At 74.6% G+C, this 56,658-nt stretch carries 49 protein-coding genes, 1 other RNA gene and 2 pseudogenes (1 of these 52 only partly in view); 21 read left to right on the top strand and 31 right to left on the bottom strand.

Annotation, left to right across the window (positions count from 1 at the left end; translation table 11 throughout):
• Positions 1-443: 443 nt before the first annotated feature.
• A pseudogene (locus IF99_RS0101305) lies at positions 444-1,700 on the bottom strand (hypothetical protein); the annotation flags it as partial.
• Between the two features lie 196 nt (positions 1,701-1,896).
• Here IF99_RS0101305 and IF99_RS0101310 point away from each other — a divergent pair.
• From IF99_RS0101310 to IF99_RS0101320, 3 genes are read left to right on the top strand one after another with little or no spacing between them, the layout of a single operon-like run.
• Positions 1,897-2,736: a Nif3-like dinuclear metal center hexameric protein gene (locus IF99_RS0101310; protein ID WP_030994392.1), complete on the top strand. Its 840-nt coding sequence runs from the start codon at positions 1,897-1,899 to the stop codon at positions 2,734-2,736.
• On the top strand, positions 2,733-3,476 hold the full coding sequence (locus tag IF99_RS0101315) for a zinc ribbon domain-containing protein (RefSeq protein WP_199806440.1): 744 nt from the start codon (positions 2,733-2,735) through the stop codon (positions 3,474-3,476). Before IF99_RS0101310 ends, IF99_RS0101315 begins: the two co-directional genes overlap by 4 nt.
• Positions 3,473-4,150: a histidine phosphatase family protein gene (locus IF99_RS0101320; protein WP_051703322.1), complete on the top strand. Its 678-nt coding sequence runs from the start codon at positions 3,473-3,475 to the stop codon at positions 4,148-4,150. Before IF99_RS0101315 ends, IF99_RS0101320 begins: the two co-directional genes overlap by 4 nt.
• Before the next feature lie 78 nt (positions 4,151-4,228).
• Here IF99_RS0101320 and IF99_RS0101325 read toward each other — a convergent pair whose 3' ends face one another.
• The 4 genes from IF99_RS0101325 to yaaA form a co-directional block, all read right to left on the bottom strand.
• Positions 4,229-4,696, bottom strand: coding sequence for a cupin domain-containing protein (locus IF99_RS0101325; protein ID WP_030994395.1), 468 nt, complete (start codon positions 4,694-4,696; stop codon positions 4,229-4,231).
• Positions 4,697-4,855: 159 nt separating this feature from the next.
• The gene (locus tag IF99_RS0101330; protein WP_234340546.1) at positions 4,856-5,602 is read right to left on the bottom strand and encodes an HD domain-containing protein; all 747 of its coding nucleotides are present in this window, start codon (positions 5,600-5,602) and stop codon (positions 4,856-4,858) included.
• Positions 5,603-6,007: 405 nt separating this feature from the next.
• Positions 6,008-6,664 (bottom strand): bifunctional 4-hydroxy-2-oxoglutarate aldolase/2-dehydro-3-deoxy-phosphogluconate aldolase, encoded by a 657-nt coding sequence (eda, locus tag IF99_RS0101335; protein ID WP_030994397.1) that lies wholly within the window; start codon positions 6,662-6,664, stop codon positions 6,008-6,010.
• Between the two features lie 78 nt (positions 6,665-6,742).
• Positions 6,743-7,543: a peroxide stress protein YaaA gene (gene yaaA, locus IF99_RS0101340; protein ID WP_030994398.1), complete on the bottom strand. Its 801-nt coding sequence runs from the start codon at positions 7,541-7,543 to the stop codon at positions 6,743-6,745.
• Between the two features lie 184 nt (positions 7,544-7,727).
• On the opposite strand from yaaA, the gene rnpB reads away from it, so the two are divergent.
• An RNA gene (rnpB, locus tag IF99_RS31570) (RNase P RNA component class A) lies at positions 7,728-8,129 on the top strand.
• Positions 8,130-8,214: 85 nt separating this feature from the next.
• Here the strand turns inward: rnpB and IF99_RS0101345 are convergent.
• Positions 8,215-9,216, bottom strand: coding sequence for an Lrp/AsnC family transcriptional regulator (locus IF99_RS0101345; RefSeq protein WP_030994399.1), 1,002 nt, complete (start codon positions 9,214-9,216; stop codon positions 8,215-8,217).
• Between the two features lie 459 nt (positions 9,217-9,675).
• On the opposite strand from IF99_RS0101345, the gene IF99_RS0101350 reads away from it, so the two are divergent.
• Together IF99_RS0101350 and IF99_RS0101355 are read left to right on the top strand one after the other, a co-directional pair.
• Complete coding sequence (locus tag IF99_RS0101350; protein ID WP_030994400.1) at positions 9,676-11,241, top strand: MFS transporter; 1,566 nt, start codon at positions 9,676-9,678, stop codon at positions 11,239-11,241.
• Positions 11,242-11,353: 112 nt separating this feature from the next.
• Positions 11,354-11,608, top strand: coding sequence for a hypothetical protein (locus tag IF99_RS0101355; protein WP_030994401.1), 255 nt, complete (start codon positions 11,354-11,356; stop codon positions 11,606-11,608).
• A 105-nt stretch (positions 11,609-11,713) separates the two neighbouring features.
• On the opposite strand, the gene def is transcribed toward IF99_RS0101355, so the two are convergent.
• From def to IF99_RS0101395, 8 genes and pseudogenes are all read right to left on the bottom strand, one after another.
• Positions 11,714-12,439, bottom strand: coding sequence for a peptide deformylase (def, locus tag IF99_RS0101360; protein ID WP_234340547.1), 726 nt, complete (start codon positions 12,437-12,439; stop codon positions 11,714-11,716).
• An 86-nt stretch (positions 12,440-12,525) separates the two neighbouring features.
• A complete protein-coding gene (locus IF99_RS0101365; protein ID WP_030994403.1) occupies positions 12,526-12,753 on the bottom strand; it encodes a hypothetical protein in 228 nt (75 codons plus the stop codon).
• A gap of 217 nt (positions 12,754-12,970) precedes the next feature.
• A pseudogene (locus IF99_RS0101370) lies at positions 12,971-13,762 on the bottom strand (putative protein N(5)-glutamine methyltransferase); the annotation flags it as partial.
• Entirely contained in the window at positions 13,755-14,321 is a 567-nt protein-coding gene (locus IF99_RS0101375; RefSeq protein WP_030994405.1) for a hypothetical protein, read from the bottom strand. The gene IF99_RS0101375 and the pseudogene IF99_RS0101370, both read right to left, overlap by 8 nt.
• Before the next feature lie 95 nt (positions 14,322-14,416).
• Positions 14,417-15,214, bottom strand: coding sequence for an SAM-dependent methyltransferase (locus IF99_RS0101380; protein ID WP_030994406.1), 798 nt, complete (start codon positions 15,212-15,214; stop codon positions 14,417-14,419).
• A 108-nt stretch (positions 15,215-15,322) separates the two neighbouring features.
• Positions 15,323-15,877: a DoxX family protein gene (locus tag IF99_RS0101385; protein WP_030994407.1), complete on the bottom strand. Its 555-nt coding sequence runs from the start codon at positions 15,875-15,877 to the stop codon at positions 15,323-15,325.
• Between the two features lie 263 nt (positions 15,878-16,140).
• On the bottom strand, positions 16,141-17,043 hold the full coding sequence (locus IF99_RS0101390) for a PhzF family phenazine biosynthesis protein (RefSeq protein ID WP_030994408.1): 903 nt from the start codon (positions 17,041-17,043) through the stop codon (positions 16,141-16,143).
• A gap of 216 nt (positions 17,044-17,259) precedes the next feature.
• Entirely contained in the window at positions 17,260-17,715 is a 456-nt protein-coding gene (locus IF99_RS0101395) for a lamin tail domain-containing protein (protein ID WP_030994409.1), read from the bottom strand.
• Positions 17,716-18,414: 699 nt separating this feature from the next.
• On the opposite strand from IF99_RS0101395, the gene IF99_RS0101400 reads away from it, so the two are divergent.
• The gene (locus IF99_RS0101400) at positions 18,415-20,049 is read left to right on the top strand and encodes an alkaline phosphatase D family protein (RefSeq protein WP_030994410.1); all 1,635 of its coding nucleotides are present in this window, start codon (positions 18,415-18,417) and stop codon (positions 20,047-20,049) included.
• A 52-nt stretch (positions 20,050-20,101) separates the two neighbouring features.
• Here the strand turns inward: IF99_RS0101400 and IF99_RS0101405 are convergent, their stop codons facing one another.
• Positions 20,102-21,100 (bottom strand): Gfo/Idh/MocA family protein, encoded by a 999-nt coding sequence (locus tag IF99_RS0101405; RefSeq protein WP_030994411.1) that lies wholly within the window; start codon positions 21,098-21,100, stop codon positions 20,102-20,104.
• A 126-nt stretch (positions 21,101-21,226) separates the two neighbouring features.
• Here IF99_RS0101405 and IF99_RS0101410 point away from each other — a divergent pair, with 126 nt between their 5' ends.
• The 3 genes from IF99_RS0101410 (at position 21,227) to IF99_RS0101420 (ending at position 24,996) form a co-directional block, all read left to right on the top strand.
• A complete protein-coding gene (locus IF99_RS0101410; protein WP_030994412.1) occupies positions 21,227-22,705 on the top strand; it encodes a multidrug effflux MFS transporter in 1,479 nt (492 codons plus the stop codon).
• Between the two features lie 77 nt (positions 22,706-22,782).
• Positions 22,783-23,922: a serine hydrolase domain-containing protein gene (locus IF99_RS0101415; protein ID WP_234340548.1), complete on the top strand. Its 1,140-nt coding sequence runs from the start codon at positions 22,783-22,785 to the stop codon at positions 23,920-23,922.
• 24 nt (positions 23,923-23,946) lie between these two features.
• Positions 23,947-24,996, top strand: a complete 1,050-nt coding sequence (locus IF99_RS0101420; protein WP_030994414.1) for a small ribosomal subunit Rsm22 family protein — start codon at positions 23,947-23,949, stop codon at positions 24,994-24,996.
• On the opposite strand, the gene ddaH is transcribed toward IF99_RS0101420, so the two are convergent.
• The gene (ddaH, locus tag IF99_RS31930; RefSeq protein WP_078654945.1) at positions 24,900-25,832 is read right to left on the bottom strand and encodes a dimethylargininase; all 933 of its coding nucleotides are present in this window, start codon (positions 25,830-25,832) and stop codon (positions 24,900-24,902) included. The genes IF99_RS0101420 and ddaH overlap by 97 nt on opposite strands.
• 229 nt (positions 25,833-26,061) lie before the next feature.
• Between ddaH and IF99_RS0101435 the strand changes: the two genes are divergently transcribed.
• Positions 26,062-26,781, top strand: a complete 720-nt coding sequence (locus IF99_RS0101435; protein WP_030994416.1) for a bifunctional DNA primase/polymerase — start codon at positions 26,062-26,064, stop codon at positions 26,779-26,781.
• Positions 26,782-26,878: 97 nt separating this feature from the next.
• Here the strand turns inward: IF99_RS0101435 and IF99_RS0101440 are convergent, their stop codons facing one another.
• The 7 genes from IF99_RS0101440 to IF99_RS0101470 form a co-directional block, all read right to left on the bottom strand.
• Positions 26,879-27,874: a hypothetical protein gene (locus IF99_RS0101440; protein ID WP_037826299.1), complete on the bottom strand. Its 996-nt coding sequence runs from the start codon at positions 27,872-27,874 to the stop codon at positions 26,879-26,881.
• Positions 27,831-28,721, bottom strand: a complete 891-nt coding sequence (gene efeU / locus IF99_RS0101445; RefSeq protein ID WP_030994418.1) for an iron uptake transporter permease EfeU — start codon at positions 28,719-28,721, stop codon at positions 27,831-27,833. The genes IF99_RS0101440 and efeU overlap by 44 nt, the downstream gene beginning before the upstream one ends.
• 10 nt (positions 28,722-28,731) lie before the next feature.
• Entirely contained in the window at positions 28,732-29,979 is a 1,248-nt protein-coding gene (gene efeB, locus IF99_RS0101450) for an iron uptake transporter deferrochelatase/peroxidase subunit (RefSeq protein WP_030994419.1), read from the bottom strand.
• Complete coding sequence (gene efeO, locus IF99_RS0101455) at positions 29,976-31,121, bottom strand: iron uptake system protein EfeO (RefSeq protein WP_030994420.1); 1,146 nt, start codon at positions 31,119-31,121, stop codon at positions 29,976-29,978. The genes efeB and efeO overlap by 4 nt, the downstream gene beginning before the upstream one ends.
• Before the next feature lie 187 nt (positions 31,122-31,308).
• The gene (locus IF99_RS0101460) at positions 31,309-32,148 is read right to left on the bottom strand and encodes a heme ABC transporter ATP-binding protein (RefSeq protein WP_030994421.1); all 840 of its coding nucleotides are present in this window, start codon (positions 32,146-32,148) and stop codon (positions 31,309-31,311) included.
• A complete protein-coding gene (locus tag IF99_RS0101465; protein WP_030994422.1) occupies positions 32,145-33,263 on the bottom strand; it encodes a FecCD family ABC transporter permease in 1,119 nt (372 codons plus the stop codon). The genes IF99_RS0101460 and IF99_RS0101465 overlap by 4 nt, the downstream gene beginning before the upstream one ends.
• A complete protein-coding gene (locus IF99_RS0101470; protein WP_030994423.1) occupies positions 33,260-34,363 on the bottom strand; it encodes a heme/hemin ABC transporter substrate-binding protein in 1,104 nt (367 codons plus the stop codon). Before IF99_RS0101470 ends, IF99_RS0101465 begins: the two co-directional genes overlap by 4 nt.
• Before the next feature lie 195 nt (positions 34,364-34,558).
• Here IF99_RS0101470 and IF99_RS0101475 point away from each other — a divergent pair, with 195 nt between their 5' ends.
• The 4 genes from IF99_RS0101475 to IF99_RS0101490 all read left to right on the top strand — a co-directional run bounded on the left by IF99_RS0101475 (position 34,559) and on the right by IF99_RS0101490 (position 39,294).
• Positions 34,559-36,016, top strand: coding sequence for an HtaA domain-containing protein (locus IF99_RS0101475; RefSeq protein WP_030994424.1), 1,458 nt, complete (start codon positions 34,559-34,561; stop codon positions 36,014-36,016).
• A 111-nt stretch (positions 36,017-36,127) separates the two neighbouring features.
• On the top strand, positions 36,128-37,714 hold the full coding sequence (locus IF99_RS0101480) for an HtaA domain-containing protein (RefSeq protein WP_030994425.1): 1,587 nt from the start codon (positions 36,128-36,130) through the stop codon (positions 37,712-37,714).
• Between the two features lie 257 nt (positions 37,715-37,971).
• Positions 37,972-38,643 carry a PhzF family phenazine biosynthesis protein gene (locus IF99_RS0101485; protein ID WP_030994426.1) on the top strand — a complete coding sequence of 224 codons (672 nt, stop codon included), beginning with the start codon at positions 37,972-37,974 and terminating at the stop codon, positions 38,641-38,643.
• Positions 38,644-38,934: 291 nt separating this feature from the next.
• Positions 38,935-39,294, top strand: a complete 360-nt coding sequence (locus IF99_RS0101490) for an SH3 domain-containing protein (protein WP_030994427.1) — start codon at positions 38,935-38,937, stop codon at positions 39,292-39,294.
• A gap of 222 nt (positions 39,295-39,516) precedes the next feature.
• On the opposite strand, the gene IF99_RS0101495 is transcribed toward IF99_RS0101490, so the two are convergent.
• Both IF99_RS0101495 and map read right to left on the bottom strand, forming a co-directional pair.
• On the bottom strand, positions 39,517-40,221 hold the full coding sequence (locus IF99_RS0101495; RefSeq protein ID WP_267882229.1) for a heme oxygenase (biliverdin-producing): 705 nt from the start codon (positions 40,219-40,221) through the stop codon (positions 39,517-39,519).
• Between the two features lie 143 nt (positions 40,222-40,364).
• Positions 40,365-41,222, bottom strand: a complete 858-nt coding sequence (gene map, locus IF99_RS0101500) for a type I methionyl aminopeptidase (RefSeq protein ID WP_030994429.1) — start codon at positions 41,220-41,222, stop codon at positions 40,365-40,367.
• Between the two features lie 181 nt (positions 41,223-41,403).
• Between map and IF99_RS0101505 the strand changes: the two genes are divergently transcribed.
• A complete protein-coding gene (locus tag IF99_RS0101505) occupies positions 41,404-41,637 on the top strand; it encodes a hypothetical protein (RefSeq protein ID WP_030994430.1) in 234 nt (77 codons plus the stop codon).
• A gap of 88 nt (positions 41,638-41,725) precedes the next feature.
• Here the strand turns inward: IF99_RS0101505 and IF99_RS0101510 are convergent, their stop codons facing one another.
• Positions 41,726-43,054: an MFS transporter gene (locus IF99_RS0101510; protein ID WP_037826302.1), complete on the bottom strand. Its 1,329-nt coding sequence runs from the start codon at positions 43,052-43,054 to the stop codon at positions 41,726-41,728.
• An 85-nt stretch (positions 43,055-43,139) separates the two neighbouring features.
• Between IF99_RS0101510 and npdG the strand changes: the two genes are divergently transcribed.
• The gene (npdG, locus tag IF99_RS0101515; protein ID WP_030994432.1) at positions 43,140-43,847 is read left to right on the top strand and encodes an NADPH-dependent F420 reductase; all 708 of its coding nucleotides are present in this window, start codon (positions 43,140-43,142) and stop codon (positions 43,845-43,847) included.
• Between the two features lie 178 nt (positions 43,848-44,025).
• Complete coding sequence (locus IF99_RS0101520) at positions 44,026-44,217, top strand: hypothetical protein (protein ID WP_030994433.1); 192 nt, start codon at positions 44,026-44,028, stop codon at positions 44,215-44,217.
• Positions 44,218-44,252: 35 nt separating this feature from the next.
• On the opposite strand, the gene IF99_RS0101525 is transcribed toward IF99_RS0101520, so the two are convergent.
• Positions 44,253-45,059 carry a site-2 protease family protein gene (locus IF99_RS0101525; RefSeq protein WP_030994434.1) on the bottom strand — a complete coding sequence of 269 codons (807 nt, stop codon included), beginning with the start codon at positions 45,057-45,059 and terminating at the stop codon, positions 44,253-44,255.
• Between the two features lie 336 nt (positions 45,060-45,395).
• Here IF99_RS0101525 and IF99_RS0101530 point away from each other — a divergent pair, with 336 nt between their 5' ends.
• A complete protein-coding gene (locus IF99_RS0101530; protein ID WP_030994435.1) occupies positions 45,396-48,791 on the top strand; it encodes a BTAD domain-containing putative transcriptional regulator in 3,396 nt (1,131 codons plus the stop codon).
• A gap of 78 nt (positions 48,792-48,869) precedes the next feature.
• Here the strand turns inward: IF99_RS0101530 and IF99_RS0101535 are convergent, their stop codons facing one another.
• The 3 genes from IF99_RS0101535 to panB form a co-directional block, all read right to left on the bottom strand.
• Positions 48,870-49,697: an ABC transporter permease gene (locus IF99_RS0101535; RefSeq protein WP_030994436.1), complete on the bottom strand. Its 828-nt coding sequence runs from the start codon at positions 49,695-49,697 to the stop codon at positions 48,870-48,872.
• A complete protein-coding gene (locus tag IF99_RS0101540) occupies positions 49,694-50,749 on the bottom strand; it encodes a daunorubicin resistance protein DrrA family ABC transporter ATP-binding protein (RefSeq protein WP_030994437.1) in 1,056 nt (351 codons plus the stop codon). The genes IF99_RS0101535 and IF99_RS0101540 overlap by 4 nt, the downstream gene beginning before the upstream one ends.
• 269 nt (positions 50,750-51,018) lie before the next feature.
• Positions 51,019-51,918, bottom strand: coding sequence for a 3-methyl-2-oxobutanoate hydroxymethyltransferase (gene panB, locus IF99_RS0101545; RefSeq protein ID WP_030994438.1), 900 nt, complete (start codon positions 51,916-51,918; stop codon positions 51,019-51,021).
• 382 nt (positions 51,919-52,300) lie between these two features.
• Between panB and IF99_RS0101550 the strand changes: the two genes are divergently transcribed.
• A complete protein-coding gene (locus IF99_RS0101550) occupies positions 52,301-53,230 on the top strand; it encodes an endonuclease/exonuclease/phosphatase family protein (protein WP_420705637.1) in 930 nt (309 codons plus the stop codon).
• A gap of 216 nt (positions 53,231-53,446) precedes the next feature.
• Here the strand turns inward: IF99_RS0101550 and IF99_RS0101555 are convergent, their stop codons facing one another.
• On the bottom strand, positions 53,447-55,207 hold the full coding sequence (locus IF99_RS0101555; RefSeq protein WP_030994440.1) for an NAD+ synthase: 1,761 nt from the start codon (positions 55,205-55,207) through the stop codon (positions 53,447-53,449).
• Between the two features lie 596 nt (positions 55,208-55,803).
• On the opposite strand from IF99_RS0101555, the gene IF99_RS0101560 reads away from it, so the two are divergent.
• On the top strand, positions 55,804-56,658 hold the 5' portion of the coding sequence (locus tag IF99_RS0101560; RefSeq protein ID WP_009064627.1) for a glutamine synthetase family protein. It continues 507 nt past the right edge of the window; the window shows 855 of its 1,362 coding nt (coding positions 1-855); its start codon is at positions 55,804-55,806; its stop codon lies off the right edge, out of view.

Consider the following 56,658-nt stretch of genomic DNA (forward strand, 5'->3'; position numbering starts at 1 on the left):
GGTCGCGCTTGGGGGGCCGGGTACGCCGGTGGTGCCGGGTGCCCGTGCCGGTCGTGAGGGGCGGCGGGCTGCGGGGGCTGGGCGGGCCGAGGGGGCTGGGAAGGGGGTGTCGGCTGAGCGGGCGGTGTCGGCTGGGCCTGCTGGTCGGGTGGCGCGGGCCGCGCCTGCTGTGGGTGCTGCTCGCGCGGTGCGGGCCGCGCCGACTGCCCGTGCTGACCGGGCTGTTCGTGCTGCTCCGGTTGTGCGTGCGGCCCCGACTGCGCGTGCTGTTCCGGCCGTTGGTGCCCCTGCTGTTCCTCCGTGCCGTTCCGCTCGTCCGGTTCCGGGGCTTCGGGGCGCGGTCGCTCCGGGGTGAGGCCGGGGAGTGGCCGGGTGGCGGAGTCCTCCAGGTCCGGGCCGCGATCGTGCTCGACGGGCGGGGTGGGCGGCGCGACGGGCGCCGGGGGAACGGGGGATGCCGAGGCGGGGCGCGGGGCCGGTACGGAGCGGACGGGTGCCGCCGCCTCCGCTGCGGCCCCCTCCGCCGTACCCTGCCGCGCGTCCTGGTGCCCCGCGCCGGGGACACCCGTACCTCCGCCGCCGGGACGGCCCGCGTGTGCCTCGCCCGCGTTCCCCGGCCCGCCCGCCGACGCGGCGGCGAGGACCACCTCGCCCGTGTCCGAGCCCGAGGGCCACGTGACCCGCGCGAGCCCGCAGAGGCCCGTCTCCTCCGCGTACGGCAGCCGCAGCACGCCGTCCCGCGTCCACAGGCCGCCGCCCGCGAGCCAGCCGCGCGGCGCGGGGAGCTGGTGCAGGCGGCGGCCCACGGGGCGCCACACGCCGATCCAGCTACCGCCCACCGGGCCGTCCACGCGGAAGGCGACCGCGCTGTGCTCGGGCAGCAGGCCCTGGCCCGGCTGCACGGCGAAGGGTGTGAGCCCCGCTTCCGACAGGGCCAGGCACTCGGGGAAGCGCACGGGCAGCGCGCTGCCGAGCACTCCCCAGCCGAGCCGGTCCTGCCCCGGCGCGTTCGAGCGGATGAGGAGCAGTCCGCTGTCCACGTCGGCGCTCAGCAGCCGGTCGTCGCTGCCCTCGGCGATCTGGAGCAACGGGGAGACCTCGCCCGCGCGTTCGAGGTCGACGGCGACCGCCTTCGTCACCCCGTCCTCGCCCGTGCGGTCCACCGCGAGCATCCGCGCCTCGCGGTCCAGCCACACGCCGCCCGTGCAGCGCCCCGGGATCTCCGCGAGGTGCTCGGGCCCGAAGGCGCCGCCCGCGACGAGCCACACGGCCGTCGAGTGCAGGCCCGGAGCGAGCGCGTACACGTGCCCGGGCACAGGGCTCGGCGGGAGCAGCCGCAGGGGGCCGGGCGATCCGTCGGCGCGTACGTGCTCGACGGCGCCGAGCGGAAGCTCCCCCGTGTCGGGCCCGGTCGGGTAGAGCAGGGAGAAGTAGTGCATGGGCCCTTCGGGCCGGTGCACGAGGACCCGGCCGTCCGGCAGGGGCTGGGCCTCCGTGCCCGGGGGCTCGGGGCGGGCCACGGGCAGCGGCACGGCGAAGGGCTCCGGCCCGCCGAGCGTCCACCGCTCCACGTGCGGCCCCGCCGTTCCGCCCTCGCCGGGCCCGCCGGGCGCCACGATCCTGGCGGCGTACGAACCGTCCGCCGCCACCACGAATCCGGGACCCTCATCCTGCGGTCGCGCGGTCTCACTGACCGTCATCGCTGCGTCACCTCCGGCGACGAAGCTAGTTTTCAGGCGCCCCCACGGCAGCCCAGGACCACCGACTTCACCCCAACGGGTGGCGAACCGGCGAATCGCCTGACATCCGGGACACCTTGTGCTCGGCACAGGGACTCCGGGGCGCTCCCCGTACCGCCCCGAAGGCACCCCGCCCGCTCCCGGTAACCTTGCCCCCGTGCCCCGTCTCTCCGAAGTCACCGCCGCTCTCGACGCCCTCTGGCCTCCGCACCGCGCCGAGTCGTGGGACGCGGTCGGCACCGTCGTCGGTGATCCCGGGGCCCGGGTGAGCCGCGTGCTCTTCGCCGTGGACCCCGTCCACGAGATCGCCGAGGAGGCGATCCGCCTCGGCGCCGACCTCCTCGTCACGCACCACCCCCTCTACCTGCGCGGCACCACGACCGTCTCGGCGGCGACCTTCAAGGGCCGCGTCGTGCACGACCTCATCAAGCACGACATCGCCCTGCACGTCGCGCACACCAACGCCGACAGCGCCGACCCCGGCGTCAGCGACGCCCTCGCGGGCGCGCTCGGCCTGCGCGTCCTCGGCCCGCTCGCCCCCGACACGAGCGACCCCGAGGGCCGCCGCGGCCTCGGCCGCGTCTGCGAGCCCACCCGTGCGCTGACCCTCGGCGCCCTCGCCGAAGCCGCCGCCCGCGCCCTGCCGGCGACCGCGCAGGGCATCCGCCTGGCGGGCGACCCGGAGGCGCCGGTCCGCAAGGTCGTCGTGAGCGGCGGCGCGGGCGACAGCCTCTTCGACGCCGTACGGGCCACGGGCGCCGACGCCTTCCTCACCGCCGACCTGCGCCACCACCCGGCCTCCGAGGCCACCGAGCACAGCCCGCTCGGCCTCATCGACGCCGCACACTGGGCCACCGAGTGGCCCTGGTGCGAGCAGGCCGCCGCACAGCTCGACGAGATCTCCGACCGCCACGGCTGGGAGCTGCGGGTGCACGTCTCGAAGACGGTCACCGACCCCTGGTCCGCACACTTCGATTCCACAGGAGCCCCCAACTGAACGCCGCACCCGCAGACCAGGTCCGCCTGCTCGACCTCCAGGCCCTCGACACCCGCCTCGGCCAGCTCGCGCACCGCAAGGAGTCGCTGCCCGAGCACGCCGAACTGGCCGGGCTCGGCAAGGACGCCACCGGACTGCGCGACCTCCTCGTCGCGGCCCGTACCGAGGAGGGCGACACCGCCCGCGAGCAGACCAAGGCCGAGCAGGACGTCGACCAGGTCCGCACCCGTACGACCCGCGACCAGCAGCGCCTCGACTCCGGCATGGTCACCTCGCCGAAGGACCTGGAGAACCTCCAGCGCGAGATCGCCTCGCTCGCCAAGCGCCAGGGGGACCTGGAGGACGTGGTCCTGGAGATCATGGAGCGCCGCGAGTCCGCGCAGTCCCGCGTGACCGAGCTGACCGAGCGCCTCGGCTCCGTCGAGGCCCGTATCGCCGAGGTCACCGAGCGCCGCGACGCCGCCGCCGCGGAGATCGACGCCGAGACGGCGACCCTCGCCAAGGAGCGCGCGGTCGTCGCGGGTTCCGTTCCCGACAGCCTCCTCGCCCTCTACGAGAAGCTGCGCGCCCAGCGCGGCGGCGTCGGCGCGGCCCGCCTCTACCAGCGCCGCTGCGAGGGCTGTCAGCTGGAGCTGAACATCACCGAGGCGAACGAGGTCAAGGCCGCCGAGCCCGACGCCGTCGTCCGCTGCGAGAACTGCGGGCGCATCCTGGTCCGCACCTCCGAATCGGGTCTGTGAGCGCGGGGGGCGCGGCCTCGCGCGACCGTACGGCCGCCGCGTCCGCGCCCCCCGACCTCGGCCCGCCCACGACCTTCCTTCTGCTGCGCCACGGCGCGACGGCGCTCACCGCCCGGGGCCGCTTCTCCGGGAGCGGTGCGCGCGAGGACCCGCCGCTCGCGGACGCGGGGCGGGCACAGGCGGCGGCGGTCGCGCGGCATCTGCGCGGCACGACCGTGGACGCCGTCGTCTCCTCGCCCCTGCGCCGCTGCCGCGAGACGGCGGCGGCGCTCGGGCTGCCGTACGCGGTCGAGGAGGACCTGCGCGAGACGGGCTTCGGTACGTGGGAGGGCCTGACGTTCGCCGAGGCGCGGGCCAGGGACCCGGAGGTCTTCGCCGCCTGGCTGGCCGACCCGTCGGCGGCCCCGCCGGAGGGCGAGAGCTTCGCCGAGGTCGCGGTACGCGTCGCGGCGGCCCGCGACCGCCTCCGCACCGCTCACGCGGGCCGCACGGTACTGCTCGTCTCGCACGTGACCCCGCTCAAGACCCTGCTGCGCCTCGCGCTCGACGCCCCGCCCGCCGCGCTGTTCCGCATGGACCTCGACCCGGCCTCGCTCTCGGCGCTCGCGGTGTGGGGCGACGGCAACACGACGGTGCGGTACGTGAACACCACGGCGCACCTCCCGCCCGCCTGAGCGGAGGGCGGGGGAGTGCGGGGCTGGTGACCCGAGCCGGAGATGCGCCGCCCACTGCCGGCGAATCTCCGGCTCGGGTCACTCGGCGCGGGGCGGGTCGCCGTGCAGCGTCAGTCCGTACTGGGCCAGAAGGTCGGTGTGCTCGCCGTCGCGGCGTGCGTCGGCGGATCCGATCGAGCGGAAGTAGGCCTCGACGGCTCCGGGGTTGTTGATGACGAGGACCTCCGCGGTCGCCGTGAGCGGCTGGAACGTGTGGGGGACGAGCCGCGGGCTGTAGATGTAGGCACCGGGTCCGGCGTCGCGCACGTCGCACGCGTCCAGGGTGGTCGAGCCCACCCAGAACCGGACGCGCCCCGACAGGACCACCCAGCTCTCGTCCTCCCGGCTGTGAGTGTGCAGGGGCGGCGCGTCACCGCGGCGCATGGCGAGCCGCACCACGCTGACCGCCCCGTCCGTCTCGGTGGTCGACACCACCTGCTCGATCACGGCGCTGTAGTACTGGTAGTTCTCGCCTTCACCGGGGTTGCGCACCAGGGCGACGCTCATGTCTCGGTCCTCTCCAGGGCGGCCCCACCGCACCACGGCGGGGCCCCCTAAGTGGTTGACCGTTCAATCATTACTCCCGCCCAAGCCCCTCGTACGCACCGGATCCGGCCAAAGGGCGCGCGCGCCACCCCGTCCCGTGATCCGGCCCCCGTCCCCGCCTCACTCCGCGAACGGCGCGGCGAATACCAGGTCCTCCACCGTGGGCACCGGGAATTCCGGAATGTGGCGGCGGCCGACCTCGGCGAAGGGGTGCATGAGCAGCGACATGGGCTTGGTGCGGCACAGCGACAGCATGGTGTCGAGGGCGTCCTGCTTGAATCCGGCCCGGGGAAAGGCGGCGAGTATCTCCTCAAGGGCGTCGGACGGAATCCGGTCGAGGCCGTTTCCCGAGAAGTCCATTCCGGATCCGACGGCCGTCAGGGCGATCTCCGGCCTTTTCCTGGTCGCGATGCCGATGTCGGTGTGCAGGGCGATCGCGTCCCAGACGACCGCCACCCGTGCGGCGGGCACGCGCTGTTCCCGCAGGAACGCCTGCGCGGCGTCGGCGCCGTCCACCTCGAAGCGCGCCTCCGGGGTCCGGTACGCCGGGACAAGGCCGAGGTCGTGCAGGACCGCGGCGAGGAACGCGAGTTCGCGGTCGTAGCGGACGCCGCGCCGGTCGAACAGCAGGGAGCCGAACACGTACGAACGCATGACGTGATGGAAAAGCGTCTCGGAGGATACTTTTCGCGCGAACGCCGCGGCCGCGCGGGCCAGTTCGCTGTCGGGGATACGGACTCCGGCCACCGCCGCAGGCAGGTTCGCGGCGCCTGATCGCGGCGCGTTGCCCTGCGGTGCCGGGACCGCGTCAGCGGAAGCGGCGGCGGCAGGGGAAACCGTGGTGGCGAGCGCGGAGGCGGCGATCACCGTGGCGAATCCGGCGCCGCGCTCCAGCGCCGTGCGCCGGGTGACGCCTTTCGCCTCGTCATTCCTGTCGGAATTCTGGTCGGGCATGTCCGCCGGCTTTCTCTCGGGAGCTGTCGGCAGCAGCCTAGGGAGGGTGCCGCCGGGGCCGACAGTGGCGAAAGTGCCGCTGACCTCCTGATTTCCGCCAAGCCGGACCGGGGACGGAGCGGGCCGGACCTGGCCGGATCCCGACCCTCCCCGACCGGGCGCGGGACGGGTACGGGACGGGCGTGCGGCGGCGGCCGGTGCCCGAGAGCGCCGGCCGCCGTCTGTCCACCGCCTCCGCGACCCGGGCCGTGGTGCCGCACACCGGGGCTCGACAGCCCGCTGCGGGCCGGTCCCGCCGCCCCGCCGCTCGCTTCCGGCTCAGCGCAGCGTCGCCGCCTCGCGGGCCAGTGCCTCGACCCGGCCCCAGTCCTTCGCCCGCACCGCGTCGGCGGGGAGCATCCAGGAGCCGCCCACGCAGCCGACGTTGGGCAGCGCGAGGTAGCCGGGCGCGTTCTCCGGGCTCACGCCCCCGGTCGGGCAGAATCGCGCCTGCGGCAGCGGGCTCGCGAGCGACTTGAGGTACGGGGCGCCGCCCGCCGCCTGTGCGGGGAAGAACTTCATCTCGCGCACGCCCGCCTCCAGGAGCGCCACGACCTCCGACGTCGTCGAGACACCGGGCAGGAAGGGCACTCCGGAGGCCTTCATCGCCGCCAGCAGCGCGGGCGTCCACCCCGGGCTCACCAGGAACCGCGCTCCCGCCCGCACCGCCGCGTCCACGTGCGCCGCGGCGATGACCGTCCCCGCGCCCACGACCGCGTCGGGCACCTCGCCCGCTATCGCCGCCATCGCGTCGAGCGCGACGGGCGTCCGCAGCGTCACCTCGATCGCGGGCAGCCCCCCGGCCACGAGGGCGCGCGCGAGCGGTACGGCGTCGGCGAGGTCGTCGATCACGACGACGGGGAGCACGGGGGCGAGGTCGAGTACCGAGGCGGGGACCTCGGCGGCGGACTGGGCGGGAACGGACGCGTCTGTCATGCGCTCATCGTGCCTCGCCCGCGACACCCTGCGCAAAGCACGTTGCGCAGGGTGCAACGCCCGTGCGTCCCAGGCGGCTCAGTGCACGTCCCGGACCACGATGTCGAGCGCCCAGGGCCTCCCCTTGGCGCCGGGGCCCTTTGTCTCCACCGTGTGCCCCAGGTCCCGCAGCGCGGTGACGAGTTCGGCGGGCGAGGCGGGACGCACGTCGTGCGCGAGCAGGTCCCGTACGAGCCGGCCCTTCGTCGCCTTGTTGAAGTGGCTCACGACCGAGCGCTTCTCGACCCCGCCGATCGTCCGCGCGTGCAGCACCCGCACGGTCAGGGTGCGCTCGGCGAGCACGCCCTTCGGCTTCCACGCGGCGGCGTAGGCGGCCGAGCGCAGGTCGAGCACGGGCCCCTCGCCCGCCGCGCCGGGCAGTACCTCGGCCATGAAGGGCCGCCAGTACGCGCCGAGCGCCCCGAGCCCGGGGAGCTTCACACCCATCGCGCAGCGGTAGGAGGGGATGCGGTCCGCCGTGCCGAGCGCGCCCCAGAGTCCCGAGAAGACGAGCAGTGAGCGCGCCGCCCGTTCCCGCGCGGCGGCGTCGAGCGTGGCGAGGCCGAGCGCGTCGTAGAGGACGCCGGTGTAGATCTCCCCGGCGGGCCGCGTCCCGGCCTCGCGCAGCGCCGCGTTCTTCGCGATCTCGCCGCGCAGCCCCTCGCTGAGACCGAGCACCTCGCGCGCCTTCTCCTCGTCGCCGCCGCACAGCGTGACGAGTTCGTCGAGCACCCGCTCCCGCGCGGCCGTGAGTCCCGGCAGCGAAAGACCGCCGAGCGCGAGCGGGGCTCCCTCGCCCCCGGCGGCCTTGCCCTCGGACGGCGGCAGCAGTACCAGCACGGTGTCTCTCCTCGTTCCCGAACGCCCGGGGCCATCGGTGCGGGGCCCCGGGCCAGGGTAAGCGGGGCCGGGGCCCCGAAGGCGAACGGGCGAAGCCTGGCGGGCTCACGCCCTGAGCCTCATGAGGGCGGGGGAGCGCGGCGCGCCGGTCCGCGCCCGACCGGTACCATGACCGCACGGCAGACGAGCCGGGCGGACGGCCGCGTGGGCCCCTTCGGGGACCCCCGAGGAACGTCCGGACTCCACAGGGCAGGGTGGTGGCTAACGGCCACCCGGGGTGACCCGCGGGACAGTGCCACAGAAAACAAACCGCCCGGCACTCCGGTGCCGGGTAAGGGTGAAACGGTGGTGTAAGAGACCACCAGTGCCCAGGGTGACCTGGGCAGCTAGGTAAACCCCACCCGGAGCAAGGTCAAAAGGAGCACCGTGAAACGTGCTCTGCGCGGACGTTCGAGGGCTGCCCGCCCGAGTCCGCGGGTAGACCGCACGAGGCCGGCGGCAACGCCGGCCCTAGATGGATGGCCGTCTCCCCGGCCGCCGCGAGGCGACCGGGCGACAGAATCCGGCGTACAGCCCGACTCGTCTGCCGCCCCCTGCGCTTGTCCCCTTCTGGCTCCACGGGCCGGTCATTTGGAGGGGGCGACTTCGGGCGCACGTCCTGGTCCGCCCCGTCACCGCCTCGGTGCCGGGGCCGGGGCCACGAGCCGGCCCCGGTACACCAGCGACGCCGCCTGCTTCAGGGTGCGCAGCCGCACGCTCACGCTGTAGCCAGTGATGCCCGGGATGCTCGCGAGGCTCCGGCTCAGGAAGTCGTAGAAGTCGGCCGTGTCGGTGCACATCGCGATGGCCATGAGGTTCTGCTCGCCGCTCGTGGCGGCGGCGAAGACGATCCGGGGCAGCGCGGCCACCGCCGTCCCGGTCTCGTCGAGCAGGGCGGGCGTCGTCCGCAGCCACAGGGCCGCGCTGAACGGGTAGCCGAGGCGCTCGGGGACGATGTCCACGTCGTAGAAGAGGGTGCCGGTCCGCTCCAGGATCTCGATGCGGCGGGCGATGCGGCCCGGTGTCCAGCCGGTGCGCTCGGCGAGGGTGGCCTGGCTGGCCCGGCCGTCCTCGGCGAGCACCGCGAGCAGCGGCGCGTCCTCGGGGCGCGGCTCGACGGGCGGTCCCTGCGGCACCGGACGCGGGTGGCGCTCCTGGAGCAGGGCCACCGCCTCCTCCGGGAGTGAGGGCCCGAGGTGCCCCCAGTCCGCGCCGGGCGGTGAGTAGGGGCGCAGCACCAGGCGCGTGTCGACGGCCAGGACGCCGGGAAAAGTGGCGAGCCGGCGCAGGACGTCGGGCACCCGTCCGTCGTGCGGAGTCTCCAGGGAGCAGACGATCTCCGAGCCGCCGAAGGTGATGTTGGCGAAGGAGATCTCGTGCAGGCGGGTCACCGCCTCGGCGAGCGCGTCGAGCCGGTCGGGCCGCAGCGAGATCCGTACGACGCTCGCCGCGAGGCCGTGCACCGCCGGGTTCACGAGCCCCACCACCCGCACCGTGCCCGCCCTGCGCATCGCGCGGAAGCGGCGGGCCACCGTCTGCTCGGAGGCTCCCACCACCTCGCCGACCAGCCGGAACGGCGCGCGCGGCGCCACGTGCAGGGCGTGGAGGATATGACTGTCGAGGATGTCGGACATGGAGGAAGCATCGCATCACCCCCGCAGGCTGTGGATGATTCCGGCGCTGCGCAGGGTCCGTCTTGGTGGAATTCGCGGTTCCGAAGGAGAATTCCGGAGGATTCGCGGACGGTTCACGGCGCGCCTCCAGGACATGAAGCCACCGGCCGAAGCCAACCGGCTCAAGCCACCCGGCCAGGGCCCCGGCCCCGGCCAGTCCCTGGAGCGCCGTCCGGCCCGGCGTGCGTACGTACCCCGTACGCCCGGGCACCCCGCCCCGTCCCGCCGGCCGACGAAGGCGCCGTCCGGCAGCCCGTACGCCCGAGGGGGAAGGCCGCCATCGGCCGCCCCGCCCGGCCCGTACGGCCGGACCTGCCGTACCGTCCACGACCTCGCCCGTCCCACGCGCCGGAACCCCGGCGCTCCGAAGGAGTTCCCTTGTCCCAGTCACCGCCCGCAGCAGTCGAGCCCCATCGCGGGGTGACGCTGTTCATGGCCTGCCTCGGGGTCTTCGTCGCCTATCTGCCGGTGACGAGCGTCTCGGTGAGCCTGACCGCCATCCAGTCGGCGCTCTCCACGACGACCTCGCAACTCTCGTGGGTCTCGGACGCCTTCGTGCTGCCGATGGCCGCCTTCATCCTCACCGCCGGTGTCTTCGGCGACGTCCACGGCCGCAAGAAGGTCTACCTGGCCGGTCTCCTGCTCTCCGCCGCGGGCGCCGCGACCTCTCTGACCGCGCACTCCGTGGGCCAGCTCTGGACCGGCCAGGCCCTCTCCGGGCTCGGCGCCGCGGCGCTGCTCCCCACGACGCTCGCGCTCATCAGCCACGCCGTGCCCGACCACCGCGAGCGCGGCAAGTTCATCGGCTTCTGGGCGATGTGCCTCATGGGCGCGCTCGCGTTCGGCGGCATCGTCGCGGGCACGATCCTCGCGCACGCGTCCTGGCGCTGGATATTCTTCGTGACGATCCCCGCCGCGCTCATCGCCTTCGCGGTCTCCGCGAAGCTGCTGCCCGAGTCGCGCGCGCCGCGCACGAGCCGCCTCGACTGGCCGGGCCAGATCACCGCGACGCTCGCCATCACCGGTCTCGTCTACGGCGTCATCGAGGGCGGCGCGGGCTCCTTCACGGACGTCCAGGTCGTCCTCGCGCTCGCGGTCGCCGTCGTCAGCGGTGTCCTCTTCGTCGTGGTCGAGCGCCGCGCCGAGCACCCCATGCTCGACCTCAAGCTCTTCCGCAGCCCCGGCTTCACCGCCACGGCGCTCGTCGCGATGGTCATGTTCCTCGGCATGATCGGCTTCTTCTTCGTGCTGAGCCTCTACTTCGGCATGGTCCAGCACCTCGACACGCTCGACACCGCCTGGCGGATGATCCTCGTCACCGGGGCCGCGCTGGTCGTCAGCGGGGTCGTGGGGCGCCTCATGCACAAGGTCGCGCCGCGCCTCATGATCACGGCCGGTCTGCTCCTTGTGACGGCGGCGCTGCTCACGCTGCTGGGCGCCGAGGCGGACAGCTCCTTCGGCACCCTGTCGTGGCGGCTGATCCTGCTCGGGCTCGGCATGGGCCTGGTCACGACGCCGATGACCGCGACGGCCGTCGCCTCCGTGCCGCACCCGCTCGCCGGGATGGCCGCGGCGGGCAACAACGCCTTCCGGCAGGTCGGCGGCGCGCTCGGCCCGGCCGTGCTCGGCGCGCTCCTCACGAGCCGCGCGGCCTCCGCGCTGCCGGACAAGCTCGCCGACAAGGGCGTGCCCGGCGCCCTCGCCGACCGGCTCACGCACGCGGTCGACGGCAGCGGCCTCGGCGCGGTCGGCTCGGTGCCGCTCGGCGCCCGCGCCGGACAGGTCTACGGGGCGGTCGGCGACGCCTTCCTCGAAGGGCTGCGCCTGTGCCTGACGATCTCGGCGGCCCTCACCTTCGTCGCCGCCGTGCTCGCCTTCGTGCTGCTGCGTCCGCGCGCGGACCGCGCGGGGACGGTGGTGCGCGAGTCGGCCGCCCAGTCCCCGGCGGGCCACCGGCAGACGGCGGGCGAGGGCGCGCACGCCTGACGACGGCGGGCGACGGCGGGCGCAGGCCGCCCGGTCACGAGGGGAAACCTTCGCGACCGGGCGGCCTCGTGCCCACGGGAACCGGCGCCCGCCGCGTACTCTCTCCCAGGACATGAGCGCCCACGACATGAACGACTTCGCCGACGAGGCCCGCAGCCGTGCCGCCCGCCTGCTGCGGATGGCCGCTCCCGAGGACGACAGGGACGGGCTCCTCGCCTACGCCGCCGACACACCGGACCCGCCCCTCATGGGCCCCGACGGCATCCACACCACGGGCTGCCCGCGCTGCCGCCGCACGATGTGGCTCCAGCGGGACGTGTGGGTGTGCGCCGGGTGCGGAGAGGTGCGGGAGCGCGACGAGCACTGAGGGGTACGGGGCCGTGAGGGGTCCTTGTGCGGGCTCCGCCCCGGGCGCTCGGTCCCCGCTGGGCGCAGCCCGCCCCGCTGGACGCGCTCCGTTCCCGTCCCCGCCCTACCGTTCCCCGCTCAGGTCCTCCACGCCCATCGCCGCCGCCCGTGCCCGGCGTTCGGCGAGGACCGTGTCGCGGGCCTCGGCCATGTCGGCGAGGACCACGCGACGGGCGCGCTTGGCGAGCCGGTCCACGTAGACCATGCCGTTCAGGTGGTCCGTCTCGTGCTGGAGGCAGCGCGCGAAGTAGCCCGTGCCCTCGATCGTGACGGCGCGCCCGTCCCTGTCCACGCCGTGCACCACCGTGCGGTCCGCACGGGCCAGTTCGTGCTGGGCGCCCGGCACCGACAGACAGCCCTCGACGTCCTCGACGAGGGCGCGGCCCGAGGCGGCCTCGTCGATCACGGGGTTGAGGACGTGGCCGACGTGCCGGGCGCCCTCGTCGTCGAAGCAGTCGTAGACGAAGAGCCGCAGGTCCACGCCGACCTGGTTGGCGGCGAGCCCCGCGCCCTCGGCGAGGTACATCGTCAGGAACATGTCGTCGACGAGCTGGGCCAGTTCAGGGGTGCCGAAGCCGGTCGCCTCGGCGCAGCGGCGCGCGAGGATCTCCTCGCCGACCTCGGTCACCCGCAGCATCCGGCCGCGCGCCGCCTCGGGGGCGAGCGGCGGATACTCGCCCTCGTACCGCTCGCCCCGCACGTACACGGGCACCCCGGCGGGAATCCGCGCGCGGACGGAGTCCGGCGGCGGGACGAGGCTCCGGACGGAGTCGGCGGCGGGCTCGGTCATGGGGCGGCCTCTCTCGGGAACGCGGCGGGCGGTGCGGCGGACGCGGGCAGAACCCTACCCGCGCGCCGCACACCCCCTCGTGCCCGTCAGCCGTGCGGGACGTGCCGCACGCGCTGCCGCAGCTCCTTCTCCACGTCGTAGCGGTTGAGGCCCTGCTCACGGGCCCAGTCGGTGACCGCCATGTGCACCTCGGCGGCGGCGTTGAACCACACGCGCCGCTGCGCGTTCTGCTCCTCGCCCTCCAAGTGCTCGATCCTTCGGCCCTCTTCGTCGGCCGCCTGCTGAAGGGTGATCAGGTCATCGGGTAGCTCCACGGGCGGCACGGTAGGCGCGGGGGGCGCCGGGGGCGGGGTGGACACGGCTTTCGTCAGCCGGACGGAGCAGATGGTGGGGGCGGGGGGTGCCCCGGGGCTGCGCCCCGGGTCCCCGTTTGGGGGCTCCGCCCCCGGCCCCCGTTTCGGGGCTCCGCCCCGGACCCCGCTCCTCAATCGCCGGAGGGGCTTGAAATTCTTGGCCGGAGGCTGAGGTGTGGGGGCGCGTGCCTCTCACCACCGTTGCCCATCCCTCCTCCTCGTGCACCACCTCCGCGCGCAGGCCCGCGGCTGTGAAGAGCTTGGCGATCTCGTAAGCCTGGCGCTCTCCGCTTTCCACGAGGAGGTGGCCGCCCGGGGTGAGCCAGGTGGTCGCCTCGTGGGCGACGCGGCGGACCAGGTCGAGGCCGTCGGTGCCGCCGTCGAGGGCGACGAGGGGCTCGTGGGCGCGGGCCTCGGCGGGAAGGAGGCGGACCTCCTCGCTCGGTACGTAGGGGACGTTCGCCGTCAGGATGTCCACCCGCCCGCGCAGCGCGTCCGGGAGCGGGGCGTACAGGTCGCCCTCGTACACGTGCGCGCCGACCGGGGCCAGGTTGCGGCGCGCCCAGCGCAGCGCGCCCGGGTCGACGTCCGCCGCGTACAGCGTCGCGCGCGGGCCGAGCGCCGTGCGCAGCGCGAGACCGAGGGCGCCCGAGCCGCAGCAGAGGTCGAGCAGGGTCACCTCGCCCTCCGCGCGCACCCCGTCGAGCGCCCGCGCCACCAGGAACTCGCTGCGCCTGCGCGGCACGAAGACCCCGGGCCCGACCTCGATCCGCAGCCCGTGGAACACCGCGTGCCCCACGACGTGCTCCAGGGGCTCCCCGGCCACGCGCCGCGCGACCAGCGCGTCCAGCCGCCCGTCCCGGCCCGCCGCGTCCTCGGGCACCGCCGCGAGCAGCAGCGCCGCCTCGTCCTCGGCGAAGACGCAGCCCGCCGCGCGGAGCCGGGCCACGAGGCCCGCGACGTCAGCCACGCCCGCCCATGGTGTCGGGGAGTCTGCGCACCGGGCTGCCCCAGCCCCGTACCACCTCGTAGTCCGTGAACTCCTGCACGAGCCGGTACGCCGTGCCCGCGTGCGGGCCGCGGCGTTCGGCGGCGAGGAACGCCTCGGCCTCGCGGCGGTCGTGGCGCGGGGTCCCGCACAACTGCCACGTGCGGCCGTTCCACATCTCCGGGATCCAGCGCTCGCGCGCCTGCGGGCGCTCCTCGCGCTCGCCGTAGCGCGAGGGCGCCACCAGGTACTCCCGCTCGCCGTCCGGCAGCCGGGCCGCCCTGCGCCCCCCGCGCCGCCGCGTCTCGCACAGCAGGCACAGGTCGGGCGCGCTGTCGTCCCGGGGCCCGAAGGGGTGCTCCGCGCACCGCGTCGTCGGCTCGGGGCCCTCGACGGCCTCCTCCAGGAGGTCGAGAGCGCGTCGCAGGTCCTTGGCGATCTCGTGCAGCTTGGCCTCGCTCGTGTCGCCGCCGAGTTCGTCGCCCTGTTCCCCGAGCGCCCTCAGCGCCCGGCCCAGGGCCGGGATCTTCTGCTGCCTCATGGCCTGAGCCTCCGGTGTCGCGCGTCCCCGTACCCGCCCATTGTCCAACGCCCGGCGGGCGGGTCCCCAGCCCACCCGTCCCCCGGCCCTCCGCCTCAGCCCGCGCGCCCCACCGGCACGAGCGTGAGCCACGCGAGACCGAGCAGCCCCAGGTGACCGTCCAGCCAGAAGGCGCGCTGCGCGTCGAGCCGTTCCCGTACGGCGTCCGCGGCGGCGTGGCCGGGGTGCAGGGCGAGCCACTCCTCGTCCGCCGCGCGGTACCCCGACTCGAACTCCTCCCACTCCGACGCGCTCGCCGTCTCCGTCCACAGCGGCCTGAAGCCGCCCGCGACGGCCGCGTCCACGAGCGCCCCGAGCGAGGGATGGTCGTCGGCCCGCGCGCCCGGCCACAGCCGGGCCAGCTCCCCGGCGCCGGGGGTACGGGTGAAGAAGCCCTCACCGAGCAGCACCCGGCCACCCGGGTTCACGAGCCGCCGCAGCTCGGCGAAGAGCGTCGGCAGGTAGTCCGGCCCGTCCGGGTCCGCGAGCGCCTGCCCCGAGCCCCCGCACAGCACGAGGTCGGCCGGCCCCCGCGTGGTGCCCCGCGCCGACTCCTCGTGCAGCCGCACCCGCCCGTCGAGACCGCGCTCGCGCGCCCGCTCCCCGGCCCGTACGAGATCCTCGCCCCGCAGATCGATCCCGGTGCCCCGCGCCTGCGGCACGGCCTCCAGCAGGCGCAGCAGCAGCTCCGCCCAGCCGCAGCCGACGTCGAGCACCGTCGCGGGCCGCGCGGCGGCGAGTCGCGCCACGACGCGGGCGGCGCGTTCCTCGGAGAGCGGGTTGTGGAAGGTGAGGGCGGGCAGGCCGGAGGGTGGGGCGTCCGGCGTCTCTCGGCGCGTCGCGGGGGAGGTCATGGGAGCGGACGGTACGGAGCGGGGGCCGCCGGCGGCGAATGGTTTTCCGCCCGGGGAACGGCTGCGGGGCCGCCCCTCGGGTAAGGCGGCCCCGCCCCCGTACGCGCCTCAGACCTCCTCGGCCTCCGCCGGGGCGGCCTGGCGGAGGCGCTTGTTGCGCTGCGCGACGACCGTGAGGGCCGCCGCCGCGCCGCCGATGAGCGCGGCCGGGACCATCCAGTGGCGGTTGAGGGCGTGACCGAGCTTGTGGTCGAGCGAGTACCTGCCCGGGCCCGTGACCGCGAGTCCCGCCGCGGCGAGGCCGAGGAAGGCCGGGTACTCGTAGCCGCCGCCCTGCGCGAAGAAACCGCCGGGAGCGTGGACGGCGGCGGCGCCCGCCATTGTCCCCGCCGCGGCGGCGCCCGCCGCCGGGGTCGCGAGGCCGAGCGCGAGCAGCGCGCCGCCGCCCGCCTCGCCGAGCCCGGCCGCGAGCGCGTTGAGCTTGCCGGGGGCGTAGCCCATCGACTCGAAGGCCTGGCCCGTGGCGTCGAGCCCGCCGCCGCCGAACCAGCCGAAGAGCTTCTGCGAACCGTGCGCGGCGAGCACCCCGCCGGTACCGACGCGCAGGGCGAGGAGCCCGAGGTCGAGCCGACGGCTGTGCGTGCGGCTTCCGTGGCACTTCACGCTGTCTCCCTGGGGGATTGGAGTAGGGGATGCCGTGTCGCGGGGACGGCTCCTGCGCACCGGGCGCACACCGCTGTACGCCGCCGTGACACGGTGATCTCGAGGCTACGCCTCCCGCGCCGCGACGCACGGCGGGGCCCGCGCGTCCGGCGCCGCCCGTGCCCGGCCGTCCCGGCCCGGTCATCCGTCCGTGCCCGGCCGTCCGCCGCGCTCAGCCGTCCGCCGCGCTCAGCCGTCCGCCGCGCTCAGCCGTCCGGTCGCGGTCAGTCGTCCGCCCGCGCCGGGATGCGTACGGCCGTGCCCGCGACCCGCACCCGGGGATCGCCCGCCCGCAGCGTCACGGTGACCGTTCCCGGGCGCCCCAGGTCCTCGCCCTGCACGAGCGTGAGCCGCGCGTCCTCGCGCACGAAACCGAGCGCGCGCAGGTACGCGCCGAAGGCCGCCGACGCCGCGCCCGTGACCGGGTCCTCGACGACACCGCCGACGGGGAAGGGATCGCGCGTGTGGAAGACGCCGGTGTCCGGGTCCTGCCAGAAGAGGTGCACGGTCGTCAGGCCGAGGCGTTCCATGAGTGCGCGGAGCCGCTCGAAGTCGTAGTCGAGCGCCGCGAGCCGCGCGCGGCTTCCGGCCGCCAGCACGAGGTGCCTGGCCCCGGCCGAGGCGATGCGCGGCGGGTACTCGGGGTGGAGGTCGGCGGCGGGCCAGCCGAGCGCGGCGAGGGCCTCGGCGAGGTCGCCGGGCGCGATGTCCTCGATCCGGGGCATGACGCTCGTCAGCGTGGCGCGCAGTTCACCGTCCTTCTCCTCGACCCCGACCGGCACCTGCCCGGCCGGTGTCAGGAAGACGTACGCGCCGGGGCCCTCCCGCTCGGCGAGCGCGACGGCGGTCGCGATCGTCGCGTGCCCGCAGAAGGGCACCTCGGCCTTCGGGCTGAAGTAGCGCAGGCGGTGCGTGCGCGGCTCCTCGCCGGGGAGCACGAACGCCGTCTCGCTGTATCCGAGCCGCGCGGCGACAGCGAGTTGCTCGTCGTCGCTCAGCCCCGAGGCGTCCAGCACGACCCCCGCGGGGTTGCCCGCGCCGGGATCGGTGGTGAACGCCGCGTACCGGCTGACACGGGGAGCGGAGGCCGCCGGGGCGGCCGGAGGCAGGGAGCCTGGTGACGTCATGCCGAGGACAACCGGCGGGGGAGCGAGGGGTATTCCCGCCGCGCCCCGGGGGACGGGGCGTATGGGAGCACGGGGCGTGGGGAAAGGGGTGCGCCGGGCGACCCGGCCAGTCCTCTTGTGGAACCGCCGGCCCCGGGGCGCCGGTGAGGTGGGCGCGGGTGCGGGGCGGCGCTCCCTTTGGGGGGAGGGCGCCCCGCATCCGCGCCGGTCCTGCGGTCAGTGGCAGTTCTTCTGGCCGCTCTTCGCGGTCTTCCAGGAGCAGGAGTCGCGCAGGGCGCCCTTCGCGGTGTACAGCCGCGCCTTGTCGCCCGTGTTGTTCCACACGTACGAACCGCGGTTCCAATAGACCGTTCCGGGCACGTTCTTGCCCTTGCCGGTGCGGACCTTGACCGTCTTGCCCGCGCCGATCTTGTAGCTGCCGAAGGTGTACGTGTAGCCGGTGTTGTCCTTGAGCTTGTAACCCTTCAGCTGCACCGCCGACTTGGAGTTGTTGTGGATGTTCACCCACTCCCCGTTGAGCGAGGCGTTGCTGCGGGTGTCCTTGCCCGGGCTGTCGAACTGGATGAGCCCGAGGTGGATCCCGCTCTTGTGGGCGGCCTGCGAGGGGGAGGTCGCGAGACCCACGAGGGCGACGGCGGCGAGAACGGCCGGGGCCGCGAAACGAATGCGCACGTAGTGCTCCGAAGTGTTCCGAAGGATTCCGAAGATCACGGAAAAGGACATGCGGGTGCCGAGGAACGGCAAAGAGGCTCGTATGCGGGTATGTCCGTCATACGAGTGAAAGACGGTTCATCGTACTAAGTGGTGAGGAGTGGGGGGAGCGTTTCGTCGAAGTCCGCCTCGTGACCCCGCACGTTCACTCCCTGGGCGCGCAAGTCCGTCCAGCGCGCGCCGCCTTGCTCCCCTCCCGCCCCTGGTCGCCTCCGGCCGACATATGACAGACCACGCACTTCGTGGATTGGTTGCAGGGGAAGCGTGGATAAAACGTGCGGGCCTCTGAGGGCCCTCGCCTTCGCGTCGTTCCGGGCCGGGGCTCGGCCGTCGTCCCGAGAGGGCCCCGAGCGGTCCGGCGGCGGGCCGCGCTCGCGCCCACCGCCGCGTCCGCGCCCGCCCCCACCGCCGCGCGCCCCTCGCGGCGAGGCGGCGGCCCGTACGGTGCGCGCCGACGGGTGATCTTGAAGCGTGGCGGCGCGCCAACTGCCGCTTCGCCCTGGAAGACTGACGGCCGCCCCAGGAGCCCCGGCGCGGGGATCCGGCCACCCCCAGAGCTCACCCCCCGTCCACACCCGCGTCGCACCGGCGACGGGTGTGCGTCGCCCCCGTCCCGGAGAGTCCCCTGCGCCACCCACCGAGACGAGGGGACCCCACCCGATGAGCCACAGCTTCCAGGACCCCGACGCCGAACTCCGCGCCGCCGCCCGGCACTTCGGGCGTCGCGGTTTCCTCACCATGACGGGCGCGGCCGCCGCGCTCGCCTTCGCCGTCAACCTCCCCACCGCCGGGAGCGCCGCGGCGGCCGAACTCGACGCGAAGGCCGTCAAGGCCGACCCCTTCACGCTCGGTGTCGGCTCAGGGGACCCGCTCCCGCGGTCCGTCCTGCTGTGGACGCGCCTCGCCCCGAGCCCGTACGAGAGCGACGGCGGAATGCCGAGAGGCCGCGTCACCGTGCGCTGGGAGCTCGCCCACGACGCCCGCTTCACGCGCGTCGTGAAGCGCGGATCGGCCACCGCGCACCCGGAGTTCGCGCACACCGTGCACGTCGAGGTGCCCGGTCTCGACACGGACCGCCCGTACTACTACCGCTTCCGCGCCGGGACGTGGATCAGCCCCGTGGGCCGCACCCGGACGGCCCCCGCGACGAGCGCGAGGCCCACCGCGATGAAGCTCGCCGCCGTCTCCTGCCAGGCGTACCACGACGGGTACTTCACGGCGTACCGCCACCTCGCGGACGAGGACGTGGACCTCGTCTTCCACCTCGGCGACTACCTCTACGAGTACGCGGTGACGGCCGTCGGAGGGAACCGCAAGTACACCGACCGGCGCCTGCCCGCCGTCTTCAACCGCGAGACCCTCACCCTGGAGGACTACCGGCTGCGGTACGCGCTCTACAAGTCCGACCCCGACCTCATCGCCGCGCACGCCGCGCACCCCTTCGTCGTGACGTGGGACGACCACGAGACGGAGAACAACTACGCGGACGACATCCCGGAGAACGACGTCCCGCCGGAGGAGTTCCTGCTCCGCAGGGCCGCCGCCTACCGCGCGTACTGGGAGAACCAGCCGCTGCGCGCGCCGCAGCGGCCCACCGGGTCCGGCATGAGGCTCTACCGGCGCCGCCACTGGGGCCGCCTCGCCCAGTTCGATGTCCTCGACACCCGCCAGTACCGCAGCGACCAGGCGTACGGCGACGGCTGGCAGGTCCCGGGGCCCGAGTCCGAGGACCCCTCGCGCACGCTCACGGGCGAGGCGCAGGAGCGCTGGCTGCTCGACGGGTGGCGCGCCTCGAAGGCCACGTGGAACGTCGTCCCGCAGCAGGTCACCTTCGCGCAGCGCAAGGACCGCGCGACGGACGGCTTCAAGCTGTCCATGGACTCGTGGGACGGCTACCCGGCCTCGCGGCAGCGCCTCCTCGACGGGTGGCGGGCGAGCGGCAAGAACAACCTCATGGTCCTCACCGGGGACGTCCACGTGCACTACGGCTTCGACCTGAAAGCGGACTTCGACGACCCCGCCTCGAAGACCCTGGGCACCGAGATCGTCACCAGCTCGATCACGAGCGGCGGCGACGGCGCCGACAAGCCCGCCAACTGGGACACCTACATGACCGCCAACCCGCACCTGCGTTTCTACAACGGGCGGCGCGGCTACGCGGTCGTGACGCTCGGCACGCGGTCGGCGCGCGCGGACTGGAAGACGGTCTCGGCGGTCACGACGCCCGGCGCGCCGCTCACGGTCGCGGGGTCTTTCGTGACGGAGGCGGGGAAGCCGGGACTGACCCCGGCCTGACCCGCGTACGGGCGGGGGCGACCCACCACGTCGGGCCGCCCCCGGCCACGGGTCACTCGTACCGGACCCCCGTCGCCTCCCGCACCCTGTCCAGCGTCCGCAGTACCGCGAGGGTCCCCTCCAGCGGTACGAGCGGCGACTCCGTCAGCCCCTCGCGCAGACAGCGCGTCACCTCGACCGCCTCCGGCACGTAGCCCTCGCCGCCGCCCTCCTCGCGCGCCGTGTACGTGACGGGCTCGGCGCCCCGGCGGCGCAGGACGAACTCCCCGGGCGCGAAGAAGTTCCCCGCGACCTCGATACGCCCCTCGGAGCCGACGACCGCCGCCCGCGTCGGTCCCGCCCCCAGGAGCCCGCAACGCAGAAGGGCGTGCGCGCCGTTCGCCCAGTCCAGGAGCATCCCGGTCTGGAGGTCCACGCCCTCCTCGGAGAGCTTCGCGCTCGCCGCCACGCCCTCCGGCTCACCGAGCAGCAGCTGCGCGAAGGCGACCGGGTAGACGCCGAGGTCGAGGAGCGCGCCGCCGCCCTGCGCCGGGTCCACCATGCGGTGGCCGGCGGGGAAGGGCCCGTCGACGGAGAAGTCCGCCTCGACGGCGGAGAGTTCACCGATCGCCCCCTCCTCGACGAGCAGCTTCAGACGGCGTACGAGCGGATTGACGTACGTCCACATCGCCTCCATGAGGAAGACGTCCCGCGCGCGGGCCAGTTCCACGAGTCCCGCCGCCTGCCGCGCGTCCAGCGTCATCGGCTTCTCGCACAGCACCCCCTTGCCCGCCTCCAGGCACAGCCGGGCCGCCTCCAGGTGCGCGGTGTGCGGCGTCGCCACGTACACGACGTCGATGTCCTCGTCCGCCGCGAGCGCCGCCCAGGAGCCGTGCGCGCGCGGGACGGCGAAGCGCTCGGCGAAGGCGCGCGCCGCCTCCTCCGTACGCGAACCGACCGCGACCAGCTCGGCGCCCGGCACCGTCACGAGGTCCGCCGCGAACGAAGCCGCGATCGCCCCCGTCGCGAGCACTCCCCAGCGCACGGGGCGCCCCGTGATCCCCTCGCCCATGCCGTCCCCATCTCTCTCGCACCGCCCGCCGGGACCCGGAACGGCCCGGCGTGGCGGAAAACGGTCCGCAGCGGTCCGTCCGAGCTGAGAGCATAGGAAACCTGTTCCCGCTCAAGAGAGGCACACATGGTGGAGCGCGCCCCCGGCACGCGACAGCCCGCAGACGAATCACCCGTCCCCGGCACCAACCCCCCCTCCGCACCCACTCCCCCTCCCGTCCCGGCCTCCGCGACCGTCCCCCCGGCCAGAGCCCCCGAGGCCGCCGAAGGCACGGACCAGGCGGACCCCGCCATATCCGCGTCCGCCCGCCGCACCTCGCTGCTCACCACGCTCGTGCTCGGCGGCCTCACCGCCGTGCCGCCGCTGTCGATGGACATGTACCTCCCGGCGCTGCCGAAGGTCACCGACGCGCTCGGCAGCCCCGCCGCGACCGTGCAGCTCACGCTCACCGCCTGCCTCACCGGCATGGCGCTCGGTCAGCTCGTCGTGGGCCCGCTCAGCGACCGCTTCGGGCGCCGCCGCCCGCTGCTCGTCGGCCTCGTGATCTACATCCTCGCGACCGCCGCGTGCGCGCTCGCCCCCGGCACCGCGCTGCTCATCGTCTTCCGGCTGATCCAGGGCCTCGCCGGGGCCGCCGGGATCGTCATCGCGCGCGCCGTCGTCCGCGACCTGTACGACGGGCTCGCGATGGCCCGGTTCTTCTCGACGCTCATGCTCATCTCCGGGGTCGCGCCGATCGTCGCCCCGCTCATCGGCGGGCAGATCCTGCGCTTCACCGACTGGCGCGGCATCTTCCTCGTCCTCACCGTCGTCGGCGTCCTGCTCACCCTCCTCGTCGTGCGACGCCTCCCCGAGACGCTGCCACCGGCGGACCGCCACACGGGCGGCACGCGCGACGCGCTCGCCACGATGCGCGGACTGCTCGCCGACCGCGTCTTCACCGGCCACGTCCTCGTCGGCGGCTTCACGTTCGCGGCGCTCTTCGCGTACGTGAGCGCCTCGCCGTTCGTCGTGCAGGAGATCTACGGGGCGAGCCCCCAGGTCTTCAGCCTGCTCTTCGGCGTCAACTCGGTCGGGCTCATCATCATGGGCCAGGTCAACGGGCGGCTCCTCGTGGGCCGCGTGAGCCTCGAACGCGCCACCGCCGTCGGCCTCTCGCTCATCACGGCGGCGGCGATCGCCCTCCTGGTCATGACGAGCGGGGTGTTCGGCCGCGTCGGGCTCGTGCCGCTCGCGGTCGCGCTCTTCGTGCTCATGTCCTCGATGAGCCTCGTGCTGCCCAACGCGCAGACCCTCGGCCTCCAGCGCGCTCCGCACGCCGCCGGGTCCGCGTCCGCGCTCATCGGCACCTCGTCCTTCCTCATCGGCGCCATCGCCTCGCCGCTCGTCGGCATCGCGGGCGAGGACACCGCCGTGCCGATGGCACTCGTCCAGCTCGTGAGCGTCCTCGTCGCGGGCGCCGCCTACGTCTTCCTGTGCCGCCCCGGCACGGGGACGAAGGCGACGCTGACGGCGGCGCGGCACGACGTCACCACGACCGCGCTGCCCGCGCCCGCCACCCAGGCGGCGGGGGCCCCGTGCCGCGAAGGGGCTGACGAAGGCTGAACGCCGCCCGCCTGCGCCGCGCGAGCCCCGAGCGCGCCGGACTCGACCCCCGCGAGATCGCCCTGCTCACCGAGGAGGTGCGGGCCCTCACCGAGGGCCCCGAGCCCTGGTGCGCGGGGGCCGTCGTCCTCGCGGGGCGCGGCCCCCACCTCGCCGCCGAATCGGCGGCGGGGTGGGCCGTGCGCTACCGCGCCTGGGACCCCGAGCGCGGCGCGGGCGTGGAACTCCCCCCGGAGGAACGCGTCCCCGCGCGCCTGGACACCCCCTTCGACCTCGCCTCGCTCACCAAGCTCTTCACCGCGATCGCCACGCTCCAGCAGGTCGAGCGCGGCACCCTCGCCCTCGGCACCCCCGTCGCCGAGATCCTCACCGACCACCCGGCCGCCGCCGCGCACGGCTTCACGGTCCGCGCCCTGCTCACCCACACCACCGGGCTGCGCGCCGAACTCCCGCTGTACGCGCTCCCCGACGACGCCGCCCGCTACCGGGCCCTCGCCACCGAGGAACCCGTCGCCGAGCCCGGCACGCGCCGCTACTCCGACCTCAACCCGCTCCTGCTCCAGCACCTCCTCGAACGCCTCACCGGGCAACGCCTCGACCGGCTCGTGGCCGAGGGCATCACCCGCCCCCTCGGCATGACCTCCACCGGCTTCGGCCCGTGCCCCGCCGCCGCGGCGACCGAGGACGAGCGCCGCCCGTGGGCCAAGGCGGACCGGGGCATGGTCCGGGGCCTCGTCCACGACGAGAACGCCTGGGCGCTCGGCGGCGTCGCGGGGCACGCCGGGCTCTTCGGCACGGGACGCGACCTCGCCGTCCTGTGCCGCGCCCTGCTCGGCGGAGGCGCCTACGGCACGGCACGCGTCCTCGCCCCCGAGTACACCGCCCTCATGCTCGACGAAGGACTCGCCTTCGAGGTCGACAAGCCCTGGTACATGGGCGGACTCGCGGGCCCGCTGTGCGCGGGGCACACCGGCTTCACGGGCACCTCGCTCGTCGTGGACCGGGCCACCGACACCTTCCTCGTGCTCCTCGCCACGACCGTCCACCCCCGCCGCCGCACCCCCGACAGCACCCCCCGCGCCCGCGCCGCGACCCGCCTCAAGCGGGCTGTCCGCGACACGGGCCGCGCGCTGCCGTACGAGGATCCGGAGCCGCCGCACCGGGAGCCCGCACCGGACACCGCAGGGACCGCCCAGGACTTTCCGGGCACGCCCTAGAATCCCGGGGTGAACAATCCCGGGGTGACCCACCCGCACCAGGCCCCCTCCGAGGTACTGCGCGTCGCGCTCGGTTCCCTCCTCGACGGGCTCCCGGCCCGTGCCGCCGCACAGTCCGTGGACCGGCTCATCGGGCACTACCGGGGCCGTACCCCCACCGGGGCGCCCGTGCTGCGCGACCGCTCCGACGTCGCCGCCTACGCCGCGTACCGGATGCCCGCGACCTTCGAGGCGACGCGGGCCGCGCTCGGCGCGCTCGCCGCCGCCCGGCCCGGCTGGACCCCGGCCGGGCACCTCGACCTCGGCGGCGGCACCGGGGCCGCTGTGTGGGCGGCGGGCGCGACGTGGGAGGGGGCACGGCCCGTCACCGTCGTCGACTGGGCGCGCCCCGCGCTCGACCTCGGCGCCGAACTCGCCGCCGCCGCGCCCTGGCCCGCCGTGCGCGGCGCCCGCTGGACGCAGGGCCGCGTCGGCACGGGCACGGCCCCCGCCGCACCCCTCGTCACGATCTCGTACGTCCTGGGCGAACTGACCGAAAACGACCGCGCGGCCGTCGTCGACACCGCTCTCGCGGCGATCGGCGAGGACCCCGGGGCGGCCGTCGTCGTCACCGAGCCGGGCACCCCCGAGGGCTACGCCCGCGTCCTCGCGGCGCGCGACCGCCTCCTCGCCGCCGGGCTGCACGTCGCCGCCCCCTGCCCGCACGACGGACGCTGCCCCATCGAGCCCGGCCGCGACTGGTGCCACTTCTCGGCCCGTGTCGCGCGCTCCTCGCTGCACCGGCAGGTCAAGGGCGGCTCACTGCCGTACGAGGACGAGAAGTTCGCCTACGTGGCGGCCACGCGCGCCACGCCCGAGCGGGTCCCCACCCGCATCCTGCGCCGCCCCCAGATCCGCAAGGGCCAGGTCCTCCTGGACCTCTGCGCACCCGGCGAGACCCTGCGCCGCGAGACCGTCACGAAGCGCCAGGGACCCCTCTACCGGGCCGCGCGCGACATCGACTGGGGCGACGCGTGGCCCCCGGCCGGGGACGCCGAACGGGCCGGGGAAGCGGGCGGGGGCACGGCCGGCTGAACCGGCGCGGGCCGCAGCTCCTGCGTACAGCACTTCACGCTCCCGCCCCCCTTCACCAGCTCGTCCAGCTCCACCCCCACCGGGTCGAAGCCCCGCTCGCGCAACGGGCCGAAGAGGCCCCGCGCCTCGCGCGGGAGCACCACGTGCCGTCCGTCCGAGACCGCGTTGAGGCCCAGGGCCAGCGCGTCCGCCTCGCTCGCGAGGAGCGCGCCGGGGAAGAGGGCGGTGAGGACCGCCCGGCTGCCCGGCGAGAACGCGCCGGGGAAGTACACGACCTCCTCGCGCTCCGCGTCGAGGACGGCGAACGCCGTGTCCAGGTGGTAGAAGCGCGGATCGACCAGCTCCAGACCGATCGCCGGGCGGCCGAAGAACTCCTGCGCCTCCCCCAGCGCGAGCGGCGAGGAGCGGAAGCCGTGCCCCGCCAGGAGCCACCGGCCCGTCACGGCGAAGTCCCCCTCGCCCTCGTTGACCTGCACGGGAACGCCGACGTCCGCCCAGCCCCGCGCCGTGAACCACGCCCGGTGCGCCGCCGCCTCCGGCTCCCGTTCCGCGAAGGCGAAGCGCGCCCCGAACACGCGCCCGCCGACCACGGTCGCCCCGTTCGCCGCGTACACCATGTCCGGCAGCCCCGGCTCCGGGTCGAGCACGTCCACGGTGTGCCCGAGCGCCCGGTAGCGGGCCACGAGCCCCTCCCACTGCGCGAGCGCACGCGCCCGGTCCACGGGCGTGCCCGGGTCCATCCACGGGTTGATCGCGTAGCGGACCTCGAAGTGCTCCGGAGGGCACATCAGGTAGTGGCGCGGGCTCGCCTCGCGGGCGCTCGCGGTACGGATCACGGCAACCTCCTCGTACGCGGGGTACGGAGATCACGCGGGCCCGCGCGCGGCCGGGCGGCCCGCCGCCGCGCCATCCGGCACGGCACGGCCATCGTGCGGCAGACGCCGGGCGCCGGTCTGCGCGCCGAACGGGTGAACGTCGCCGAGGCCCCCGGGAACGGGCCCCGTCCGTGATCGCCCCGTACAAGTGGCACCATGGACGGATCACCGGGACGAAGTGAGAGGTGAGATGGGCGCAGCGCACGACCGGCGGCCGGGCAGGCTCACGCAGTGGTGGCGGCGTGCCACCGGACAGCCCCCCGGCGGTGAACCCCCCGCACAGGACCGCACCGCGCTGCTGCTCGCCGTCGCCCAGGCCGGACTGCCGCTCGCCCCCGCCGCCCACCCGGTCGGCCACCGCTGCTCCTGCGCGCGCGTCGGCTGCCCCACGCCCGGCAGGCACCCCGTCTCCTTCGCCTGGCAGACCCAGTCCACGCACGACCGCGCGCAGATCGAGCGGTGGGCGGCGGCCGAGCCCGAGGCGAACTTCGTCACGGCGACCGGCATGGTCCACGACGTGCTCGACGTGCCCTTCGACACCGGCGAGCGCGTCCTCGCGCGCCTCGCCGAGAACGGGGACGGCACGGAGATCGGCCCCGTCGCGGTGAGCGACGACGGCCGGATGTTCTTCTTCACGACGACCCGGGGAACGCCCGAGGACGAGGACGAGTACTGGCCCTGTGAGCTGGACTCGCACCCCGAGTCGGTCGACGAGCACCCGGGCCTGCGCTGGCACTGTCGCGGCAGCTATGTCCTCGTGCCGCCCGCGCGCCTGCCGGGCGAAGGGCTCGGCGTCACGTGGCTGCGGGGCCCGGAGCACCCCCTCGTGGACCCGCTGCCGCTGCTCGCGGCCTTCACCGACGCGGAGGCGGTGGCGGCGGGAACGCCGGGAGAGGAACAGGAGAGGTGAGGGAGGGGTGAGCCGGCGCGGCTGGTGAGGCGGGCCCCGGCGCGACCTCCCCGCCGGACGCCCCGCACCGCCCGCCGTCGCAGCCCCCGCCCCCGCCTCAGCTCCCCTCCGCTCCCGTCAGTCCCTGGAGCCGGTTGAGGAAGACGGCGGGTCCGCCCGACGGGGGCACCTTCACCGTCTCGTTGGACGTGTACTCCAGCGTGTACGAGCGGTCCACGCGGCCCTTCAGGAGCGGCTTCGCCGCGAGCGGCGGGACGACGGCGACGTTCTGGGCGCCCGTGCGGCGTTCGTAGTGGCGGCTCGCGAAGAAGGCGAGGCTGCCGCCGTCGGCGGTGCGCAGCGCGTACGGCCGGAAGGCGCCCGTGTCGGCGGGCTCGTCGGCCCACTGGATCGTCCAGCCGGGGCGCTCGGCGGTCTTCGCGCGCTGCTCGCGCCACCCCGTCGTGTGCCGCCCGGGCGCGAAGCGCTCGCCCTTGCCGTCGTGGAGGTAGGTCGTGTACGCGCGGCTCAGCGCCCCCGGCGTCGCCGGGACGACGTACCCGTCCCCGTCCGTACGGAACTTCGGTATCGCGCCGGGCGAGAGGATCGCGAGGTAGGTGGCCCGCCAGTCCGCCTCCGGCGCCGAGCGGGTGAAGAGGAAGAGCCAGCGGGTGTCGCGCGCCGGGTCGTCGTCCACGTCGCGGTTGGTGTCGGTGTCCGCGACGAACCAGCGCGGCCAGCCGCGCTGGCGGGGTATCAGGTAGCGCACGTCGGAGACCTCCAGCGGGCTCGCCTTGGCGCCGCCCGCCGGGTTCGCGGCCTTCCGCGAGCGCAGGCTCTGCTGCGTGATGGCGCCGAAGGGCCCGGCGAGCACGGCGGCGTCCTTCGCCGGGTCGAGGTCGCGGGCCGCCTCGTTGTACGCGCCGCGGAACCGCTTCAGCGCGGTCGCCGCCTCGCCGCGCGTCGCGGCCGGGACGAGCGCCGTCTCGCCGTGCACGGTGACACAGCCCGTGGCGGTCAGCGCGAGCGCGAGCGCGAGCAGCCCGCCCCGTGCCCCGTACCGGCTCCGCTCACCCCGCCGCGGAAGTCCCCGCGTCCTCCGCGCTGCCCTCATCGGCTCCCGCCACCCTCTCCCCGCCGCGCTTGCCCCTGCTGCGCCCGAACCCTACCGGGGCGAGGAAGAGCCCGAGCGCCGGTACCAGGTACAGCGTCCACACCGTGACCTGGAGGACGGTCGGGTCGGGCTGGAAGTTGAGGACGCCCTTCAGGAGCGTGCCGTACCAGGACTCGGGCGGGATCGTGGAGCCGATGTCGAAGGCGAGGTCGGTGAGGCCGCCGAGCCAGCCGGCCTCCTGGAGGTCGTGGAAGCCGTAGGCGAGGACACCGGCCGCGACGACGACGAGCATGCCGCCCGTCCACAGGAAGAACTTCGCGAGGTTGATGCGGACCGCGCCCTTGTAGAAGAGCCAGCCGAGGACGACGGCGGTCAGCAGCCCGAGGACGACGCCGATGAGCGGCGCGTGCGTGCCGTCGCTCGACGCCTGCACGGAGGCCCAGACGAACAGCGCCGTCTCCAGGCCCTCGCGGCCGACCGCGAGGAAGGCGGTCAGGACGAGCGCCCCCGTGCCCATGACGAGCGCCTTGTCCAGCTTGCCCTGGAGCTCGCTGCGCAGGTGCCTCGCTGTGCGCCGCATCCAGAAGACCATCCACGTCACGAGCCCCACGGCGATGATCGAGAGCGAGCCGCCGAGCGCCTCCTGCGCCTCGAAGGTCAGCTCGCGCGAGCCGTAGGTGAGGGCGCAGCCGAAGCCGAGCGCGAGCAGGACCGCGACGACGATCCCGGTCCACACGGGGCGCAGCGCCTCGCGCCGCCCCGTCTTGACGAGGTAGGCGACGAGGATGCAGACGACGAGGCTCGCTTCGAGGCCCTCGCGCAGCCCGATGAGGTAGTTGGCGAACATGCGGGGCCTCTCAGTCCTTGGCCGGGGCGGTGAAGAGCGCGCGTCCCCACCAGTCGTGGGCGTCGCGCACCCCGGGCGGGATCGCGAAGAGCGCCGAACCGACGTGCTGGATGTACTCGTTGAGCGCGTCGTGGCGGGCGAGCGCGCGCTGCACGGGGATGAACCCGGTCCGCGGGTCGCGCTGGTACGCGAGGAAGAAGAGGCCCGCGTCCAGGCGCCCGAGCCCGTCCGTGCCGTCCGTGAAGGAGTAGCCGCGCCGCAGGATGCGGTGCCCGCCGTGCGCGGCGGGCCGGGCGAGCCGGACGTGCGCGGTGGGCAGCATCGCGCGCGGGGCCACCGGGTCGTGCTCGGCGAGCTTCCCGGCCGGCGCGCCGGTCCGCTTCGTCCGCCCGAAGACGTCCTCCTGCTCGCGCAGCGACGTCCGGTCCCACACCTCGATGTTCATGCGGATGCGCCGCGCGACGAGGTACGAGCCGCCGACGAGCCACGCGGGCCCGTCCTTCTCCGGGACCCACACGTGCCGGTCGAGCGCGGCGGTCTCGTCGCCCGCGATGTTGTTCGTGCCGTCCTTGAACCCGAAGAGATTGCGTGGGGTCTCCGCGCCCGGGGTCGTCGACGAGGTCTTGCCGAAGCCGAGCTGGGACCAGCGGATCGCGACGGTCCCGAAGCCGATGCGCGCGAGGTTGCGGATCGCGTGCACGGCCACCTGCGGGTCGTCGGCGCACGCCTGGACGCACAGGTCGCCGCCACCGCGCGCCGTGTCGAGGTGGTCGCCGGGGAAGGCGGGCAACTCTTCGAGCGCGTCGGGACGTCGGCCTTCGAGCCCGAAGCGCGTGAAGAGCGAGGGCCCGACGCCGAAGGTGAGCGTGAGGCGGGCGGGGGAGAGCCCGTACGCCTCGCCGGTGTCGTCCGGGGGCGCCTCGTCCGCGCCGAACGCCCCTTCGCCGACGGTGTGACCGGCGGTCATCCGCGCGGCGGCCTTCGTCCACTCCTTCAGCAGGGCGACGAGTTCGGCGCGTTCGGTCGTCGTGACATCGAAGGCGGCGAAGTGCAGCCGGTCCTGGACGGGCGTGGCGATCCCGGCCTGGTGGGCGCCGTGGAAGGGCACGGCGGCGGACGGCGCGGCCGGGTCCGCGCCGTCGAGCGCGAGCGCGGTGCCGGTGGCGGCGCCCGCGCCGAGGACGAGCCCGGCCCCGCCCCAGCCGAGCAGGTGGCGTCGGGAGGGGCCGCCGTGCGTTTCCCGCTCGTCCGTGCTCACTTGCCCACGACCGCCGCTGCGAGCTTCGAGAGCGGCTCGGCGAGCGCGTTCACGCCGTCCGAGAGCTTCTTGCGCTGGGCTTCCTTCACCTTGTCGTAGGAGGTGAAGGCGTAGGAGCCGGCGCTCGGCCGGTAGGCGTCGAGCTGCTTGTCGAGGGCGGCGAAGCGCGCGTCCAGCCGCCTCACGAGCGCGGCGTCGTGGGCCTTCGCGACGGGCTTGAGGAGCGTGTACGCCTTCTCGGCGCCCTCGACGTTCGCCTTGAAGTCCACGAGGTCGGTGTGCGAGTAGCGCTCCTCCTCGCCGGTCACCTTGCCGGTCGCGACCTCGTCGAGGAGGTCCTTCGCGCCGTTGGCCATCGAGGTCGGCGTGATGACGGCGCGGCCCACGCGCCGCTGCCAGTCCTTGAGGTCCGTGTCGAGCCGGGTCGCGAGGCTCTTCTCCTCGGCGCCGATCCTGCCGTCCGCGAAGAGCGCCTTCTCCAGGCGGTGCCAGCCGGTCCACTTCTGGCCCTTCTCCAGGCCGTCCGCGCGCGTGTCCGTCTTCGGGTCGATGTCCCCGAAGGACTCCGCGACGGGCTCGGTGCGCTCCCAGCCGATGCGCGAGGGCGCGTAAGCCTTCTTCGCCGCGGCGAGGTCGCCCGCGCGGATCGCGTCGGTGAAGACCTTGACCTTCGGCAGCGTCTGGTCGGCCTGGTCCTGCGCGTAGTCGCGGTAGGCGGAGACCGCCGCGTCGAGGCGCGGGTCGCGCGCGGCGGCGTCCCCGCCCGAGACGGTGAGCTTCTGCCGCACGCCGTGGCCGACCATGCCGGGACGGCAGGCGATCTCGTAGTCGCCCGCCTTGACCTCGGCGGTGAGCGTGTAGGTGACGCCGGGTCCGATGTTCTCCTTCTCGGAGACGATCCGGCCGTCCGGCATCACGATCTCGACCTCGGTCGCGCGCTTGCCCTTGTTGGCGATGGCGAGCGTGACCTTCCCCGCCTTCGCGGTCTTCGCGGTCGTGTCGCAGGCCGTGTCCGCCGCGGTGACGCCGATGGTCCCGTCCTCGCCCGCTTTCGCGTCGCTCTTCTCGGTGCAGGCGGTGAGCCCACCGAGGGCCAGGGCGCCGGTGAGCACGGCGAGTACGGGATGGCGCAGGGGACGCATGGGAGGGCTCCAGGAGCACGAGGCGACGGCCGGGGAAGGGCCGCCGGGGGAGGGGAGTGCCGGTGAGGCGACCCTAATTTAGCGGAGCCTTACCTCACCGGAACACCGGCTTCTCGTGATCTGCCTCTCATCCGTGAGGAACAGTCATGAAAGGGTCAAGGTGTGGTCAAGTGCAGCTATGAGGCGGTCACTTGAGGGGGGCCCGGACCGGGAGCACCAAGGGGCCGCCGGTCGCCGGGTGCGGGATGACCTCGACCGGCTGCCGGTAGACCTCGGTCAGGAGGTCCGCCGAGAGGACGTCGGCGGGGGGCCCGTCCGCCGTGACACGGCCCTCGTGGAGGATCGCGACGCGGTGCGCGTACGCGGCGGCGAGGCCGAGGTCGTGGAGCACGACGACGACCGCGTCCCCTGCCGCCGCGCGCTCGCGGCACACGCGCAGGACGAGCTCCTGGTGGCGCAGGTCGAGCGCGGCCGTCGGCTCGTCGAGCAGCACGAGCGGGGCGCGCTGGGCGAGGACGCGGGCGAGCGCGACGCGAGCGCGCTCACCGCCCGAGAGCGCCGAGAAGGGGCGCGCCGCGAAGGCGGTCGTCTCCGTCGTCGCCATCGCCTCGCGCACCGCCGCCCCGTCCTGCTCCTCGTGCTCCGTGCCCGCCCACGGGGCGCGGCCCATCCGGACCACCTCCGCCGCGGTGAAGGGGAACGACAGCGTCGCCGCCTGCGGCAACACCGCGCGGCGCACAGCGAGTTCCGCGGCGCTCCACTGCCCGGCGGGCCGCCCCAGGATCTCCACCGCGCCCGCCTCCGGCCGCGCGTCGACGGCCAGCACCGCCAGGAGCGTCGACTTGCCCGCCCCGTTCGGCCCGACGAGCGCGAGCACCTCCCCGGCCCGTACGGTCAGTTCGACGCCACTGAGCACCGGCCGCCCCCCGAGCCCCAGCCCCACCCCCGCCGCCCGCGCCACCGTCTCGCCCGCCGCGGGCCGCTCCGGTGACCGCCGCGCGCGCCCGCCCGCTCCGTGCCACCTCATGCCCAGCCTCCCTGCCCGCGACGGGTCCTGCGCAGCAGCCAGAAGAAGAACGGGCTGCCGAAGAGCGCCGTCAGCACCCCGAGCGGCAACTCCGCCGGGGCCGCGACGGTACGGGCCGCGAGGTCCGCGCCCACGAGGACGAGCCCCCCGCCGAGCGCGCTCGCCGGGACGAGGAAGCGGTGTCCGGGACCCGCCGCCATGCGCAGCAGGTGCGGCACGAGCAGTCCCACGAACGCGATGACCCCCGAGACCGCGACGGCGGCGGCGGTCAGCAGCGCCACGACGAGCACGAGGACGAGCCGCAAGCGCTCGACATCCACGCCCAGGTGCCGCGCCGGGCGTTCACCGAGCGCGAGCAGGTCCAGCTTGCGCGCGTACAGCGGCGCCACCACGAGCCCGGCGAGGGCGCACGGCAGGACGGCGAGGACCTTCGGCCATGTCGCCTGCGCGAGGGAACCGAGCTGCCAGAAGGTGATCTGCGAGACCTGCGCGTTGTCCGCGAAGAAGACGAAGAGGCCGATGAGCGCGCCCGCGAAGGCGTTGACGGCGATCCCCGTGAGGATCAGCGTCACCACCTCGGTCCGCCCGCCCGCGCGCGAGAGCGCGTAGACGAGCAGCACCGTCGCGAGGCCCGCGACGAACGCGAAGACCGAGACCGTCCAGGTGCCCAGGACGTCGATGCCCAGCGCGATCGAGCCGACCGCGCCGACGGCGGCCCCCGACGAGATCCCGATGACGCCCGGTTCCGCGAGCGGGTTGCCGAACACCCCCTGCGTGAGCGCCCCCGCGCAGCCCAGCGAGGCCCCGACGAGCAGCGCGAGCACGACCCTCGGGAGCCGCACGTTCCACAGCACGCTCTCGCCGACGCGGTCCAGCGCGTGCCCGCCGACGCCCGCCCTGTGCGCGAGCGAGGCGAGGAGGTCGCCGAGCGGGACGTGGTAGGCGCCGACGCTCGCGGAGACGAGGCAGAGGGCGACGAGGGCGAGGACGAGGGCGGGGGTGAGGACGCGGGCGACGGGGCGGGGCGCCCCGGGGGAGGGAACGGCGGCCCGCGAGGGCCGCGCCCCCTCCTGACCTGGCGCTTCCCCGGCCCGCACCGCCTCCGAGGCCGTCATCCCTTGCCGCCCTTGCCGGGCGTGCCGCCCTGACGGTCCGTGCCTGACGTGCCGTACAGCTGGTCCACGAGCGTCGCCAGGACCTCGTCCGTGCGCGGGCCGTAGTTCAGGAGGACGCCGTCGTCGACCGAGACGACGCGGCGGTCGAGTCCGGCGGGGGTCTCTGCGACACCGGGGATCTTCAGGAGCCCGTCGACGCCGCCGACCGAGTCGAGTCCCTTGCGCATGACGAGGATCGCGTCGGGCGCCGCCTTCGCGAGGGCCTCGCTCGTGATCGCGGTGAAGTCCTTGCGCAGCCCGGACTCCTTGCCCGCGTCCACCGCGCCCGCCGCCTCCAGGAGCGAACTCGCCCCGGACTCGGCACCGCCGAGGAGATACACGGAGGCCGTGCCGCGCAGGTAGAGGAAGGCGACGCGGGGGTGGTCGGCGTGCGCGGGGATCTTCTCGCGCGCCGCGGCGAGGCGGTGCTCGGTGCGCCGGGCGAGCGCGTCGCCCGCGCCGGGGACACCGAGGGTCCGTGCGACGGCGTGGATGCGCGGGGCCACGTCGTCGAGGCTCTTCGCGGGATCGAGGATCACGAGCGGGACGCCCGCCTCGCGGATCTGCTCGATCGCCTCGGCGGGCCCGGTCGTGGACTCGGCGAGGACGAGGCTCGGGTGCAGCGAGAGGACGTTCTCGGCCGAGACGTCGTGCGCGCGCGTCACGAGGGGCAGTTTCCTCGCCTGCGCGAAGGTCGCCGTGACGTCCTTCGCCACGACGCGGTCACCGAGTCCGAGGCTGAAGACGAGTTCGCTGAGGCTCCCGGTGAGGGGCACGATCCGCGAGACGTCCCGCACGGTGACGGTGTGCCCGTCGGCCGACTTGACCCGCGCGGGGAGTTCCGGCGAGGGCTCGCCGGGAAGCGGCTCGACGCGATCGCGGTGCGCGGCGGCGCTCGCCGACCGTTGGGGGGTGGCCCCGTCCCCCGTGCCGCCGGAGCCGCCGCCCGTGCCGCAGGCCGCGAGGACGAGTGCGGCGAGCAGTGCCGCGCCGAGCCGGAAGCGGGCTGTCACCGGGGACCGTCTCGCGGCCGGGGACGACGGCCTCAGTGGTGTGCGCACCGGTCAACCATCCTGTCGTGGTGGGTTCGTGCGGGCTTGTGCGGGAACCGGGGTTCCCGGGACCGCAGGTCGTATATTAGGTTAGCCTTACCTTATTAGCCAGGGCTTTGCCGGGGCGACCCGTCCTTTCCGTGGCCCTCTCCTGTACCGCCGCACGCCCCTCGGGGTGCCGTGCGCCCCTCCCCGAAGGTGTCCATGACGCACGCATCGCGCAGCCGTTCGGCCCGTTGGGCCGCCCTCGCCCTGCTGCTCGCCCTCGCTCTCGCCCTGCTCCCGCTCGGCCGGGCGCGGGCGGCCGAGCGCACGGTGAGCGGCGGCCGGCTCGACTGGGGAATCAAGTCCTCGTTCCAGAGCTACGTCACCGGGCCCATCGCGCAAGGCAGTTGGAGCCTGAGCGGCGGCGTCGGCACCGTCGGGGGCAGCCAGTTCCGGTTCCCCTCGGCGAGCGGCACGTACGACCCGGACAGCGGCGCGCTGCGTACCAGCTTCGCGGGCGCGGTGCGCTTCGTCGGGCACAAGGAGGGCGCCTCGTACGCACTCGACCTCACCCTCAGCCGCCCCACCGTCCGCATCGCGAACGGCTCGGGCACCCTCTACGCCGACCTGCGCGGCAAGGCGAAGGGCAGCGGGCGGTGGAGCGACCGCGCCCAAGTCCCCCTCGCCCGCCTCGACCTCGGCGGGATCAGCACCAAGGGCGGTGGCACCCCGATCGGCCTCGCCGACGTGCCCGCGACGCTCACCGCGCAGGGCGCGAGCGCCTTCGCCGGCTACTACACGGCCGGTACGGCGCTCGACCCCGTCACCCTCTCCGTCGATGTCCTCGCCGCCGCCACGACCCAGGCGCCGTCGAAGAGTCCGGGCCCGTCGAAGAGCCCGGCGAAGAAGACCGCGAGCCCCGCGAAGGCCGGGCGCATCGAGGACGCGGCGCTCGACTGGGGCGTGCGCCGCACGTGGCGCGAGTACGTGACGGGCCCGGTCGCCGAGGGCGAGTGGACCCTCGGGAACGGCGCCCAGGACGGCGGCGCGCTCTACCGCTTCCCGCGCGGCTCCGGTACGTACGAGGCGGAGAACGGCCGTCTCGACGCGGACTTCACCGGCACGCTCCGCTTCACCGGCGCCCACGGCCTCGACCTGCGCCTCGCCGCGCCGCACGTGAAGGTGCGCGAGGGCAGGGGCACCCTCAGCGCGAAGGTGGCGCGGGACGGCGCGAAGGCCCGGACCCGCACCCTCGTCACCTTCGACGCCGAGAAGCTGAAGAAGGACGACGGCCTCGTGCTGCTCACCGAGGCCCCCGCGACACTCACCGCCGAGGGCGCCGGGGTCTTCGGCGGCGTCTACAAGGCGGGCACCGCGATGGACCCCGTCTCGCTCGCCGTCGCCCTCGACGACACCGCGCAACTCCCCGCCCTGCCCGACATCGGCAGCGACGCCTCCGCCGCCCCGAGGAAGGCCACTGAGACCACCCCTGCCCCGGCGGCGGGCTCCGCGACAACCGCCGCGTCCGACGACGGCTCCCCGGCCGTGCCGCTCGCGCTCGGCGCGGGAGCCGTGGTCCTGATCGCCGCGGCGGGCACGGCCTACGGGCTCACCCGCGCGCGCAGGGCGCGCACGGCCGCCGGAGACGCCGACAGGGGCACGCCCCCCGGCACCTGACGGCACGTCGCCCCCACGCGGCAGGCCGCCGCACTCGACCAGCCCCCGTCCCCACCACCCGCCACCGCCCCCGCAGCAGGGGACGGTCCACCCGAGGAGCAGCAAGTCACCATGGCAGTCACCAGACGCCGCAGGGCCACCACCGTCCTGGCGGCGGCCGTCGCCACCGCCGCGGCGCTCGGCACCGGCGCGCTCACCCTGCCCACCGCCTCAGCGGCCCCCCGGGCCGCCGGGGCGCCCACCCTCGCACTCAAGGACGGCACGCTCGACTGGGGCGTCAAGGAGTCCTTCCGCAAGTACCTCCTCTCGCCCGTCGCGAAGGGCGAGATCACCCCCGGCGACGGCGCCACGCAGGCGGACGACAACGGCCCGTTCACCTTCACGGGCGGCACGGGCACGTACGACACCGGCAGCCACGGCACGCACACCGCCTTCCACGGCAGCGTGCGCTTCGAGGGCCACGAAGGCGTGCTCGACATCAAGCTGAGCGACCTCCAGGTCACGACGACGACGACGGGCGGCGGCATCTCCGCCGACGTCACGACGGTCAAGGACGGCAAGCCGACGACCGATCAGGACGTCGTCATCGCCGACCTGAGCCTCGACGGCATCCGCCCGGGCACGGGGGCGGGCGGCGCGATGGTCTTCGAGGACATCCCCGCCACGCTCACCGCCGACGGCGCGAAGGCGTTCCAGGGCTTCTACCAGGCCGGTGCCGCGCTCGACGCCGCGACCCTCACCGTGACCGCGGACACCGCCGAGCCGACGACGGACCCGACGCACGAGCCCAGCGGCGCTCCGACGGACGGGCCCAGCGGTACGCCGACGGACGAGCCGAGCGGCGCACCGACCGGCAGGCCCGGCGGCGAACCGACGGGCGAGCCGAGCGGCGAGCCCGGCGGCAGGCCGAGTGACAAGCCGAGCGACGCACACAGCGGGACCCCGGCCGCCTCCCACGGCGTCGTCAAGGGCGCCCTGACCTGGGGCCTCAAGGAGTCGTGGCGCAAGTACATCGCGACCGGTGGCGGCAGCGAGGTCTCGGGCGGGGCGAAGAAGAGCGGCGAGGTCTTCACCTTCCCGTACGCCTCCGGCACCGTCGACCCCGAGGCGGAGAAGACGGACGCGGCCTTCGGCGGCGCGGTGCGCTTCACGTACAAGGCGCACGGCATCGACATGGAATTCAGCGACGTCAAAGTCGTCACGAGCGGCACGAAGGGCACCCTGACGCTCGACGTCACGACCCCGCAGGGCACCAAGGACGACGTCGGCTTCGCGAAGCTCGACCTCTCCTCGGCCTCCTACGCCGTGAAGAACGACGTCGTGACGCTCAGCCAGGTCCCCGCGACCTTCACGGCGGCGGGCGCCGCCGCCTTCGCCAACGACACGACTGGTTCGATGTACAAGGCCGGCGACGCCCTCGACCCGGTCACCGTCAGCCTCGCCCTGAGCGACGACGCCGACTTCCAGGCCGGTGGTGCGGGGACCGGCGGTGACACGGGCTCCGGCACCGGACCGGGCGGGACGGGCTCCGGCGCGACCGGCTCGGGCTTCGGCACGAGCGGCGCCACCGGGTCCCTCGCCTCGACGGGCGCGGGCCTGCCCACGGCACCGCTCCTCGGCGGCGCCGCGGCCGTCGTCGCGGCGGGCGCGGGCGCGCTCTACGCTGCGCGCCGCCGCCGCGTCACCGAGCAGGCGTGAGCGCACGCCCGGCCTGAGGGCCGGTGCGACGGGGCGGCGCGCTGTCGCCACAGGACCGCCGCCCCCCGTCCCCGCGCCCTCGCCCGGGTGCCGGTGAGCGGCCACTCACCGGCACCCGGGCCGCGCCCTCCGCGCACGGCCGCGCGTCTGCGGCCGCGCGCGCGGGGCGCGGCCCCTTCGCGTGCCGCCTCCGCACCGCCCACCCGCGCGCCCGTACGCGGTTCAACCCGCGCGCCCGTATGCGGTTCAATGCGGGCATGAGCACCTCAGGCACCCCCGGCCTCGACGTCCTGCGGGTCTTCTGCGACGCCGAGGGGAGGCACGGCAACGCCCTCGGCGTCGTGCGCGACGGCACGCGCGTACCCGGCGACGCGGAGCGCGGGCGGCTCGCCGCGCGGCTCGGGTGCAGCGAGACCGTCTTCGTCGACGACCCCGAGCGCGGCGTGCTCGACATCCGCACCCCCGGCACCGCGCTGCCCTTCGCCGGGCATCCGCTCGTCGGCTGCGCCTGGCTCCTCGACCTGCCCGAACTCGCCCCGCCCGCCGGGCTCGTCGAGGCCCGCTCGGACGGCGAGTTCACGTGGATCACCGCCCGCGCCGCCTGGGCGGCCGAGCGCGTCCCCGTCCGCTACAGAAGTCCCGAGGAGGTCGACGCCCTGTCCGTCCCCGCGCCGGGCGCCGGCTGGCAGTACGCGTGGGCCTGGGAGGACGAGGCCGCGGGACGGGTACGGGCCAGGGGCTTCCCCGGGCGTGGGGACGGCGTCGACGAGGACGAGGCGACGGGCTCGGCGGCGATCGCCCTCACGGCCCACCTCGGACGCGCGCTCAACATCCGCCAGGGCAGGGGCTCCCAGCTCCTCACGGCCCCGGGCCCCGATGGGCTGGTGGAGCTGGGCGGCCGGGTGCGGTTCGCCGGGGAGCCCCGGTGAGAGCGGCGGGGGAGAGGCGGGGCGGTGCGTGCGGGATGCCCGGCGTGGGGGTGCGGGTAAAGGGCCGTTGAGGACGCGACCGGGCGCGGGCAAAACTTCGGCGGACCGTTGCGGGGGGGGGCGCGCCCCGAACGGGCGCCGCACTCCCGACGCGCTCGCCGCCACCCGGGTGAAGCGGCCGCGCCGCTCTCGCCCCCGGCCCATATCACATGCGATCAAGGGACGAGACCGGGGTGCCGACGCCCCGGTCGCGGCCCGGGACCCGCCCGGGCAACGGCACGGAGGAACTCAATGCGCGCAACCCGCACGGCCGCCGCTCTCGTGGGCGTCCTGCTGACCGGTACCGTCCTCGCGACCCCGGCGCTCGCGAACGACCGCACCGGCACCCAGACGGCCTCCCAGGAGGCCGCGGCCGCGTACGCCAAGGGCAAGGTCGTCTCCAGGATCGACCTGAACGTCCGTGAGAAGCCGACCACCCACTCGAGCGTCCTGCGCACGGTCAGGCCGGGCCAGATCATCGAGCTGCGCTGCAAGATCATCGACGGCCAGTCCGTCGACGGCAACCGAGTCTGGTACCGCACGGGCTCGAAGGGCTGGGTCACGGCCCGCTACGTCAAGAACCTGTCGTACGTGAAGCGCTGCGACGCGTGACACCCGCACAGGGCTGAACCGCGGCGGCCCGGCACTCCCTCCTCCGGGCGGGGGTGCCGGGCCGCCGTTTTTCGTTCCACGGGCCGCCGTACGCGCTGACGGGCCCGCAGTGTGCCGACGGGCCGTCCGGACGCGCTGACGGGCCCCGCGAGGGCTGCTACGGGCCGCCGCACGCCCCGTCCGCCCGCACGCCCCGTCCGCCCGCGCGCGTCTCCCGTGGCCCTACGCGGCGGCGAGCGGGAACTCCTCGCCGAGCGCGCGGAAGACGCCCGTGTTGAGCGCGAAGGCGCGCCGGCACTCCTGGACGACCCGCTCCTTCTCCGCCGCGTCGAGCGGCAGCGCGTCGAGCCGCTCGCGGTAACCGCGCTTGAAGGCCGCCGGGTTCGGCACCGTCCCGAAGACGTAGAAGCGGACCCCGTCGCCCTTGCGCGCGAACCCCCACGTCCGCTCCGCCTTGTCGCGGATGATCTGCCCGCCCGAGAGGTCCCCGAGGTAGCGCGTGTAGTGGTGCGCCACGTACCCGCCCGGCCAGCCCGCCGCGCACTCGGCGACGCGCGCCGCGTACTCCTCGGTGGCGGGCAGCGGGGCGAGCCCCGCGCGCCAGCCGGGCCCGCGCAGGTGCGCCAGATCCCGCTCCAGCTCGGGGAGCCGGGCGAGACCCGGGTCGATGAACGGCCCGGCGACGGGATCGCTCGCGAGCGCGGCGGAGCGCTCCTCCAGGGCCCGGTAGACGAACCAGAGCTGCTCGGTGTAGCGCGCGAAGGCGTCCACGCCGAGCCGCCCGCCGAGCAGGTCGCTCATGAAGGCCGCGCTCTCGGCCTCGGTGTGCTGGGCGTGCGAGGCGGTGCGGATGACGGTCGAGAAGGGGGTCTCAGCGGGCCCGGCGTCGCGGGGGAAGCCGGGGGAGACGTCCGTCGAGGTGTCCAAGGAGGACCTCCAGGGCGTGAAGGAAGCGCCGAAGCGTGCGGGAACCGGACACGATCATCTAACTTAGGTATACCTAAGTCAATGGGTTCCCGACGGCCTGTCGGCAAAACTCCGCGCGGCGGACGCCGCCACCGCCCCCCGGCTCAGGGCCTCGTGAGGATCTCCGCCCCCGTCGCCGTCACGACGAGCGTCTCCTCGAACTGGGCGGTGCGCTTGCGGTCCTTGGTCACGACGGTCCAGCCGTCGTCCCACTGCTCGTAGTCGTAGGTGCCGAGCGTGAGCATGGGCTCGATCGTGAAGGTCATGCCCTCGCGCATGACGGTCGTGGCGTGCGGGCTGTCGTAGTGCGGCACGATCAGGCCGGAGTGGAAGGACGTGTTGATGCCGTGCCCGGTGAAGTCCCGCACGACGCCGTAGCCGAACCGCTTGGCGTACGACTCGATGACGCGCCCGATGACGTTGATCTGCCGACCGGGGCGGACGGCCTTGATGGCCCGGTCCAGCGCCGCACGGGTCCGCTCGACGAGCAGGCGCGACTCCTCGTCCACGTCGCCGACGAGGTAGGTCGCGTTGTTGTCGCCGTGCACGCCGTCCTTGAAGGCGGTGACGTCGAGGTTCACGATGTCGCCGTCGCGCAGCACGGTCGAGTCGGGGATGCCGTGGCAGATGACCTCGTTGACGGAGGTGCACAGCGACTTCGGGAAACCGCGGTAGCCGAGGGTCGAGGGGTAGGCGCCGTGCTCGACCATGTACGCGTGCGCGACGCGGTCGAGTTCGTCGGTCGTGACACCGGGCGCGATGTGCTTCGCCGCCTCGTCCATCGCCCGCCGCGCGATCCGCCCCGCGACCCGCATCCTCTCGATCGTCTCCGCGTCCTGCACCTCGGGACCGGTGTAGGGGGTGGGCGCGGGCTTCCCGACGTACTCGGGACGCGGGATGTCCTTCGGGACACCGCGCGGGGGAGAGATCTTTCCGCTTACGACAAATGACTGGCCAGACATGGGGTGAGTCTATGGCGGCAGGCCGCCGGGAGCGGGGGCGCGTACGGAGCGGGGCCGCGCGAGGGGGGTTCCCGGTCCGGCGGAGCGGTCCGGGCGCGGGCCGACTGAGCGGCCCGATCTCGGGCACGATGGGACCGGAGCCCGGGGCAGCACCCGGCCGGACCGCGGAAGGACGGAGCGCATGGCTCTCTTCGGCAGGAGCGACAAGCAGGGCAGCGGCAAACCGGGCGAGTGGTACTACTGCCTGGACCACGGCAAGGTCGAGGAGGGCCCCCAGTGCCCCTCCAAGAACCGCATGGGTCCGTACGCCACCCGGGTGGAGGCCGAGCACGCGATGGAACGCGCGGCGGAACGCAACCGCGCCTGGGAGAACGACGAGCGGTGGAGCGACGGGGGACGCCCCGAAGGGGAGTGACGGGAGCGCCGGGCACGGGGCGGCGGGGGAGGGCCCCGCGGCGGGCGGACGACGAGCCCGCCGCCACGACGGCCCCGGGCGCGTGGGCTCAGGCCGGGTCCCCGGCGGCCGGGACCTGCGGCGGCACGGGGAGCGGCTGCCCGGCTCCCGTCCCGGCCTGCTTCTCCGCGCGGCGGCGTACCGCGTCGGGGTCCGTGTCCGCGTCGTAGCGCACCATCCGGGGCAGTACGGCCGCGAGCAGCCCGACCGCCGCCACGCACGCCACCCCGCCCGACCACAGGGCCGTCCGCGTGCCCGTCCAGCCCGCGACCGTGCCGCCGCGCAACTGGCCGAGCTGCGGCCCCGTGCTGAAGGAGAGCACCTCGATCCCCGCGAGCCGGCCCCGCAGGCCGTCCGGGATCGTCTGGTTCCAGATCGTCGAACGGCCGAGCCCGCTCACCATGTCCCCCGCTCCGGCGAGCACGAGGAAGAACAGGAGCAGCCACACGTTCGTGCTCCACCCCGCCGCCGCGATCGCGAGCCCCCACGCCGCCGCGCCGCCCACCACGAGCAACCCGTGTCTGCGCACCCGCGCGACCCACCCGCTCGTGAGCCCGAGCAGCAGCGAACCCACCGAGATCGCCGCGTACATGAGCCCGAGCGCCCAGGGCGCCCCGAGGTCCTCGGCGAGGAAGGGGAACAGCGCGTCGGGCACGGCGAAGAACATCGCGGCGAGGTCCACCGCGTACGTCCCGAGAAGGACGGGCCGCGACCAGGCGTACGCGGCGCCCTCCGCGATCCCGCGCAGCGAGGGCCGCCCCTCCGTGCCCCGCGCGGGCGCGGGCGACAGGCGGCGGCACAGCACCACCGAGACCGCGAAGCCCGTCGCCGTGAGCGCGTACGCGGTCGCCGTGCCCGCCGAGGCGGCGACGAGCCCCGCGAGGGAGGGACCAGCGATCGCGCCGAGCTGCCAGCGCAGCGAGTTGAGCGCGGCGGCGGCCGGGACCTGCTCGTGCGGGACGATACGGGCGATGAGCGCGTCCAGCGCCGGGCGCTGAAGGCCGCTCAACCCCGACACCCCGGCCGCCACGACGTACAGCGGCCACAACAGCGGGTGCGGCAGCAGCGCGTTGACGAGCAGCACGGCGGCGAGGAGCCCGAGCCCCGCCTCCGTGAGCAGGATGATCCGGCGCCGGTCCGCCACGTCCGCGAGCGCCCCGCCGTACAGCCCGCACACCACGAGCGGCACGAGCTCCACGAGCCCCATCGCGCCCACCGCGAACGGCGAACCCGTCAGCTCCTTGATCTGGAGCGGCAGCGCGACCACGGCCATGAAGCTGCCGAGCGAGGTGATGACGCCCTGCACCCACAGGCGCCGGAAGTCCGGCAGCGTCCGCCAGGGCGTCGGATCGGGCAGCACCCGGGAGAGGAAGGTCACGGCGGACGACTATGAGGGACGGAATGGGCGTGTGCCAGTGATTTTCCGCGCGGACCGGAGCCCTACCTGCCAGTAGGCTGCCGTCATGACTACCACGGACGATCACGCGCAGAAGCCGCCCCGCAAGGACCCCTGGGAGCTGCCCGACGTCTCCGGGCTCGTCGTCGGCGTGCTCGGCGGCACGGGGGACCAGGGGCGCGGTCTCGCCTACCGGCTCGCGCTCGCGGGCCAGAAGGTGATCATCGGTTCGCGGGCCGCCGAACGGGCCGCCGGTGCCGCCGCCGAGCTGGGGCACGGTGTCGAGGGCGCGGACAACGCGGAGTGCGCGCGCCGCAGCGACATCGTCATCGTCGCCGTCCCCTGGGAGGGGCACAAGGCGCTCCTCGCCTCGCTGCGCGAGGAGCTCGCGGGCAAGGTCGTCGTCGACTGCGTCAATCCGCTCGGCTTCGACAAGAAGGGCGCCTACGCCCTCACGCCCGAGGAGGGCAGCGCCGCCGAGCAGGCCGCGTCCCTCCTCCCCGACTCGCGCGTGACGGCGGCCTTCCACCACCTGTCCGCCGTGCTCCTCCAGGACCCGGACGTCGAGAGCATCGACACCGACGTCCTCGTGCTCGGGGAGGCCCGCGCCGACACCGATCTCGTCCAGGCCCTCGCCCAGCGCATCACCGGTATGCGCGGCGTCTTCGCCGGGCGGCTGCGCAACGCGCACCAGGTCGAGTCGCTCGTCGCCAACCTCATCTCCGTCAACCGCCGCTACAAGGCCCACGCGGGGCTGCGCGTCACCGACGTCTGAGCGACGCCCGGGCTCCGCCGCCGCCCCGGCGGCGCGCGGCCACCCGCTCCGGCGACGCCTCGCCACCGCCCCGGCGGCGCGCCGGGCGCACGGCAAGCCCCCCGGAGCGGGGCACTCGGGGCATGGGGGACACTGGTCGGGCAGCAGGCCCGCCCGTCCACGACAAGGAGCCACCCCCATGCCCCGCCTCGCGCTCTACGCCCTCGTCGTCTGCGTCCTCGCCGTCGCCGCCGCCGTGGTCTCCTTCTCGCAGGGAAGCTGGCTGGGGATCGTGTGGGTGCTGCTCGCCGGGGTCTCGTCGAACATGTGCTGGTACTACGTGCGCCGCGCCAAGGCCGAGCGCCGGGCAGCGACGCCCGTCACCGGCTGAGCCCGTACGGCGTCCCCTGGCCGGGCCCCACGACCTCACGCGCCGAGCGCGCAGATCGCGTTCCGCTCCGTCCAGAACCGGAACAGGTCCCGGCCGCAGTACGTGTCGAACTCCGGCACCCCGAGCGCCCGCAGCAGGCCGTTGATCGCGTCGAAGAAGGCCACGTTCACCTCCGGCACCCACAGCAGCGCGAAGACGGCGATCAGGCCGAACGGCGCGAACGGCTCCACCTGCCGGCGCACGCTGCGCGAGAGCCACGGCTCGATCACCCCGTACCCGTCGAGGCCCGGCACCGGCACGAAGTTCAGGATCGCCGCCGTCACCTGGAGCAGCGCGAGGAAGCCCAGCGCGAACCGGAAGGACCGCGGCACCCCGTCGAGCGCGTGCAGCCAGAACGGGGCCGTGCACACGACGGCGAAGAGCACGTTCGTGAGCGGCCCCGCCGCCGAGATCAGGCTGTGCCGCCAGCGGCCCCTGATCGCGCCCCGCTCGATGTACACCGCGCCGCCCGGCAGGCCGATGCCGCCGAGGATCACGAAGACCACGGGCAGCACGACGCTCAGCAGCGCGTGCGTGTACTTCGCCGGGTTGAGCGTCAGGTAGCCCTTCGCCGCCACGCTCAGGTCCCCGCTGTGCAGCGCGGTCCGGGCGTGCGCGTACTCGTGCAGGCACAGCGAGACGACCCACATCGCCGTGACGAAGAGGAAGACCGCGAAGGCCGTCGCGTCCGCGTACCCGGTCCACACCGCCCAGCCGGAGACGGCGGCCACCGCCACGATGCCCAGGAAGACGGGACTGATCCGCCGGTCCGAACGGTTCGGTCGCGCGTACGGGGTGGCCATGAGGGCTGCTCCAAAGCTGGGGATCACTCCCCGGGGTCGGGCCGGGGAGCCGGGGTCCGGGCTGGGGCCCGTGAGTTCGGGGATCGGGCTGGGGGTCCGGGAGTTCGGGGTCCGGGCTGGGGGCCGGGGTCCGGGCAAGCGTACGGGGGCGGTCACCACGAGGGGCGGACCCTCCCCCAACATGCCGCCTCCGCCGCCGGTTCCGCCCCCGTACGCGCCGGACCGGCGTTCTCGCCGAGGGCCGGGACCGGGACCGCGCGCCCGCCGGGCCCCCGGCCTCCGGGGGCCGCCCCGACCCGACCGCCCGCCCCTCGCCCCGGACCGTGTCCGTACACAATGGGTGCCGTGTACTACCGCGTCCTCGGCACCACCGCCGCCCTCCGCCCCGACGGCAGCGCCGTCCCCCTCGGCGGGGCGCGGTTGCGCGCCCTGCTCACCGTGCTCGCCGTGCGGGCCGGACGGAGCGTGTCCGCGACCGTGCTCGCCGACGAGGTGTGGGGCGCCGACCCGCCCGCGGAGCCGCAGGCCGCGCTGCAAGCGCTCGTCGGACGGCTGCGGCGGGCGCTCGGGCCCGGCGCGATCGTCTCGGAGCCCGCCGGGTACCGGCTCGACGTCCCGCCCGACGCCGTGGACCTGCACCGCTTCGGACGGCTCGCCGACGAGGGGCGGGCCGCGCTCGACGCCGGGGAGCCCGCGCGCGCCGCCGGGCTGCTCGACGAGGCCCTCGCGCTGTGGGCCGAGCCGCCGCTAGCCGACCTGCCGCGGGCGGAGGCCGAGGCCCGCCACTGGGCCGAGCGGCTGCGCACGGCCCGTACCGCCCGCTGGGCCGCCGCGCTCGACCTCGGCCAGGCCGAGGAGGCGCTGCCCCCGCTCACCGCCCTGTGCCGCGCCCACCCCCTCGACGAACCCCTCCACCTGCTGCGCCTGCGCGCCCTGCGCGACACCGGGCGCCCCGCCGAGGCCCTCGCCGCCTACGCGACCCTCGCCCGTACCCTCGCGGACCGCCTCGGCACCGATCCAGGGCCCGCTCTGCGCGCCCTGCACGCCGACCTCCTCGGCGCGGGAGAGCGGCCCGCGCCCGGCCCCGCCCCGGAACCGGCGCGCCCGCGCAGGACCGGCAACCTCCCCGCGCGCCTCACCTCCTTCGTCGGCCGGGACACGGACATCGAGACGCTGTGCGCCGACCTCGCGGGCTCACGGCTCGTGACCCTCCTCGGGCCCGGCGGCTCCGGCAAGACACGGCTCAGCCAGGAGGCCGCGGAGGCCCTCGCCGACCGCGTCCCCGACGGCGTCTGGCTCGCGGAACTCGCGCCCGTCACCGACCCCGAGGGCGTCCCGGCCGTCGTGCTCGGCGCGGTCGGCGCGCGCGAGACCGTGCTGCGCGGCGCGGGGGCCGAGGAGTTCCGCGTCGCCACCGACCGGCAGCACGACGATGTCCTCACCCGGCTCACCGAGTACTGCGCCCCGCGCCGGATGCTCCTCCTCCTCGACAACTGCGAGCACGTCGTCGACGCCGCCGCCCACCTCGCGCAGACGCTCCTCGAACGCTGCCCCCGCCTCACGATCATCGCGACCAGCCGCGAACCGCTCGGCGTCCCCGGCGAAGTGCTCCGCCCCGTCGAGCCCCTCCCCGAGCCCGCCGCGCGCCGGCTCTTCACCGAACGCGCCGCCGCCGTCAGCCCCGGCTTCACGCCCGACACGGAGCCCGAGGCCGTCGCCGAGATCTGCCGCCGCCTCGACGGCCTGCCCCTCGCCATCGAACTCGCCGCCGCGCGGCTGCGGTTGCTCACCCCGCGCCAGATCGCCGACCGCCTCGACGACCGCTTCCGGCTCCTGACCACCGGCAGCCGCACCGTGCTGCCCCGCCAGCAGACCCTGCGCGCCGTCGTCGACTGGTCCTGGGACCTCCTCGACGCGCGCGAACGCGCCGTCCTCGCCCGCCTCTCCGTCTTCGCGGGCGGCTGCGACCTCGCCGCCGTCGAAGCCGTGTGCGCCGCGCCCGGGGCACCCGCGGCGGACGTGCCCGACGTGCTCGGCGCGCTCGTCGACAAGTCCCTCGTCATCGCCGCGCCCGCCCCCGACGGCACCATGCGCTACCGGCTCCTGGAGACCGTCGCCGAGTACGCCGGCGGACGCCTCGCCGAGGAGGGCGCCGCGGCGGCGACCCGCCACGCCCACCTCCTCCACTACCGCGAACTCGCCCGCACCACCGACCCGCTCCTGCGCGGACACGGTCAGACCGCCGCGATCGCCCTCCTGGAGACGGAGTACGAGAACCTGCGGCTCGCCCTGCGCGAGGCGGTCGAGCGGCAGGCGGAGCAGGAGGTGTTCTGCCTCGTCCTCTCGCTCGCCTGGTACTGGCAGATCCGCGGCCCGCGCGAGGAGGCGCTGCACTGGGCGGGCACCGCGGCGGCGTTCGGCCCCGACCCCTTCGGCGAGGACGCGCCCCCGGCCCCGCCCGTGGCGGAGAGCTGCCTGGCGACGCCCCCGCCGTGGAACGGCCCCGTCCTCGACGAGGCCAGACGCGGCGTCCACCTCATCCATCTCGCCCAGATGGACATGGACTTCGACCACTGGAGCGACCCGACGCAGCGCGAGAGGCTGCACCGGGCGGCCGACGTCTACCGCCCCGGCCTGCCGCAGACCTGCCGGCCCCCGGCCCACGTGTGGTTCTTCGCCGTCCTCTTCACCGGCGACCTCGACCTCGTCCGCGACGTCGTCGACAGCACCGTGCGCACCGCGCGCGAACTGGGCCGGCCCTGGGAGCTGGCCCTCGCCCTCCAGAACCGCGCCAACCTCCTCGCCAACCGCAGCGACCTCGAAGGCGACGCCCTCGCCGACGCGGGCGAGGCACTGCGCATCTTCCGGGAACTGGGCGACAGCTGGGGCGCCGCCGAGGCCCTCGCCGCCCGCGCCGAGGTCCTGGAGTGGCACGGCCGCTACACCGAGGCCGCCGCCGACTACGAAGAGGCCACGGCACACGCCGTCGCGCTCGGCGCGCACAGCCAGACCGGGGTGCTGCGGGCCCGGATGGGCGGGCTCCTCATCGAGTCCGACGACCCCGGGGAGAGCGCGCGGGGCGAGAAACTGCTGCGCGAGATGGTCGAGGAGGAGAGCCCGGCGAGTTCCGAGGCCCGTCCCGTGGCCCACCTCTTCCTCGCCATGCGCTACGCGGGGACCGGCCGCCTCGCCGAGGCCTGGCGGGTCGTCGGGCGGCTCCGCGACGACTTCGGCACCGGCTCCTTCGTCCTCTTCGACAGCATGCTCGGACGCCTGGAGGGCTGGCTCGACGCCCTGGAAGGCCGATACGACCAGAGCCTGAGCCGCCTCGGGCAGGGAGTGGACTCCTCCTTCGAGGACCTCGCCCTGCTCATGGCCCCGCAGCTCCCCGCGGGCCACCTCCAGACCGCCGCCTACGCCCTGGCCCTGCGGGGCACGGCCCGGCGCTCCGCCCCCGACCTGCTCCTCGCCGCGCGCCTGCTCGCCGCCGTCGCCTCGGCGCTGCCCGCGCCGCGCCGCGAGTCCCGCGTCGAGCGGGAACTCCACGCCGAGACCGAACGGCTGATCACCGCCGCTGCCGAGGACGACGCCTTCCCGCTCACCGCCCCCGCCCTGAGCGGCGCCCGCGCCGAGGGCGCCCGACTCGGCCTGCGCGGGGGCCTCGGCCTCCTCCGCGAGGCACTCCCGCCCGCCCCGCACGACGGCGAAGCCGCGCCCCCCGGCCGGGACTGAACGTCCCTTCCGGAGCCGCGGCTTCGGCCCGTACGTCATCCGTACCCCCCGCCCCCTCGCCCGGTCCCCCCGTCCCGCTCAGGAGGACTTCGTGCGGAACTTGTGGATCGCGATGGGCGCCATGACCACCGTGATCGCCACCGTCCAGATCAGCGTCCACGTCAGCCCGTGCGTGAGCGGACCACCGTTGCACAGCGCCCGCGAGGCGTCGGCGAGCGTGGAGATCGGGTTGTAGTCGGTGAAGGCCTGGAGCCAGCCCGGCATCGTCGACGTCGGCGTGAAGATCGAGGAGCCGAACTGCAGCGGCATCATCACGAGGAAGCCCATCGCCTGGATGGCCTGCGCGCTCTTCATCGTCACGCCGAGGGTCAGGAAGATCCACATGAGCGAGGAGCCGAAGAGGATCGACAGACCGATCGAGGCGAAGAGCCCCGGCACGCTGGAGACCGAGAGCCCGAGGGCGAAACCGACCGCGAGCAGGATGCCCACCGCGATGACGAGCCGCAGGATCTCCACCATGATCTTCGCGATGAGGACGGAGGAGCGGGCGATCGGCAGGCTGCGGAAGCGGTCCATGACCCCGGTCTGGAAGTCCTGGTTGAAGCCGGTGCCCACGCCGGTCGCCATGTTCATCCCCATCATCGCCATGAGGCCGGGGACGACGTAGTTCACGTACTCCTGCTGGTTGCCCTTGCCGGCGATCGCGCCGCCGAAGACGTAGACGAAGAGCAGTGTGAAGACGATCGGCATCAGGACGGCGTCGAACATCGACTCCGGGTCCTGCTTGATCCACAGGATGTTGCGGCGGGTCAGCGCCCCGATGTGCCGCAGGTGGGCGCGCGGCCCGATCCTGGCCTCGCTCACGACGGGCGCGGCGGAGGGCGCGGTGAGGGTGGCGGTGCTCATGCCGAGACCTTCTCTCGTACGGGAGCGGCGCCGTCCTGCGGCTGCTCCTGGCCGGTGTGGGTGGCCTTCTGGCCGGTGAGCGAGAGGAAGACCTCGTCGAGGCTCGGCAGTTCCGTGCGCAGGTCGGCGAGCGCCACGCCCTTCGAGGCGAGCAGCCCTATGACCGCGGTGAGCTGTTCGTCGCTCAGGAGGGGGATGAGGACGCTGCCGCTCTCCTCGTCGAGCGTCGGCGTGGCGAGCCCCGTGAGACCGCTCTCCTCGACGAGGCGGGCGACCTCGGGCAGCAGGCTCCTGTCCGCCGGGCGCACGCGCAGCACCCGGCCGCCCACGCGGGACTTCAGCTCGTCGATCGCCCCCTCGGCGACGACCCGCCCGCGGTCGATGACGGTCAGCTCGCTCGCGAGTTGCTCCGCCTCCTCCATGTACTGCGTGGTGAGGAGCACCGTCACGCCGTCGCCGACCATGCTCTGCACCTCGCTCCACACCTCCTGGCGGGTGCGCGGGTCGAGACCCGTGGTGGGCTCGTCCAGATAGAGCACGGCGGGACGGCCGATCATGGACGCGGCGAGGTCGAGCCGGCGCCGCATCCCGCCGGAGTACGTGCCCGCCACGCGCTTCGCCGCCTCGGTGAGCGAGAACCGTTCGAGCAGCTCGTCGGCCCGGCCCCGCGCCTCGGCGCGGCTCAGGTCGAGCAGCCGCCCGATCAGGTACAGGTTCTCGCGCCCGGAGAGCTTCGCGTCGACCGAGGCGTACTGGCCCGTGAGGCCGATCCTGCGGCGCAGCTCCTTCGGCTGCCGCAGGACGTCGATGCCGGCCACGGTCGCGGAGCCCGCGTCCGGGGTGAGCAGGGTGGAGAGGCAGCGCACGAGGGTCGTCTTGCCCGCGCCGTTCGGGCCGAGGACCCCGAGCACGGTGCCGCGGCGGACGTCGAGGTCCACCCCGTCGAGCGCCTTGGTGCTGCCGAAGTGCTTCTTCAGACCGCGGACCGAGACGGCGATGTCCCCGCCGTCCCACGGCCCCTTCGGTGTGTTCGTCGTAGCGATTCGCGTCATGCCGACCACCTTGACAGCCGCCACCGACAAGCCGCCCACACCTCACCTACACGCCGGTGACCTGCGGAAAGAGGAGATCTGTCGGTGTCCCGTCGGCCCGGGAGGCGCACGCGTGAGCGCACGCCCCCCCCGGGGCCTCGTGCGCGTCCAGGGGGCGACCGCACGCGGAAGGGCCGGCCCCGCGGGAGACCCCGCCGGACCGGCCCCCAGCCGTGGCGCCCCGGGTCGCCGCGCCCTCGCGGGCGTCGGCGCGCCGCGCGCCCCGGCCGTCAGTGCACCTCGTGCTCCGCCGCGGGGAAGGCGCCGCCCGCGACATCGGCCGCGAAGGCGCGGGCCGCGTCGCCGAGGATGCCGCGCAGGTCCGCGTACTGCTTCACGAAGCCCGGCACCCTGCCGCCCGTGAGCCCCGCCATGTCGGTCCACACCAGGACCTGCGCGTCGGTCGCCGCGCCGCCGCCGATGCCGACGGTCGGGATGGCGAGCGTGCGCGTGACCTCGGCGGCCAGCTCGGCGGGGACGAGTTCGAGCACGACGGCGAAGGCGCCCGCGTCCTGCACGGCCTTCGCGTCGCGAAGGAGCTGGGCCGCCGCCTCCTCGCCGCGCCCCTGCACCCGGTACCCCATCGCGTGCACGGACTGCGGCGTGAGCCCGATGTGGCCCATGACGGGGACACCGGCCTCGACGAGCGTCCTGATCTGCTCGTGCGAGCGCTCACCGCCCTCCAGCTTCACGGCACCGACACCGGCGTCCTTGACCAGGCGCATCGCGGAACGCAGCGCCTGCTTCGGGCCCTCCTGGTACGAGCCGAAGGTGAGGTCGGCGACGATCAGGGCCCGCTTGGTACCCCGTACGACGGCGGCGGAGAGCATCGTCATCTCGTCGAGCGTCACGGGGACGGTCGAGTCGTAACCGAGGTGGCAGTTGCCCATCGAGTCGCCGACGAGGAGGACCGGGATACCGCTCTCGTCGAAGACGGAGGCGGTCATGGCGTCGTAGGCGGTCAGCATCGCCCACTTCTCGCCGCGCTCCTTGGCGCGGGCGATGTCGTGCACGGTGACCCGGCGGCGCACGGCCTTGCCGTACAGGGTCCCGGTGGGTGCGGCGCCCTCGCCGGACGGGGGTCCCGAGGGGGCTTCGGACTGTGCGCGGGCAGCGGAAAGCTCGCTCATCACGCGGCTCCTTCTGGTCATCTCGAGGCGCCCTCGCGGCGTCCCCGGATTCGCTCCCCATGGTGACACCTCGCACGTGATGGCGGAAAGAGGGGGGAGCCCCCGCACGTACAAAAGCCACAGCCCGCACCCAACCGGGAAGTCCCGCCGGGCCCCTCCGCACACGGACTCGGCACAGGTCCGCCGTGGCGGCGGGCAGGGGCCCTTCCATCCCCTAGGGTCAGGGGCGGAACGGGTGCACGGTGGTCAGTGAGGCGGCACGATGGCGCAGGCGTACAAGGCGGAAACGGGTAGTGAGGGACAGCGCCCCGGAGGGCTGCGCGGCCGGATGCGCCTGGGGGGCCGGCGCACCGGGGCGCCGGGCGGGGGAGGGTCGTGGGGGATGTGGCGGCGCGGCATCGTGCTCGCCGCGCTCGCGCTCGCCCTCGCGGGCCTCATGGTCGTCCACGCGCACGTCCCCAACCGCGTGGGGAACCTCGGCAGCCTCCTGGAGACCTTCCTCCCGTGGCTCGGGCTCCTCGTCCCCGTCCTGCTCGTCCTCGCGGTCCTGCGGCGCTCCGCGACCGCGCTCCTCGCCCTCGTCCTGCCCGTCGCGGTGTGGCTCAACCTGTTCGGCGGGCTCGTCCTCGGCCACGACCAGTCGCGCGGCGACCTCACCGTCGTCACCCACAACGTCAACGCCGAGAACGGCGACCTCCCGGGCACCGTCCGCACCCTCGTCGGCTCCGGCGCCCAGCTCCTCGCCCTGGAGGAGCTGACCGAGCAGGCCGTGCCGGAGTACGCGAGCGCCCTCAAGGCCACCTACCCGTACCACGTCACCAAGGGCACCGTCGGCCTCTGGAGCAAGTACCCGCTGCGCGGCACGAGGCCCGTCGACCTGGAACTGGGCTGGGAGCGCGCCCTGCGCACGACCGCCGAGACCCCCAAGGGCCCCGTCGCCGTCTTCGTCGCGCACCTGCCCTCCGTCCGCGTCAAGCTCGACACCGGCTTCGTCGCCGGTCAGCGCGACCGCAGCACCGAGGCGCTCGGCAAGGCGATCCGCGAGGAACCGCTCACCAACAAGGTCCTCGTCGGCGACCTCAACGGGACGATGAACGACCGCGCCCTCTCGCCGGTGACCTCGCAGCTCCGCTCCACGCAGGGCGCGGCGGGCAAGGGCTTCGGCTTCAGCTGGCCGGCGGCCTTCCCGATGGCCCGCATCGACCAGATCCTCGTCGGCGGCGCCGAACCGGTCTCCTCCTGGACCCTCCCGCGCACCGGCTCCGACCACCTCCCGGTCGCCGCGTCCATCCGCCTGGCGAGCACGGGCTGAGGCCACGGGCCGGGAGGGGCCGGGGCGGCACGGGCACGGGCGGGACCGGGCAGGGGGCACGGGCTGCGGCGGCCCCTCGGCGAGCACTGGCCGAGGCGTGCGGGGCCGCGCCCCCCGACGCGGCCCCGCACACGACATCCCGGCCGGGACCCCCTCCCGGCGGCGCACCCGGCGGTCCACCGGTGACCGCCGGGCGGCGCGCCCGGCCGTGGCCCCTCAGGCCCCCGCGTTCTCCCGCCACCGGTTCGTGATCGGCATACGGCGGTCCTTGCCGAAGCCCTTCGCGGAGATCTTCGTCCCCGGCGGGTACTGGCGCCGCTTGTACTCGGCGTTGTCGACCATCCGCAGGACGCGCGCGACGACCTCCGGGTCGAACCCGGCCGCGACGATCGCGTCCGAGCCCTGGTCGCGGTCGACGTACATCGCCAGGATGCGGTCGAGCACGTCGTAGTCGGGGAGCGAGTCGGTGTCCACCTGCCCCGGACGGAGTTCGGCGCTCGGCGGCTTCGCGATCGTGTTCTCCGGGATCGGCGGGGTCTCGCCGCGCTGCTCGGCCGCCTGGTTGCGCCAGCGGGCGAGCGCGAAGACCTGCGACTTGTAGACGTCCTTGATCGGGCCGTAGGCGCCGACCGCGTCCCCGTAGAGCGTCGAGTAGCCGACCGCCAGCTCCGACTTGTTGCCGGGCGCGAGGACGATCTGCCCCTCCTGGTTGGAGATGCCCATCAGCGTCGTGCCGCGCAGCCGCGCCTGGAGGTTCTCCTCGGCGAGCCCCGTGAAGCCGAGCGCGGCCATGTAGGCGTCGAACATGGGGGCGATGGGCACGGAGCGGTAGTGCAGCCCGGTGCGCGCGGCGAGGTCCGCCGCGTCGTCCCGGGAGTGCTCCGAGGAGTACTTCGACGGCATCGAGACCCCGTACACGTTCTCCGCGCCGATCGCGTCGCAGGCGATCGCGGCGGTGAGCGCGGAGTCGATGCCGCCGGAGACACCGAGGATGACGGTGCGGAAACCGTTCTTCCGCACGTAGGCGCGCAAGCCCGTGACCAGCGCCCCGTACACCTCCTCCGCGTCCTCCAGGCGCTCGGCGTACTCGCCGGTGTACTCCGGCTCGTACGGGGGCAGCGGCGTGGGCGAGATCGTGACGTGCTCGATCCGCAGGCCGTCGTGGACGGTCCCGGCGGGCTCCTCGGCCGGGGCCGGGGGGAGGTCCAGGTCGAGGAGGAAGCAGCCCTCGGTGAACTGCGGGGCGCGCGTGATGACGGAGCCGTCCTTGTCGACGACGATCGAGTCGCCGTCGAAGACCAGCTCGTCCTGCCCGCCGGACATCGCGAGGTACGCGGTCGTGCAGCCCGCCTCCTGGGCGCGCTTGCGGACCAGTTCGAGGCGCGTGTCGTCCTTCTCGCGCTCGTACGGGGAGGCGTTGATGCTCAGCAGCAACCCCGCCCCCGCCGCACGGGTCGCGGGCACCCGGCCGCCGTCCTGCCACAGGTCCTCGCAGATGGCGAGGGCCACGTCGACGCCGTGCACGCGCACGACGGGCAGCGTGTCGCCGGGCACGAAGTAGCGGAACTCGTCGAAGACGCCGTAGTTCGGCAGGTGGTGCTTGGCGAAGCGGAGCACGACGCGGCCCTGGTGCAGTACGGCGGCGGCGTTGCGCGGGGAGCCCGCGGGCATCCCGTAGCGGTGCTGGTCGGTTTCGCTGCGGTCGAGGTAGCCGAGGACGACGGGCAGGCCGCCGAGACCCTCGTCGACGAGCCGGGCGGCGAGCGCGTGCAGAGCGGTGCGGCTGGCCTCCACGAAGCTGGAGCGCAGCGCGAGGTCCTCCACGGGGTAGCCGGTCAGCACCATCTCGGGAAAGGCGGCCAGATGGGCGCCCCGCTCCGCGGCGTGCCGGGTCCATTGCACGACCGAGTCCGCGTTGGCGGCGAGATCACCGACGACGGCATCGATCTGATTCAGGGCGAGACGTAGTTGAGGCACGGTCGCCAGTGTAATCGTCTCTCTGACGCGATGTGGGGGCGGGGCGGGGCCGAACGGTGGGCCGGGCGCTGACGGCGGGGCGGCGATGGGGTGGCGCCGGGGCGGGCGCGCGGGGAGCGCGGGGGTGGCGGCAGGGCGGTGGTGGGGCGGGGCGCGCGGGGTGGCGGCGGCGGTGGGCCCGGCAATCCGGCGCCGCGCCGTTTGCTGATTTCGAGGCATTCTCGGCGCAGCCCATGGCGTGTCTTTTACCCCGCCTTGGTGCGGTACGCGAAGGTGGCGCCGTTTCGCGCGGCGTCCCCACCCCCGTCCGCGCGCCGTCAAAGACCCTGTGGCGCAAGGGACTTGAGTGGGCCATCGGGGCCGGTGGGGGAGCGGGTCGACCCGGGAGGGAGCCGTCCCCCACAATGGGCGCGGCCTCCCGTGCCCCTCGGGGCCTGTCGGTCGCGGCGTCCGGGCGATGCACTATGGCGGGAGCGGTTGCGCCGCGGGAGATCGTCCTTGTGTTCGCAACCTGCGGGAAACCGTGTGGTGGGATGCTCGTACGCCCAGGGCACGGCAACGGTGCAAGGCGGCTCGACCAGCAAGGATGGGTGGATATGAATAAGCAGCAGGAGTTCGTGCTCCGCACGCTTGAGGAGCGGGACATCCGTTTCGTGCGCCTCTGGTTCACCGACGTCCTCGGCTTCCTGAAATCCGTCGCCGTCGCCCCGGCCGAGCTGGAGCAGGCGTTCGACGAGGGCATCGGCTTCGACGGCTCCGCGATCGAGGGCTTCGCCCGCGTCTACGAGTCCGACATGATCGCCAAGCCCGATCCCGCCACCTTCCAGGTCCTGCCCTGGCGCGCCGAGGCCCCCGGCACCGCGCGCATGTTCTGCGACATCCTCATGCCGGACGGCTCCCCGTCCTTCGCCGACCCGCGCTACGTCCTCAAGCGCGCGCTCGCCAAGGCCTCCGACCTCGGCTTCACCTTCTACACCCACCCCGAGATCGAGTTCTTCCTCCTCAAGGAGAAGCCGGTCGACGGCTCGCGTCCCACCCCCGCCGACAACTCCGGCTACTTCGACCACACCCCGCAGAACGTCGGCATGGACTTCCGCCGCCAGGCGATCACCATGCTGGAGTCGATGGGCATCTCGGTCGAGTTCAGCCACCACGAGGGCGCCCCCGGCCAGCAGGAGATCGACCTCCGCTACGCCGACGCGCTCTCGACGGCCGACAACATCATGACGTTCCGCCTCGTCATGAAGCAGGTCGCGCTGGAGCAGGGCGTGCAGGCCACCTTCATGCCGAAGCCCTTCTCGGAGTTCCCCGGCTCGGGGATGCACAGCCACCTCTCCCTCTTCGAGGGCGACCGCAACGCCTTCTACGAGTCGGGTGCCGAGTACCAGCTCTCCAAGGTCGGCCGCTCCTTCATCGCCGGGCTCCTGCGCCACGCCGACGAGATCTCCGCC

The organism is Streptomyces sp. NRRL F-5630, from assembly GCF_000719475.1.
GTDB lineage: Bacteria > Actinomycetota > Actinomycetes > Streptomycetales > Streptomycetaceae > Streptomyces.

Coding starts and splice junctions, on each gene's coding strand:
- IF99_RS0101325 (WP_030994395.1), bottom strand. CDS start 4,696: ATGAGCGTCGCCCTGGTGCGCAACCCCGGTGAAGGCGAGAACTACCAG.
- eda (WP_030994397.1), bottom strand. CDS start 6,664: ATGACAGACGCGTCCGTTCCCGCCCAGTCCGCCGCCGAGGTCCCCGCC.
- IF99_RS0101345 (WP_030994399.1), bottom strand. CDS start 9,216: ATGTCCGACATCCTCGACAGTCATATCCTCCACGCCCTGCACGTGGCG.
- IF99_RS0101355 (WP_030994401.1), top strand. CDS start 11,354: ATGAGCGCCCACGACATGAACGACTTCGCCGACGAGGCCCGCAGCCGT.
- def (WP_234340547.1), bottom strand. CDS start 12,439: ATGACCGAGCCCGCCGCCGACTCCGTCCGGAGCCTCGTCCCGCCGCCG.
- IF99_RS0101375 (WP_030994405.1), bottom strand. CDS start 14,321: ATGAGGCAGCAGAAGATCCCGGCCCTGGGCCGGGCGCTGAGGGCGCTC.
- IF99_RS0101380 (WP_030994406.1), bottom strand. CDS start 15,214: ATGACCTCCCCCGCGACGCGCCGAGAGACGCCGGACGCCCCACCCTCC.
- IF99_RS0101390 (WP_030994408.1), bottom strand. CDS start 17,043: ATGACGTCACCAGGCTCCCTGCCTCCGGCCGCCCCGGCGGCCTCCGCT.
- IF99_RS0101400 (WP_030994410.1), top strand. CDS start 18,415: ATGAGCCACAGCTTCCAGGACCCCGACGCCGAACTCCGCGCCGCCGCC.
- IF99_RS0101405 (WP_030994411.1), bottom strand. CDS start 21,100: ATGGGCGAGGGGATCACGGGGCGCCCCGTGCGCTGGGGAGTGCTCGCG.
- IF99_RS0101410 (WP_030994412.1), top strand. CDS start 21,227: ATGGTGGAGCGCGCCCCCGGCACGCGACAGCCCGCAGACGAATCACCC.
- IF99_RS0101435 (WP_030994416.1), top strand. CDS start 26,062: ATGGGCGCAGCGCACGACCGGCGGCCGGGCAGGCTCACGCAGTGGTGG.
- IF99_RS0101440 (WP_037826299.1), bottom strand. CDS start 27,874: ATGAGGGCAGCGCGGAGGACGCGGGGACTTCCGCGGCGGGGTGAGCGG.
- efeU (WP_030994418.1), bottom strand. CDS start 28,721: ATGTTCGCCAACTACCTCATCGGGCTGCGCGAGGGCCTCGAAGCGAGC.
- efeO (WP_030994420.1), bottom strand. CDS start 31,121: ATGCGTCCCCTGCGCCATCCCGTACTCGCCGTGCTCACCGGCGCCCTG.
- IF99_RS0101460 (WP_030994421.1), bottom strand. CDS start 32,148: ATGAGGTGGCACGGAGCGGGCGGGCGCGCGCGGCGGTCACCGGAGCGG.
- IF99_RS0101465 (WP_030994422.1), bottom strand. CDS start 33,263: ATGACGGCCTCGGAGGCGGTGCGGGCCGGGGAAGCGCCAGGTCAGGAG.
- IF99_RS0101475 (WP_030994424.1), top strand. CDS start 34,559: ATGACGCACGCATCGCGCAGCCGTTCGGCCCGTTGGGCCGCCCTCGCC.
- IF99_RS0101480 (WP_030994425.1), top strand. CDS start 36,128: ATGGCAGTCACCAGACGCCGCAGGGCCACCACCGTCCTGGCGGCGGCC.
- IF99_RS0101485 (WP_030994426.1), top strand. CDS start 37,972: ATGAGCACCTCAGGCACCCCCGGCCTCGACGTCCTGCGGGTCTTCTGC.
- IF99_RS0101490 (WP_030994427.1), top strand. CDS start 38,935: ATGCGCGCAACCCGCACGGCCGCCGCTCTCGTGGGCGTCCTGCTGACC.
- map (WP_030994429.1), bottom strand. CDS start 41,222: ATGTCTGGCCAGTCATTTGTCGTAAGCGGAAAGATCTCTCCCCCGCGC.
- IF99_RS0101505 (WP_030994430.1), top strand. CDS start 41,404: ATGGCTCTCTTCGGCAGGAGCGACAAGCAGGGCAGCGGCAAACCGGGC.
- npdG (WP_030994432.1), top strand. CDS start 43,140: ATGACTACCACGGACGATCACGCGCAGAAGCCGCCCCGCAAGGACCCC.
- IF99_RS0101520 (WP_030994433.1), top strand. CDS start 44,026: ATGCCCCGCCTCGCGCTCTACGCCCTCGTCGTCTGCGTCCTCGCCGTC.
- IF99_RS0101525 (WP_030994434.1), bottom strand. CDS start 45,059: ATGGCCACCCCGTACGCGCGACCGAACCGTTCGGACCGGCGGATCAGT.
- IF99_RS0101530 (WP_030994435.1), top strand. CDS start 45,396: ATGGGTGCCGTGTACTACCGCGTCCTCGGCACCACCGCCGCCCTCCGC.
- IF99_RS0101535 (WP_030994436.1), bottom strand. CDS start 49,697: ATGAGCACCGCCACCCTCACCGCGCCCTCCGCCGCGCCCGTCGTGAGC.
- IF99_RS0101540 (WP_030994437.1), bottom strand. CDS start 50,749: ATGACGCGAATCGCTACGACGAACACACCGAAGGGGCCGTGGGACGGC.
- panB (WP_030994438.1), bottom strand. CDS start 51,918: ATGAGCGAGCTTTCCGCTGCCCGCGCACAGTCCGAAGCCCCCTCGGGA.
- IF99_RS0101550 (WP_420705637.1), top strand. CDS start 52,301: ATGTGGCGGCGCGGCATCGTGCTCGCCGCGCTCGCGCTCGCCCTCGCG.